The organism is Iodobacter arcticus (assembly GCF_042664895.1).
Lineage (GTDB): Bacteria > Pseudomonadota > Gammaproteobacteria > Burkholderiales > Chitinibacteraceae > Iodobacter > Iodobacter arcticus.
In genome coordinates this window covers 57,672-98,571 of sequence record NZ_JBHTBQ010000008.1, presented here as the reverse complement: position 1 = coordinate 98,571, position 40,900 = coordinate 57,672, and the positions used below count along the sequence as shown (strand labels likewise).

General features: G+C 49.4%; 38 protein-coding genes (1 of these 38 running past the window's edge). 10 read left to right on the top strand and 28 right to left on the bottom strand.

Going from position 1 to position 40,900, the window contains the following annotated elements:
* Positions 1–326: 326 nt before the first annotated feature.
* Positions 327–650, bottom strand: coding sequence for a DUF2325 domain-containing protein (locus tag ACFQNF_RS05370; protein ID WP_380186696.1), 324 nt, complete (start codon positions 648–650; stop codon positions 327–329).
* 471 nt (positions 651–1,121) lie between these two features.
* Here ACFQNF_RS05370 and ACFQNF_RS05365 point away from each other — a divergent pair, with 471 nt between their 5' ends.
* From ACFQNF_RS05365 to ACFQNF_RS05355, 3 genes are all read left to right on the top strand, one after another.
* Positions 1,122–2,288, top strand: a complete 1,167-nt coding sequence (locus tag ACFQNF_RS05365; protein ID WP_380186694.1) for a Re/Si-specific NAD(P)(+) transhydrogenase subunit alpha — start codon at positions 1,122–1,124, stop codon at positions 2,286–2,288.
* Between the two features lie 64 nt (positions 2,289–2,352).
* Positions 2,353–2,700, top strand: coding sequence for a proton-translocating transhydrogenase family protein (locus ACFQNF_RS05360; protein ID WP_380186693.1), 348 nt, complete (start codon positions 2,353–2,355; stop codon positions 2,698–2,700).
* A complete protein-coding gene (locus tag ACFQNF_RS05355) occupies positions 2,700–4,067 on the top strand; it encodes an NAD(P)(+) transhydrogenase (Re/Si-specific) subunit beta (protein WP_380186692.1) in 1,368 nt (455 codons plus the stop codon). The genes ACFQNF_RS05360 and ACFQNF_RS05355 overlap by 1 nt, the downstream gene beginning before the upstream one ends.
* A gap of 263 nt (positions 4,068–4,330) precedes the next feature.
* Here the strand turns inward: ACFQNF_RS05355 and ACFQNF_RS05350 are convergent, their stop codons facing one another.
* Positions 4,331–5,641 (bottom strand): dicarboxylate/amino acid:cation symporter, encoded by a 1,311-nt coding sequence (locus tag ACFQNF_RS05350; RefSeq protein WP_380186691.1) that lies wholly within the window; start codon positions 5,639–5,641, stop codon positions 4,331–4,333.
* A gap of 306 nt (positions 5,642–5,947) precedes the next feature.
* Entirely contained in the window at positions 5,948–7,162 is a 1,215-nt protein-coding gene (gene mdtH / locus ACFQNF_RS05345) for a multidrug efflux MFS transporter MdtH (RefSeq protein WP_380186690.1), read from the bottom strand.
* A gap of 93 nt (positions 7,163–7,255) precedes the next feature.
* On the opposite strand from mdtH, the gene ACFQNF_RS05340 reads away from it, so the two are divergent.
* Positions 7,256–8,143, top strand: a complete 888-nt coding sequence (locus ACFQNF_RS05340; protein ID WP_380186689.1) for a LysR family transcriptional regulator — start codon at positions 7,256–7,258, stop codon at positions 8,141–8,143.
* Positions 8,144–8,179: 36 nt separating this feature from the next.
* On the opposite strand, the gene ACFQNF_RS05335 is transcribed toward ACFQNF_RS05340, so the two are convergent.
* The 11 genes from ACFQNF_RS05335 to ACFQNF_RS05285 form a co-directional block, all read right to left on the bottom strand.
* The gene (locus ACFQNF_RS05335; protein ID WP_380186687.1) at positions 8,180–8,731 is read right to left on the bottom strand and encodes a dual specificity protein phosphatase family protein; all 552 of its coding nucleotides are present in this window, start codon (positions 8,729–8,731) and stop codon (positions 8,180–8,182) included.
* Between the two features lie 31 nt (positions 8,732–8,762).
* On the bottom strand, positions 8,763–9,887 hold the full coding sequence (locus ACFQNF_RS05330; protein WP_380186686.1) for an MGDG synthase family glycosyltransferase: 1,125 nt from the start codon (positions 9,885–9,887) through the stop codon (positions 8,763–8,765).
* A 158-nt stretch (positions 9,888–10,045) separates the two neighbouring features.
* Positions 10,046–10,534 carry a retropepsin-like aspartic protease family protein gene (locus ACFQNF_RS05325; RefSeq protein WP_380186684.1) on the bottom strand — a complete coding sequence of 163 codons (489 nt, stop codon included), beginning with the start codon at positions 10,532–10,534 and terminating at the stop codon, positions 10,046–10,048.
* A 23-nt stretch (positions 10,535–10,557) separates the two neighbouring features.
* Positions 10,558–12,435 carry a diguanylate cyclase domain-containing protein gene (locus ACFQNF_RS05320; protein ID WP_380186682.1) on the bottom strand — a complete coding sequence of 626 codons (1,878 nt, stop codon included), beginning with the start codon at positions 12,433–12,435 and terminating at the stop codon, positions 10,558–10,560.
* 204 nt (positions 12,436–12,639) lie between these two features.
* Complete coding sequence (locus ACFQNF_RS05315; RefSeq protein WP_380186680.1) at positions 12,640–13,839, bottom strand: hypothetical protein; 1,200 nt, start codon at positions 13,837–13,839, stop codon at positions 12,640–12,642.
* 351 nt (positions 13,840–14,190) lie between these two features.
* Positions 14,191–16,134 (bottom strand): helicase-related protein, encoded by a 1,944-nt coding sequence (locus ACFQNF_RS05310; RefSeq protein ID WP_380186678.1) that lies wholly within the window; start codon positions 16,132–16,134, stop codon positions 14,191–14,193.
* Between the two features lie 85 nt (positions 16,135–16,219).
* Entirely contained in the window at positions 16,220–17,245 is a 1,026-nt protein-coding gene (locus ACFQNF_RS05305; protein ID WP_380186703.1) for an AI-2E family transporter, read from the bottom strand.
* A 47-nt stretch (positions 17,246–17,292) separates the two neighbouring features.
* Complete coding sequence (locus ACFQNF_RS05300; protein WP_380186676.1) at positions 17,293–17,604, bottom strand: P-II family nitrogen regulator; 312 nt, start codon at positions 17,602–17,604, stop codon at positions 17,293–17,295.
* Positions 17,601–18,542, bottom strand: coding sequence for a sodium-dependent bicarbonate transport family permease (locus tag ACFQNF_RS05295; protein WP_380186674.1), 942 nt, complete (start codon positions 18,540–18,542; stop codon positions 17,601–17,603). The genes ACFQNF_RS05300 and ACFQNF_RS05295 overlap by 4 nt, the downstream gene beginning before the upstream one ends.
* A 9-nt stretch (positions 18,543–18,551) precedes the next feature.
* Positions 18,552–19,478 (bottom strand): TerC family protein, encoded by a 927-nt coding sequence (locus ACFQNF_RS05290; RefSeq protein WP_380186701.1) that lies wholly within the window; start codon positions 19,476–19,478, stop codon positions 18,552–18,554.
* A 141-nt stretch (positions 19,479–19,619) separates the two neighbouring features.
* Positions 19,620–19,745 carry a hypothetical protein gene (locus ACFQNF_RS05285; protein WP_380186673.1) on the bottom strand — a complete coding sequence of 42 codons (126 nt, stop codon included), beginning with the start codon at positions 19,743–19,745 and terminating at the stop codon, positions 19,620–19,622.
* 333 nt (positions 19,746–20,078) lie between these two features.
* On the opposite strand from ACFQNF_RS05285, the gene nhaR reads away from it, so the two are divergent.
* On the top strand, positions 20,079–21,011 hold the full coding sequence (nhaR, locus tag ACFQNF_RS05280; RefSeq protein ID WP_380186671.1) for a transcriptional activator NhaR: 933 nt from the start codon (positions 20,079–20,081) through the stop codon (positions 21,009–21,011).
* A 6-nt stretch (positions 21,012–21,017) separates the two neighbouring features.
* Here the strand turns inward: nhaR and ACFQNF_RS05275 are convergent, their stop codons facing one another.
* The 5 genes from ACFQNF_RS05275 to ACFQNF_RS05255 form a co-directional block, all read right to left on the bottom strand.
* Positions 21,018–21,587 carry an NAD(P)H-dependent oxidoreductase gene (locus ACFQNF_RS05275; protein WP_380186669.1) on the bottom strand — a complete coding sequence of 190 codons (570 nt, stop codon included), beginning with the start codon at positions 21,585–21,587 and terminating at the stop codon, positions 21,018–21,020.
* Between the two features lie 54 nt (positions 21,588–21,641).
* On the bottom strand, positions 21,642–22,016 hold the full coding sequence (locus ACFQNF_RS05270; RefSeq protein ID WP_380186667.1) for a MerR family transcriptional regulator: 375 nt from the start codon (positions 22,014–22,016) through the stop codon (positions 21,642–21,644).
* A gap of 126 nt (positions 22,017–22,142) precedes the next feature.
* Complete coding sequence (locus ACFQNF_RS05265; RefSeq protein WP_380186666.1) at positions 22,143–22,919, bottom strand: ferredoxin--NADP reductase; 777 nt, start codon at positions 22,917–22,919, stop codon at positions 22,143–22,145.
* A gap of 91 nt (positions 22,920–23,010) precedes the next feature.
* The gene (locus ACFQNF_RS05260; protein ID WP_380186664.1) at positions 23,011–23,937 is read right to left on the bottom strand and encodes an electron transfer flavoprotein subunit alpha/FixB family protein; all 927 of its coding nucleotides are present in this window, start codon (positions 23,935–23,937) and stop codon (positions 23,011–23,013) included.
* 2 nt (positions 23,938–23,939) lie between these two features.
* A complete protein-coding gene (locus ACFQNF_RS05255; RefSeq protein WP_380186663.1) occupies positions 23,940–24,686 on the bottom strand; it encodes an electron transfer flavoprotein subunit beta/FixA family protein in 747 nt (248 codons plus the stop codon).
* A 323-nt stretch (positions 24,687–25,009) separates the two neighbouring features.
* On the opposite strand from ACFQNF_RS05255, the gene ACFQNF_RS05250 reads away from it, so the two are divergent.
* Positions 25,010–25,930 (top strand): LysR family transcriptional regulator, encoded by a 921-nt coding sequence (locus tag ACFQNF_RS05250; protein WP_380186661.1) that lies wholly within the window; start codon positions 25,010–25,012, stop codon positions 25,928–25,930.
* A gap of 90 nt (positions 25,931–26,020) precedes the next feature.
* Positions 26,021–26,482, top strand: a complete 462-nt coding sequence (locus ACFQNF_RS05245) for a type II toxin-antitoxin system RatA family toxin (protein WP_380186659.1) — start codon at positions 26,021–26,023, stop codon at positions 26,480–26,482.
* A 78-nt stretch (positions 26,483–26,560) separates the two neighbouring features.
* Here the strand turns inward: ACFQNF_RS05245 and ACFQNF_RS05240 are convergent, their stop codons facing one another.
* On the bottom strand, positions 26,561–26,926 hold the full coding sequence (locus ACFQNF_RS05240) for a hypothetical protein (RefSeq protein WP_380186656.1): 366 nt from the start codon (positions 26,924–26,926) through the stop codon (positions 26,561–26,563).
* Positions 26,927–27,200: 274 nt separating this feature from the next.
* Here ACFQNF_RS05240 and ACFQNF_RS05235 point away from each other — a divergent pair, with 274 nt between their 5' ends.
* The 3 genes from ACFQNF_RS05235 (at position 27,201) to ACFQNF_RS05225 (ending at position 30,868) form a co-directional block, all read left to right on the top strand.
* Positions 27,201–28,859, top strand: a complete 1,659-nt coding sequence (locus ACFQNF_RS05235; protein WP_380186654.1) for an electron transfer flavoprotein-ubiquinone oxidoreductase — start codon at positions 27,201–27,203, stop codon at positions 28,857–28,859.
* Between the two features lie 333 nt (positions 28,860–29,192).
* Positions 29,193–29,930, top strand: a complete 738-nt coding sequence (locus ACFQNF_RS05230) for a dienelactone hydrolase family protein (RefSeq protein WP_380186652.1) — start codon at positions 29,193–29,195, stop codon at positions 29,928–29,930.
* Between the two features lie 173 nt (positions 29,931–30,103).
* Positions 30,104–30,868 carry a substrate-binding periplasmic protein gene (locus ACFQNF_RS05225; protein WP_380186651.1) on the top strand — a complete coding sequence of 255 codons (765 nt, stop codon included), beginning with the start codon at positions 30,104–30,106 and terminating at the stop codon, positions 30,866–30,868.
* A gap of 11 nt (positions 30,869–30,879) precedes the next feature.
* Here ACFQNF_RS05225 and ACFQNF_RS05220 read toward each other — a convergent pair whose 3' ends face one another.
* The 8 genes in view from ACFQNF_RS05220 to ACFQNF_RS05185 are tightly spaced (at most 14 nt apart) and all read right to left on the bottom strand, a layout consistent with a single transcriptional unit that may run on beyond the window.
* Positions 30,880–32,289, bottom strand: a complete 1,410-nt coding sequence (locus ACFQNF_RS05220) for a lipid II flippase MurJ (protein WP_380186649.1) — start codon at positions 32,287–32,289, stop codon at positions 30,880–30,882.
* A gap of 14 nt (positions 32,290–32,303) precedes the next feature.
* Entirely contained in the window at positions 32,304–33,125 is an 822-nt protein-coding gene (locus ACFQNF_RS05215) for an acyltransferase (protein ID WP_380186647.1), read from the bottom strand.
* Complete coding sequence (locus tag ACFQNF_RS05210; protein ID WP_380186645.1) at positions 33,122–34,522, bottom strand: O-antigen ligase family protein; 1,401 nt, start codon at positions 34,520–34,522, stop codon at positions 33,122–33,124. Before ACFQNF_RS05210 ends, ACFQNF_RS05215 begins: the two co-directional genes overlap by 4 nt.
* Entirely contained in the window at positions 34,522–35,628 is a 1,107-nt protein-coding gene (locus tag ACFQNF_RS05205) for a glycosyltransferase family 4 protein (protein ID WP_380186643.1), read from the bottom strand. The genes ACFQNF_RS05210 and ACFQNF_RS05205 overlap by 1 nt, the downstream gene beginning before the upstream one ends.
* Positions 35,612–36,880, bottom strand: coding sequence for a glycosyltransferase family 4 protein (locus ACFQNF_RS05200; protein WP_380186641.1), 1,269 nt, complete (start codon positions 36,878–36,880; stop codon positions 35,612–35,614). The genes ACFQNF_RS05205 and ACFQNF_RS05200 overlap by 17 nt, the downstream gene beginning before the upstream one ends.
* Positions 36,880–38,166 (bottom strand): cellulase family glycosylhydrolase, encoded by a 1,287-nt coding sequence (locus ACFQNF_RS05195; RefSeq protein ID WP_380186639.1) that lies wholly within the window; start codon positions 38,164–38,166, stop codon positions 36,880–36,882. Before ACFQNF_RS05195 ends, ACFQNF_RS05200 begins: the two co-directional genes overlap by 1 nt.
* Positions 38,153–39,352: a glycosyltransferase gene (locus ACFQNF_RS05190; protein ID WP_380186637.1), complete on the bottom strand. Its 1,200-nt coding sequence runs from the start codon at positions 39,350–39,352 to the stop codon at positions 38,153–38,155. Before ACFQNF_RS05190 ends, ACFQNF_RS05195 begins: the two co-directional genes overlap by 14 nt.
* A 9-nt stretch (positions 39,353–39,361) precedes the next feature.
* On the bottom strand, positions 39,362–40,900 hold the 3' portion of the coding sequence (locus tag ACFQNF_RS05185; protein ID WP_380186636.1) for an exopolysaccharide transport family protein. 432 nt of this gene lie beyond the right edge of the window; the window shows 1,539 of its 1,971 coding nt (coding positions 433–1,971); its start codon lies beyond the right edge, outside the window; it ends in the stop codon at positions 39,362–39,364.

Here is a 40,900-nt window from a genome sequence, read left to right as displayed (position 1 = left end):
TGCCCGTCACATGCTGAGGTAATAGCTGCTCGCCCCAAGCCGCACCATCACCTAATTGGAGAGAAACAAGACGCTGATCTTGATTAAAAGCGGCGGCAAAAGAAGCGAGTAAATCTGTGGCGCTCATAGCAACAACCCACGGATGACTGAAGCCACAACATTACACCACGCTTTGCGCTTACGCACTCCATGATTATGCGTAGCATGGCGACATGTAAGTTAAACCACTTACCCGTATTTCGATAACGGGTAATGCATACCGCAACAGGCGATCGGGCGCCAGCAGCGATCTGGCGCTCTTATTGGAGCGGCTAGACACACGTCTTTTAGTGTGTCTTCCTATTCGGGCAAGCATCGCATAGCCTCGTACACTCTATTTTATCCAGCGATTGACTTAGAGCACAGACAGAACGGCGGCAGGCTACAAAGCGCACATTTTCTTCGTGGGCCAGATCGCGATAGGCGCGCATCACATTGTGGCTTAAAAAATCAGTAAACAAGATCAGCAGATCAGCGCCTTTTAAGCTGGCTGGTTTACGCTGATGTGCTGCATTACGGCCTGAAACGTGTTTATGCACCTTAATGCCATAGCTCGATAAAAGATCAGGAATATTGCCCAGTACATCTGCGCCAACTAAATATGCGTTCATGATTAATACCCTAGGTGAGTGAATAAATTCATTCTCCTACAGTTGATAATGATTATCAATAGCATTTTTATTACAAGCTACATGTAAGCAATTAACCCTTCCATAGTACTTGCTCCAATCCAAGGTTATAGACTGCCGTGCTCTTTAAAAAAATCTAAATAAATCATCTAAATAAAGATAATTTATTTCATACAATCATTTGAAAATTAGCCATTCCAAACAAGAAAATGCTCAAAAATTGGGTTACCTTCGTTGTAAACATAAGGTAAACAACTTATTAAAATGAGGGGTTATTAAGCTGTTTTCACGCTAAATACAACACCTTCAAAGTAATTCATCATCCAACCCGATAAATTAATGTTGCACTGCGATAAGATCAAAAGCGGTGTTATTGACACAGACCAACACTAAGCCCGACATAAGCCTCCATTGTTTGCCTATTGCCCCATCTATAACCATGAGGAAACAGACATGCTGATTGCCATTCCCGCCGAAGCTTATCCTGGGGAATTCCGGGTCGCTGCCACGCCGGAGACGATAAAAAAACTGATCAAAGCCGGGCATACAGTCAGAGTAGAAAGTAAGGCTGGCTTACACGCCGCCATTAGCGATGCCGCCTATACCGAGGCTGGCGCAGAAATCGCACCGCACCCAGAGGCGCTTTACCAAGGCGCCCAACTTATTCTTAAAGTTCGTGCACCAGAAGCACATGAACTCGCGCAACTGCCTGATCATGCTGCGCTTGTCGCCCTATTTGATATTCATCGCTACGCTCATTTAGATGTGCTAAGCAGCAAAAACATCAGTGCTTACGCCTTGGAGCTGGTGCCGCGAATTACCCGCGCCCAGTCTATGGATGTTTTATCGTCCCAAGCCAATATTGCGGGGTATCGAGCGGTGCTACTGGCCACGCAATACTATCCACGCTTTATGCCGATGCTGATGACCGCTGCTGGCACGGTGAAACCCGCGCGCGTGTTGATTTTGGGAGCGGGTGTGGCTGGCTTACAAGCGATTGCAACGGCCAAACGGCTCGGGGCGATTGTGGAAGTCTTCGATGTGCGCCCTGCCACCCGTGAACAGGTGGAATCCTTAGGCGGCAAGTTTATTGAAGTGCCGTTAAATGACGCTGAAAAAGCTGCCGCAGAAACGGCTGGCGGTTATGCCCGCGAAATGTCGGAAGACTACAAACTGCGCCAAAGCGCGCTGATTGATCAACAATCCCGCCTTGCCGACATCATCATCAGCACCGCACAAATCCCAGGTAAAGCCGCGCCGGTATTGATCCCCGCAAGCACCGTACTCGGCATGAAAGCAGGCTCGGTGATTATCGATCTGGCCGTAGATAGTGGCGGCAACTGCCCCTTATCCAAGAGTGGCGAGGTGGTGCATAGCGAAAACGGCGTGATTATTGTGGGCCACGGCAATCTGGCTAGCTTGCTGGCGGCCGATGCGTCCGCGCTGTATGCCCGCAATATGCTGACTTTCCTCAGCCTTTTGCAAGATGCAGAGGGCGCTTATGCGCCGCATATGGATGACGAAATCATCAAAGCCACGCTGGTTAGCCATCAGGGCGAGCCCCTCTTTGGCAAAGCGCCTGCGCCCGCACACAACGTGACTCAGGCTCAAGCCGCTTGATGTAAATCCTAGCTAGCACTGCGGCGGGTTTCACCCGCCCTACAAATGACTTAAGGAGTACGCGATGTTTATTGAATCTGCCTCTGCCGTTGCAGAAGCAAGCAGCCACGCGCTGGCGGCTGATCCTTTTATTGGCAGCCTAACTATTTTTATTCTGGCTATTTTTGTGGGCTACCACGTTGTTTGGAATGTGACCCCAGCCTTACACACCCCGCTGATGGCGGTGACCAATGCCATTAGCGGCATTATCGTCGTCGGGGCCATGCTGCAAGTGGTGGATATCAATGCGCAGAGCATCAGCGTGACCAGTGTCTTGGGTGCGGCGGCAATTTTTCTGGCCAGTATTAATATCTTTGGCGGCTTTTTAGTCACGCAGCGCATGTTGGCGATGTTTAGAAGGAAGGCTAAATAATGCAAAACTTCACTTCTATTCTGTATTTGATTTCTGCCGTGCTATTTATTTTGTCGCTCAAAGGCTTGTCATCGCCAATGTCGGCCAGACGCGGTAATTTATTCGGCATGCTCGGCATGGCCATTGCCATCGTCACCTCATTTTTTGTGGCCGATAAGCCGGTGATTTGGCTGATCTTAGCCGCCATGTCGGCCGGTGCTGTAGTCGGCGCTTACAAAGCCCGTACCGTTGCCATGACCGCCATGCCCGAGCTGGTTGCAGCCATGCACTCTTTAGTCGGCTTATCTGCCGTACTGATTGCTGTTGCGGCAATTTTCCATCTGGGCGTCGGCCACAGCAGCATTCAAAAAATCGAGTTATTTATTGGCGCATTTATTGGTGCGATCACCTTTAGCGCCTCGGTCATTGCCTACGGCAAGCTATCGGGCAAATTTGGCGCAAGAGCGATTAACTTTAAAGGCCAGCATGGCTTAAATCTGCTACTCGCCCTTGCCATGCTGGGGTTCGGTGCGATGTATGTGGTCGCAGATAGCCAATCAGCTTTCTTAATCATGGTCGGCATTGCACTCGCACTGGGCGTACTGCTGATTATTCCCATTGGTGGCGCAGATATGCCGGTGGTGGTGTCGATGCTCAATTCCTATTCAGGCTGGGCGGCAGCGGGGATTGGTTTTACGCTGAATAATCCGGTACTGATTATTGCTGGGGCCTGCGTTGGCGCATCGGGGGCGATTTTATCCTACATCATGTGTAAAGCCATGAATCGCTCGATTATCTCGGTGCTTTTAGGTGGCTTTGGTGCGGCGGTGGTAGTCAGCGGGCCAGCGGGCTCAGCGCAAAAAAACTATCGCACCGGCAGCGCGGATGATGCCGCGTTCCTGATGGGAAACGCGGAAAAAGTCATCATCGTGCCAGGTTATGGTTTGGCGGTTTCTCGTGCCCAGCATGCCTTGCAAGAGCTGAGTGATTTACTAACCGCACGCGGCGTGGATGTTCGCTATGCCATTCACCCTGTGGCGGGTCGCATGCCGGGGCATATGAATGTGCTACTGGCCGAAGCCGAAGTACCTTACGACAAAGTGGTGGAAATGGAGGAAATCAACAGCGAGTTTTCCACTGCCGATGTGGTACTGATTATTGGCGCAAATGACGTGGTCAACCCTGCGGCTAAAAATGATCCAAGCAGCCCGATTTATGGCATGCCGATTTTAGAAGCCTATAAAGCCAAAACAGTGATGGTGGTTAAACGCTCAATGAATGCAGGCTACGCCGGGCTAGATAACGATCTGTTCTATATGGACAGAACCATGATGGTGTTTGGCGACGCTAAAAAGGTCGTTGAGCAGATGTTGCAGGCGGTGCATTAAGCGATTGCGAGGTATTGAAATACTTCGCAATTTTCAGCTTTAAGCTTCGTTGGCCAAACCTTGAACCACAGAGTGCCACAGAGAAAACCTCACAAAGATCGTCATTCCCGAGTGTTTCTGCCGGGAATCCAGCGCTCTGCTAGGGTCTGTGCTCTCTATGTCATCGAGGATTCAAGGTTTAGCTCTCTATCAAGGCAAGCTGAGCAGCAAATAAAAATGGCCCAGAAATCCTCTGGGCCATTTTTTTTGTAACGATCAAACCATCAAACCGTCACAGGTTTATCCAAAATGGGAGCGGGCTGAGCCACAACTTCAGACTCTAACTCCTCCGGCAAGACATCTTGCTCCGCACCCAACTCGTTTTCCCATTTGCACACCACACCGGTGGCCACGGCATTGCCGAGTACATTGGTGGCAGAGCGGCCCATATCTAGGAAGTGATCCACACCCAAAATCAGCAAGAGGCCCGCTTCAGGGATATTAAACTGCGATAGGGTTGCGGCAATCACCACCAAAGATGCACGTGGTACGCCGGCCATGCCTTTTGATGTCAGCATCAAAATCAGCAACATCATCACTTTTTGCATCAGTGTTAGCTCAATACCGTAAGCCTGAGCAATAAACAGCGTGGCAAAGGTGCAATACATCATCGAACCATCAAGGTTAAACGAGTAACCAATCGGCAATACAAAGCTGGATATTTTCTTATTACAACCAAATTTTTCCAGCTGCTCAAGGGTTTGCGGGTAAGCCGCTTCGCTGCTCGCCGTGGTAAAAGCCAGCAAAATGGCACCGCGAATGCGGCGTAATAAGCCAAACACACGCGTTTTTAAAAATACAAAGCCCAGTAAAGTAATCACGCACCACAGCACAAAAATACTTGCGTAAAAACCGGCCACAAATTTGCCATACACCGCCAATACTTCAATCCCTTCTTTGGCAATCACGGCCGCCATCGCGGCAAAAACCGCTACGGGTGCAAAATTCATGATGTAGGTGGTGATTTTAAGCATGACATGCGCAACCGCATCAATCACGTCAATCAAAGGCGTGGCCCGCTCGCCCAAAGCCGCGCCTGCTACACCAAAGAACAGAGAGAACACCACGATTTGCAGAATTTCATTCTTAGCCATTGCATCAAAAATGCTGGTTGGGAAAGCATGATGCAAAAAGTCTTTTAAATTCATCGCCCCTTTTGCGATGCCGCTTTCGGTGCCAACCGCTGGCAAGGCTAGATTCAGCCCAACACCCGGCTCCAGCAGCGTGACCATTACCAAACCCAACACTAATGATGTAAGCGACATAAACATAAACCAGCCCATGGTTTTTAAACCAATCCGGCCAATTGCACCGCTATCGCCCATTCTGGCAATGCCGACCACCAGTGTTGAAAACACCAGTGGCGCAATAATCATTTTGATCAGACGCAGAAAAATATCGCTAAGCAGCGATATATAAGAGGCAAAGGAAGCAAGGGAAGCGGAATTATCCGCATATTGATTCACGGTATAGCCACAGATAATCCCCAGCACCATGGCGAGGATAATAAACAAGGTTAAATTTTTAGACTGCATGAAAGCTCTCTGTATTCTTACTAAGTAAACCAGTACAAAAACGGACCACCACGAAAGCATATAAAACTCATGGTTTGATACCTCCACCCTTTTGAAGAGGTAGAAACGAGCGACCCCATTTAGATCTGAAACTTACTTAATTTTCTATTTTTAATCGGTGAAACGTTCTCATTCTCACCATGCGCCTTAAATTTCACGCCATTACACCGCAAGTCTTACTTGTACGCATGTGCAATATTTACATAGAGAGAAGTTAAGCGGCCGTTTCAGGCGATTCAATCCTACTGAAGCATGCCGCCAAAACACTTATATAGACTGGGCTTTTAGCCAGTGCCAAAGCATTTTATGTGAAGGAAAAAATTGCTTAAATAGCCCCAGAAGCGTTGCGCTCCCAATCAGAGCCAACACCAGCCAAGGCAAGCTCGGCATATTTAAGCTACGTGCATGATCCAGCAAAAAACCACCGCCGGTATAGCCAAACAGCCCACCTACAGCCAGCCCCATACGCCCCATGCCCATATAACTGGCACGTGCTTTTGGCTGCGCATAGCTGGCTAGCAAGGCTTCTCTAGCAGGCTCTGTAATTAAAGTGCCCAGATAGAAAAACGCCAGTACCACAAAAGCACCCACAACCCCAGTGACCAAGGCCATTGCGGCCATACTGACCGTCATCAAGGTAATGCCTGCCAATACCCGCACTTGCAAACTAAAGTAGCGCTCCCCTAAACGGGCCAGAGGGTAAAGTAAGCACAGTGCAAGCATAGCATCGAGGGTATACATCCAGCCCACGGCTTGCGCAGTGCCTGCTAACTGCTTTATCACCACCGGCAGCAGCAACATAATCTGTACACAGAGCACGTAATAGCCGCTCAAGGTAAACACAAACAAGAGAAAAGGTTTATCCACCAAAACCACACGAATCGCCGTTAATGCTGCCGTGCGTTTGGCCGCCACGCGATAAGCAGGCAAAAGTACCGCGTTGACCAGAGCAGCCAGAACAAATACCGCAGCCCCCCCCATCGCCACCCAGTAAAAATCAAAAACCAGCAACCACGATCCAAACAAAGCCCCCACCATAGCTGCGGCACTCTCTTGCATCATCAGTAGCGAATAAAAACGATTGCGCTCATGCGGGCGAGTCAGCTTAATAATCAGTGCACTCCTTGGCGGATCAAACAAGGTGCCGCCAAGACCTGATAAAACACAGGAAAAAACCAAAATACTAGGATGAGTCGCCAGCCCCATCACCGCAAAGCCAGCGGCGCGCAGCAACATGCCAGACACAATTAATGGCTTGGCTCCAAAGCGATCCGCTAAAGAACCGCCTAACAGGCCCAAGCCCTGCTGCGACAATTGCCTTATCCCCAAAGCCAGCCCCACTGCCGCAGCGGCCCAACCCAACTGATCGACAAAATGCAGGCTAATCAGTGGAAAAACCAGAAAAAAACCGCAAACAACCAACATATTGTCCAGCATAATAAAACGCCGCCCCAGCCGCCTTGCCCGCTCTGCCCCAGCCATTTTGCATCTCCTTTCATGATTAATGCATATTCTCAACTGTGGCCAGTTATTATAGAAGCCGTGAACTGCTAATATTTAATATGGATTTTACTTATGGCTCTGAATATTGATGATTTGCAATTGCTGATCGATATTGTGGCCTGTGGCAGCTTTAGTCAGGCAGCAGCAAGGCGCAGCTGGTCTCAGCCCCAAGTCAGCCAACGCGTCAGCTTGCTCGAAGCCGATATTGGCGCGCAATTATTTCAACGCCACCGCCGAGGCGCGATTCCTACCGCGGCCTGCCTGTCTTTTTTGCCCGCTGTACAAGAAGCACTGGCCGCGCTGGAAGCAGGCAAAACAGCCATCCAGGGCGCACCCGCCCTGCCCAGAATGACACTCGCCTGCATGCCCTCTTTAGCTTCCGTAGTGTTTGGCCCTATCTTGGTAGCACTTGCCAAGGCACCAATGGAAATCCGCTGCAGCACCGATCACTCACAAACCATTATGGAAAACCTGCTCAGCGCTAAGGCGCAGCTGGGCTTTATCATCAAATGTCCCGCCGTAGCAGGGATTCAAATGGAGCGCATCTGGCGATCGCCGATTATTGCCGTAGTGCATAAACGCCACTCACTTGCCAAAGCAGAGCTGCTAACGCTGGCCGATATTGCCAACGAGCAATTGGCGCCACAGTTTTGGGGTGATGCCTGTGATCAGCTGATTAGCCAGCTACGCAGCTTACGTAGCGTAAGCGAGCCCATTCACGCCATTCAGCCCGCCAGCGCCGCTCGGGAAATGGCGATGGAACATGGCTTTTTAACTTTTATGCCCGAAGTGGCCGTAAAACGGGATTTACGCGAAGGGCGGCTGATTAAGCTAAACATCAGCGATTTGCCGCTTTGGGAGTGGGAAGTGATGATGGCTTGGCGCAGCGGCAAGCGTGCAGATGTAAGCAAGCAGTTGGTGATTGATACGGTCAGGGCGATGGCGGCAGATTGGGCCTAAGCCGCTAAATTAACCTAGACCGCGCAGGCCCCGCTGTTATTTTTCAACAGCAACACGTATTTTTTCTATATCTACGGCGTTTAAATACTTTGGAATATTGGTCCACATTGAATGATAGCCATAAGCCCCATTCATTAATTCATCCAAAGCCTGCTCTTTGCTCCAGCCCTGATAAAGAATGCGGTATATGGCCGAAATCAAACCGGTACGATCAGCACCATGCAGGCAATGCAATAAAACAGGCGCCTCAGCCTGTTTTATTGCACGTAAAGCGGCAATCACGTCTTTATCTTCAATATCCCAGGTATTCATCGGCACTCGAACAGATTTCAGACTTGTATTTTTTAAGATTTTTTGATCCGAATGAAAAGCCCGCAAACTCACCACCGTTTTTACGCCTAAAGACTGAATCAGAGCCACATCTTTAACATCCAGCTGGGCGCTGCGATAAAACTCGGGTGTTACCCTAAATAAATTGACCGAATGCTCAATAGGCGTCGCCCACTCGGCTTTACGTGCCGGCTCAGCAGCATAGGCAGGCAAAGCCAATAACATCACCATCAATAATTTAAATACCACATTGAACATTACTCAGCCTTTCTTAACAGAAAAATAAAATTTATGGGTGTTGGCTCAGCACCGTATCAAGCACCTGCTGGCCTGCGGCAGGTCGGCCCAAAGCGCGCGCTTTTATGCTCATTTCAGCAAGTTTGCTAGGGTTGTCTAATAAATACCGAATCCGATATTCCAAAGTCACCGCATCAAATGCCTTCAGGGCCACACCTTGCTCTAGTAAGAAATCCGCATTACGCTCTTCCTGCCCCGGAATCGGCGCATTCACAATCATCGGCAACCCCATCGCCAGGCATTCAGAAGTAGTCAGGCCACCGGGCTTAGTCACTACCAAATCCACACATGCCATCAACCGCTCTACTTTATCTGTAAAGCCTTGTGGTAAAACGCGGCCCGGATAGCGCAGAGACAATGCCTGCAATGCCGCCAAAGCCGCCTCATTTTTACCCGCCATCGCGATCAGCTGAAAATCTCCTTCCATTGCCAATAACCTTGCCGCAATCGCATCCAAGCTGCCCAAGCCTGCGCCGCCGCCCATTAATAAAATGGTCGTGCGTTTGCCATCTAAGCCAAACTCGGCAGCGCATTGCTCGCGGCTGGCTACCGCAGTAAAACTTGGCATAATGGGTATGCCTGTTACACTAATTTTTTCAGCTGCAATGCCTTGCGCCTGCATGCGGAAAGCCACCTCATCATTTGCAGCAAAATACCCTGCCATCCCCTCGTGTACCCACATTCGGTGCAAATCAAAATCAGTCACCTGCACCCACACAGGGCAATTTAATACTTCTTTTTTGAGCTGTCTGGATAAAATCTCGGCGGGCAAAAAGTGAGTGCAAATAATGGCATCCGGTTTAAATGCAGTGATTTCTTTTAATAGTGCACGCGCATTCATCCGCTCTAGTTTTTGCCGTAATTTTTCTATTGAGCTGTCAGCCTGAGCATCATTGCTAGAGTTATATAAATACCCCCATAGCGCAGGGGCTTTATTCACCAATTTAATATAAAAATCGGTATATATTTTTCTAAACCCTGCCGTTACATATTGCATCACATCTAAATGCAGCACTTCCAGATGGGCATCGCCGATATTTGCATAAGCGCGAATGGCCTCAGCCGCACGCACATGCCCGGCACCAGCAGAAACACTCAGTAATAATATTTTTTGCATAGGTTTAAGAAACACTGATTAAAAAAACAGAATAACGAGCATAGCACTTTAAAAGTACTGCTGCGAATAATCACTACACTCTATACAAAAAGTAAAATTAAATAAAAACCATGTGTATCATTTTTTTACAATCTAAAAACTCGCTCAGGCTAGGCCAATCAGTGATTCATTTTAAGGATCATCTGATCGTCTTTTAACGTTACCTCAAAGCGCTTAATCACATTCATACCGAGTAATATTTCATCACCCAGCTGCGGCACTACGCCTACGGTCACCTGATTAAACTCAAAAGGCCCAAATGAAAACTGCTCAAGCTTAGACTGATAACCCTGCACCACGCCATTTGCTGTTTGCGACATAAAAGGCTGGCCTTCCTTAAGCTGCAAGCGCTCTGCCAGCGGTGCGCCTAAAGTCATCATTGTTGCACCTGTATCAATAAGCAACACCACAGGCTGGCCGTTTATGCGGCCATTTAAACGAAAATGCCCGTCTCTGGAGCGCTTCAAAATAAGTTGCTGCCCCTGCCCTGAGCTCAGCGATGTCCGTGTATTGGGGTTGTATTGATACGCTAAAAAAGCATTAAATCCCCAATAAATACCACCTGCCACCAATAGCCACACTAAAACAATAGACAACGTCGAACGCATACCTTCCCTTATTCACATACGATTTAATGATTATTTAAATCAAGCACATCGCCCATATAGCTAAGCGTATGCCGACCTGCGGCTTTGGCCTGATACAAAGCGGCATCTGCGGCAGCGATCACCTCATCTATATTTGATCCGTTTTCAGGAAACCAAGCCAGACCAATGCTCATCCCCGTTTTAACTTGCTGCCCGTCAATCAGCACAGGCTCATCAAAACCCTGTAAAAGACGCTGACAAATGCTAATTGCATCACCTCGGCTAATAGGCCCGGCAAAGATCATGGCAAACTCATCCCCACCCAAGCGCGCCACCGTATCGCACTGGCGCAAAGTATCCATTAAACGTAGAGCCACGATTTGCAAAAGCTGATCCCCTGCACCATGGCCCATACTATCGTTGATTCGCTTAAAATGATCTAAATCAATGAGTGCCAAGGCAAACTCGCCCCCCTGCTGCTGGGCTTTGCCAAACACGTGCAATAAGCGTTTTTGAAACATTCGCCGGTTAGGCAAGCCTGTTAAGGCATCGCTATACGCCATTTCTTCAAGCTTGCTTTGGCTGGCCCGTAACTGCTCAAATGTTTGCTGATGTTTTAATATTTCAAGCGATAGCTCTTTTGTTCTTTGATTTACTTTTTCTTCCAAAGTAGCACGATATAATTCGGCCTCTTGTAAACGCGCCGTTTTTTCTGCAACCGCCATATTGAGCGCAGCTGTTGCGGATTTTTTAAGGCTATTTACTTTTTCAGCTAAAGCCTGAGAAAATAAAATAGCGCTCCATGCCCCCGCTATAAAATAAAATATCATATTAAAACGATTAGCTTCAATAATGCCCTGAGTCAGCAATACCAATAAAGCACTACCAATCAGCGTAGGCCCTTCACCCAGTAAATAATATCTGGCCCATACCGAGCCCAGATAGCTAAGATACGCAGACATCGCCAAGACCAGAGGCAGCCATACAGCCCCCGCCCATTGAGTTAACAGCTCAGCCCAGGAATATTTGTGAATAAACACCAAAAAAAATACAAATAAATAGACAATAACAACACCATACAAAACACAATTAAACCATTTTCTTCTTACTGAATCACCCAACAAAGAAATAGCAAATAATATAGAAAAAATACCCGCAGTCGCACTAATACATGAAGACAACCCTTTATAGCGGTAAAACTCACTCGTCCATAAAATATTCAAATCAAGGCCACTCACATTTATTGCATAAAACATATAACTCAATATGGCTAAAAAATACAATAAAAACATTTTATCTTTTAATCTTAAATAAATAAGCAAATTATAAAAAGACAAACCCAACATAATTCCAAGCAATATGCCATAAAAAAGATACTCGCTCAAAGTTAAATCAATCCATTGCTCTTGCTGCCAGATTTTTACAGGAAAAACAAAAGCACTATGCACAGTTGAGCGCCAATAGATCACCATGCTTTGATATTGATTAAATTCAATAGGGTAAAAAAATGGCCGACCAGATAAAGGGCGAATCGAAAAAGGCTCATATTTTCTTGAAATATGTTCTATATATTGACCATTTTTATCCGGCGCATAAAACAATAACTCAACAGGGCTAAATGTCTGGTAATCCAACCACCAGCGTTTTGGCGCATCGTGGCTAAGCTGCAGCTGAATACGAAACCAAACCGGGTGACGAATCTGCGCCAGCACATTACGCCCCCCCGCAGAGACAAACTCCGCGTGGTTACGCACATCATCCAGCTTCATTTTTCCTGAAGTATCAATAAAGTATTCAATATTTGAATTGATATATTCGGCACTACTTTGACGATGCAAAATAAACGACGAGGAAGGGCCCCTCGCCTGGCTACCAGAAATCAGACCAAATAAACAAACAATGAGTATGAAGACTTTAAGCATTCTTAGTGACTACACATTTTAGAAAACATAAGTTCAACACTCTATAGACAGGTAATTAGTGTAAATATAACAAAACTTCACACAAATTTCTGTCTTTGTTCTTACTTGACAAGATAGAATCACTAGGGCAGAAGATTATTTCATCGTACTAAACACAGCCATTAGCCCAATGACCTGCTCACTCAGATGCAGGCAAACCATCCATCACAAACCAAAAATCCCTTTTAATAAATCCACCGCATCCGGTGACTTTGGCTTGTCCTGTGGCGGCCGCTCGCCGGGGGCTTGCTCCATCCCTAGCATGCCCACCATGCTGGTCGCCATTGATTTTAGCCGGATTTTTGCCGCCCACTGTGGATTCCACACGGCTTTGGGATCTTTAGGGCGGGGAGGATAAGCAAGATTGAGCTCATCACCGTAAGCAATTAGCCGCAACATGCCTTGTCCTAATGCTTCTTTGGGGGCTTTGCATTCTGTGCTTTGGGCGGGAAGTAATACTTTTTCTTTAAGCCAGCGATCTATCGCGGCATTAGGCTGGTAATCGAGCAGACCAAAGCCCGCATCGGGCAGCTCGCTAGAAGTCCAAAACACCATTTCATCTTGATTCTTCATACTCATACTGGCCATAAACCACGCCCTAGCCTGCGGCATGGTCTGCCAATTAAACACCACCGCCAGCCCTTCATCTCGCTGCTTTAAATCAATTGCGGGCATTAAATCGTGCTGGGCATCCAGATTAAATTTAAAGCCTTCTGGCACACCATCGCCGCTCAATTCATGCTCGCCTTGCAGGGACGCGCCATCGGGAATCATACGGCTATCGCTTTTATTGGGCCAGATCGGGCGACCTGGACTGCTATGCGTGCCGCGCGTTGTGGCTCGGCGGCTTTGAAATACCCTAGCAAAGTCGGCCATATCGGCTGTGGCCATATCCAGCACACGCGGCTGGCCTTTTCTCACCTCGCTGCCACAGCCCCAATAGAGCAACACTTTGCCCTTAGGACGCTGAAATTCAGGCGCAGGGGTCTCCTCCTCTGATTCAGTCAGCGGCACAGGCTTGCCTTCTTGCGGGCTAAACAAACTCAGCTGCGGCGCAAGCTGGCTACCCTGCGGTACTTTTTGCACGCCCCCTTGCAAGCTAGGATTCTTGCGGGTGGAAAGCGTGACATCCATCCAGCGCCCTGCCAAAGCGCCTTGAGTATTTCCAAAGCTATTTGCGCCCTTGCTTGCGCCAAACATACCCCCAAGCAGACCACCCACAGAGCCCATGCCTGCTGGCATCATCGAGCCAGAATAAGTCGCTAAATCAATCCAAACCTGAGCCACAGGCGGTGTCGACTTTGGCGGTGTAGCCGCAAAAGTCATACCCACACAGCCCAATAAACAAAGAGAAATGGCACGCATAAAGACCTCGACTCAAGAACAGGGATTGCTCCTAGTTCTAGTCGAGAATAGGCAGGGGGTAAAGAAGAAGAGGCTAGCTGCATCACTGAGAAATCAATGACAAGCATTGAATCAACGTAGGGCGGGTGCAACCCGCCATTTTCTAGCATTTCATGCCAAAGTCTAGCCGTTTTCACCCCAATCCTGTCAACTTAAGCTTATTTCCTTGTGTGAATCGGTGTTTATAGGGTGTACAACGACGCAGTCGGAGCGCAAAGAGCGGTGCGCAAGAAAAACGACTTGCACACCCTATAAAAATCAAGCTTTGTCTCGCTAAGTTGACAGGATTGGGTTTCACTCACCCTACGATGTTTACTTACCCCAAGCACCCCGCCGTGCCTTACCTACCGCCGCTGGCTTACGACTGGTATTTTGCTTTTGCAGTAACTTATCGATTTGCTCGGAAGTCGATTGCATTAAGGACTCGGCCATTTCGCCACTTGGGAAGGTATCTGGCATTCTGAAGCCTAGCCATGCATAGGCGGAATACAGCTTGCAAGTGTCTTCCAAGTATTGCAATTCATTACGCCCGCCCATGCCATCCATACGTAAGAGTGGCACGGCACGACACTTGGCACGGGCTTGCGTCCAGTCTTTAAACGCCGACTCCAGCATGGCAAATTTGGTGGAAATAGGGCAAAGGCTAAATACAAAGCGATCGGTAAGCGGCAGAGTCAGCGTATCCAACCAGCGGGCTTTTTCGATTTGCTCGCTTAAATTGGCAGGCAAGAAGAATTCATCATGCACATTAATATGCTTGGCAAATAGCTCTAGCAAAGGCTGTAATTTGGTCTCGCCGGTTGCACCAGAAATTTGCTGTAGATAATCCAGATTTGGGGACACAAAGAAGCCGGTACTTGGCAATGGCTCCGCTGCCTGCTTCAATAATGCGGCAATCACCTGGTGTGTTTTCGCGTCCAGCCCAGCTACAAAGCCTGCTTCATGCTCGCCAAAACGCCCTGCCCGCCCAGCAATTTGCTTAGCCAGCGAGGCGGCAATCGTGCCTTCGGCGTAGCCATCCCATTTATTGGCCGTGGTAAAAATAATCCGTCTGGCGGGCGTATTAAGACCCATGCCGATGGCGTCGGTGCCCACGACAATTTTAGTGGTGCCATCGATAAATCGCTCGGCCTGCGCTTGGCGCACTTCGGGGGATAAATTGCCGTAAATTGCCGACACTTTAAAGCCCTGCTCAATCGCCTGATCGCGCCAGTTCAATACTTCGCGGCGCGAAAACGCAATCAGCACATCACCCGCCTGCAAATTAGATAAAGAACCTAGCGGTTTTTTCTCCATTTCCAGCGGCGACATGCGCTGTAGTTTTCGCACCTCTAATGTGCCGCCCACCCGCTTGACCAAGGATTCAATCGCGGGCTGTGCTTCCAGCGCGCCAAGCAAATACACGGTACTGGCTGGCACGCCACACACCGCTGCCGTCCAAGCCGCGCCTCGGTCTTGATCTTCTAAAAGTTGGATTTCGTCGATCACAGCGACTTCAATCACCCGATTAGGGTTGAGCATTTCTACCGTGCTGGCCACATGGGTGGCCTCGGGGTGCAGCTTTCTTTGCTCGCCGGTAATCAGGCTGACCGCCACACCGGCATCCGTTAATCGACGGTAATTTTCTAAAGCCAATAAACGCAGCGGGGCTAAATACACGCCAGATTTGGCTTTCATCAAATGCTGCATGGCCGCATGGGTTTTACCCGAATTGGTCGGGCCAAGAATGGCAATAAAATGCCTTGGCATGGCTTGCGCCACGGTAAACGATTCGGGATACAGCGATAAATTCACTGCATTATGGGTTTTGTCTGCCTGACGTGTAGCCGCCTTGCCGCCTTTTAGCGCGTCGATCCGATCCAGCGCCAGCTGGCAGCGGAACCGTGCCAGCTCGTATTTAGCCTGAAACGCCGTCAGCGTTGCGGTGGGGTCGAGATCAAAATCGCGGGCAATCACCAGTACTTGTTCAGCGCAGAGCAAAAGCTGCGCTTCTAATTTGGCACGAGCCTCGTCATTCCAGCGCGCTTTAAGCATGGCAAAACGCGCTGCGCTGTCAAGCTTGCGCCACTTGCTGCTTTTACCTAAAAAGCCTTCATCCGGCACCAGATGATAGGGAATATGCAAACCATGTATAACAAGTTCACCCTGCACAGAAACGGCGTAGCAACCATCGGTCGTGACCAGCGTAGCGTGATGCGTTTGCAAATAATCATGAATTAAAGAAAGTTCTGGAGCATCACTAAGAGAGTCGGTCATAGGGTCTACTGTATTCAAGGTCAAAAATGGCTGAACGCCTTAGTCAGAAGTATACAGTAGCCCCTTCAATGCCGATGAAAACAGATTACTGGGGCGACTTGGCAGAGACCACTTCATCATCCAGCCATTCTCGCCACACCGCCAGAGCAACCGCTAATATCACGGGACCTAAAAACAGACCGACCAGACCAAAAGCAGCCAAGCCGCCGAGCACGCCAAACAGCGCCAAAACAAACGGAATATCCACGACCTCAGACAATACCAAAGGCCGGACAATATTATCAACCCAGGAAACAACCATGAGGCCCCAAATCAGCAAGCCTATTCCTGCTGCAGTTTGCCCCGTAAAGAGCAGCCACAAACCTGCCGCCCCCCACACCAGCGGCGTTCCAAAAGGCACCATGGCCAATAAAACCGTCACCGCAGCCAAAGTAACGGGGGCAGACAAGCCTGCAGCCCAATAGCCCAAACCCGCCACAGCGCCTTGAATCAGCGCCGTCAGCACGATGCCGTAAACCACCGCCCGCGTGGTTAATGCAACCGTTTTTAAATACCCGCCAGCCCGCTCACCCAATAAAGAAATACAGATTGTACGGATTTGCCGTGCCACACTGTCTCCATGCAAATACACAAAGAACAGCGTAAACAAGGCAAAAACCATTTTAACCATGTTTTTTCCAATGCCGCCCAGCAAAGCAAAAGCATAGGCATCTAGCTGGCGTAAATGATTTTTAAGCTCAATGCTAATTTGTGCCGGCTCTGCCAATAAAGCACCGAGCGATTCGCTTAGCTCAGCCCCAAAAATCGGCAACTTAGCTATAAATGCAGGAGGCCTGATACGCCCCGACCCAAGCTCTGCTGTGAGTAGATCAATAAAAGGGCTACTTTCTACCCTAAGTAAAAACAACAGCCAAATGACAGGAAACACCACCAAAGCCGACATCAGTAACGCCAGCAGCAAAGCAGAGGCCGTCTGCCTTTTTCCCGTTTTCATTAACAGCCAAAGGTATACAGGCCACGTTGAAAAACCTAAAATACACGCCCACAATATTGGGATAATAAAAGGCGTTAATACAACAGATACCGCCAGCCCAAGTACACCCAGAAACATCACAAGCAATACACGCTTTGCCAATGGGTGGGTAGTGAGCTCGCGCATCATTCAAACTTATCCGAGCGTAAAACCTCAACATCCTGCAAAAAAGCTACCATGGCGTAATTTGCAAAATATGTGGCTTGCAGGTGCAGTAACGTCGATTCAGCCACAGCCCGCGGAAAAACCATTTCAATCCGAATATTTGCAGACTTTGTCCAAGCCCCTTCCCTCACCCCGTGGCTGCCACGGCCACGGGCATCCGAGATGGTATAGCCACGCACGCCAAGCCGATCTAAATCACGCACCAACACTTGCTCTATTGCTGCCTCTGTAATCACCGTCAACAGGGTACGTGCCTGGGTATTCAAACTCATCCGAAGACTCCGATAAAATAACTGGCCAATCGATGGTACAAAGGAATACCAATCAAAATATTAAAAGGAAATGTAACGCCCAGCACGGCCGCCAAAGAAACAACCGGATTCGCTTCAGGAATTGCAAGCCGCATCGTAGCAGGAACGGCAATATACGAAGCACTTGCGGCCAGCGTTGCCAGCAAGGTGACGCCCCCCAGAGACAAGCCCAGCAGAACGCCGCATCCGGCACCCAGCACAGCGCCCAAAAGAGGCATCAATATCGCAAAAGACAATATAAACAGGCCCCGTTTTTTAAGCTCGTCGACCTGATGACTCACAATCAGCCCCATTTCCAATAAAAACAGCGCCAACACTCCTTTAAATAAATCAAAAAATAAAGGCTTTATCGAAGCCAAGCCGTCCGGACCAGCGATCCAGCCAATCAGCATCCCTCCCAGCAGCAAGATCACGCCTTTGCCAAGCAGGGCTTCATGTACCAGCTCACCCCAGCGAGTTTGCTTACCCACACCACGCATCAACACAATGCCGACTAAAATGGCGGGAATCTCCATCACCGCCAGAAAGATGGTCATTTGCGATTCAAAAGCGATATCCCGCGTCGTAAGCCAGCTTACCCCCACGGCAAAAGTCGCTACGCTGACCGAGCCGTAGTGTGCCGCCATAGAAGAGGCATCGGCACGTGAAAAGCGGCCGATATACTGCAAGATAATAAACGCAAGCAAAGTAAGCAAAACCCCCAGCACCACCACAGCCAGCAGCTGCGGCAATAAAGGTGCAAGGGGTTGAGAAGCAAGACCTTGCCCACCTTTCAAACCAATGGCGACAAGTAGAAAAACAGAAAGGGATTCATACAAGGCAACGGGCAGCTTCAACTCTGAACGCAGCAAGCCCGCCGCCAGACCAAACAAAAAAAACAAGACAACCGCATCAATCATCTAACTAACTCAATCAGACTTACGTGTGACATAAAGGCTAGCCACTACACTGCCTGCGATGAGCACTGCAACCACCGACAAAGAAATAGCGATTGGCATATGGAACCAAGGCATGATCAACATCTTGGTACCGATAAATGTGAGTACCAGCGCCAAACCATACTGCAGCAGGTGGAAACGATCGGCCATATCTGCCAAAAGGAAATACAAAGCACGTAAACCAAGAATGGCAAAAATATTAGAGGTAAAGACAATAAACGGATCCGTTGTAATCGCAAAAATAGCCGGGATAGAATCCACAGCAAAAACGACATCCGAGATTTCAACCAGAATCAGCACTAAAAACAAGGGGGTAAAGTAGCGTACACCGTCTTTCTTTACGACGAATTTTTCGCCATGATGATCATCTGAAACGCGCAGATATTTACGCGCAATCCTAAGCACAGGGTTTTTAGTCATATCTGGCTCTTCTTCTGCCACAAACAACATACGAACACCCGTTACCACCAAGAATGCACCAAACAGATACAGCACCCAGCTAAATTCTTGCACAACCCATGCGCCAGCTAAAATCATCACTGCCCGCATAATCAATGCGCCTAATACCCCATACACCAAAACGCGGCGTTGATATTCAGCGGGCACATTAAAGGCTGAAAAGATAAGCAAGAAGACAAAGACATTATCGACAGAAAGCGATTTTTCAATCAAATAACCGGTAAAAAATTCTAATGCTTTACGGTCGGCAATTTCTGCACCCACCGTGCCATTTAAATACCACCACATGCCGGCATTAAACAGTAAGGCTAAGCTAATCCACACCAAAGACCAGCTTGCGGCCTCTTTTACGCTGACTTTATGTACCTTGCTGCCGCCAAAAACAAATAAATCAAGGGCAAGCATCACCAGCACAAAACCTATAAAGGCGGCCCACATCCACGGCTCACCTATTGAGATGGCTGCATCCACATTGATACTCCTCTTTAAAATACATTATTAAAAAGGCCGGAAGGCCCTTACTCAAACCACACCTAACTGCAACTTAATACCCACGTTTAAGCAGGCTGGTACGCTCACCTAGGGATGCGACATCAATAAACGCCTTAGCCCGCAGCCGATACTACATTTAATACCAAACACCACGATTTTTTCCCGCAGAGGCAACCAGCGTTCGCTATTTAAGCGCTCCAGCGCTGTCATCATAAAAGCCAATGCTAAGCAACTTTAGCCCACACAGCCAAACATAACTTCAGGCCCAGCGGTAAAATTTACGCTTTGTCCATCAACGGCCTACAGCGACGAGCACGATTCCAAACATAGGCTAAGCTGTAAGCTTACCGCGTTTACCTTTCCTCCTGACAACCATAATTCCGGGTTGGCGAACGGCTATTTCTTAGCAAGCATCCGCCAATAATGAATTATTGAGGCTGAAGGCCGATGTATCCGTGCTGACCATGCTGCTGCCTTAAAAACAATAAAGGAAAACAACTTAGTCATTCTAGCCTTGCTTTTACACAAAGAAAAACAGATTATTCTTTGCGTATTAATCGTAAAAACTTGATGGAAAAAGCCGTTATGCTCAACTACAAGCAGCTTTATTACTTCTGGAGTGTGGCTAAAGCAGGCAGCATTACCCGTGCTGCCGAACAGCTTCACCTTACCCCGCAAACCATTAGCGGCCAGCTAGCCGAATTAGAACGATCCTTAGGTACTGATTTATTCCGCCGCACCGGCAGGCGCTTAGAGCTGACTTCCGCCGGAAAAATGGCCAATGAGCATGCGCGGGAGATTTTTCAAATTGGCAACGAGCTGGAGCAAACACTCAAGAGAGGCAGCACCGAGCAATCATTTCGAGTCGGTGTGGCCGATGCCGTACCTAAATCCATCGCGTATCAACTACTCGCCCCCGCCATCGCCTTGGCTGAACCGGTGCGGCTGATTTGCTATGAAGACAAGCTGGAGCGCTTATTTGCTGAGCTCGCCATCCATAAATTAGATTTAGTCATCGCCGATCAGCCATTGCCATCCGAGCTAGGCGTCAAAGGCTATAACCACTCACTTGGGCAATGCGGCATTGCCCTCTACGCGGTGCCAGAGCTTGCGGCCCGTTATCGTGAAGGGTTCCCTCGCTCGCTCAATGGCGCACCATTGCTACTACCAGGCGATAAAGTAGCTGTGCAAACGCCACTGCTGCGCTGGTTTCAAGAGCAAGATCTGCAGCCACGCATTGTCGGGCAATTTGATGATAGCGCCCTGATGAAGGCATTTGGCAGAGCCGGTGCAGGCGTGTTTCCTGCCCCAGCCATTATGGAAGAAGAGATCAAAAAGCAACAAGGAGCCGAGCTAATCGGCCATATCAAGTCTGTAGTCGTAAATTACTACGCCATTTCAGTAGAAAGGCGCCTCACTCATCCGGCGGTGCTGGCAGTCAGCGAAGCCGCCAAGCAATCCGTATTTGCAAAAAAATAACTTAACCTAGGCGGCAGCTGCACGCCGCACCTCGCCCAACCATTGTTCCCGCTGCTTAATGGTCGAACCCAGCACAGGCCCAAAGCTAGAAATGCGCACGGGTTTAACGCCGCTAAACTCTAAAATAGTTTTTTTCATCTGATGATGGCCAGGCATGCGGTAAATCCAGCGAAAATACCAAGGTGGCGAATCCATCGTCACCCATAAATGCGCGCTACGCCCTGCCAGTAATTTATCCCATTGCGATGAATTAGCTCGATACTTAAAAGCGAATCCCGACAAGAAAGTTCGATCGATAAACCCTTTCATTAATGCTGGCATGGCTCCCCACCAAATCGGGTAAACAAACACCAAATGTTCAGCCCAAAGTAGCGCTTGCTGCGCCGCCAGCAAATCAGGCTCCAGTGGCTGAATCTGCGCATAGCCGTGATGCAACACGGGATCAAATTGCAAATCACCAAGACTGATCTGCCGCACCTCTTTGCCCGCCTGAAGCGCAGCCTGTGTATAGGCCTCGGCCAAAGCACCGCACAAACTATCTGCTGTGGGATGGCCAAGAATTACTAAGATTTTCATTGCTCTGCCCTTTTCTAAAAAAGAACATGCTAAAGCTTGCCCTCAGGGGCAGAGTCAAGCAATACACGCTGCTAGGCTAGCCTGTACTTCCGGGCAGGCGCTGATTTCCAAGCTCAGTGCCGCCAACTGGCTATCCAGCTGCTCAAGATGTTTTATTTCATTGGCAATGCTTAGCCGCTTACTGGCTAGTAATCGCTTCAATTGCTGCCAATCTGGCTGACTTTGGGTGTTTTTTAAAAAATGCAGCTCAGACAACTTAAACCCCAACCCCTGCGCCTGCCTGATTAAACGAAGCAACAACACGTCGCGATCAGCATAAACTCGATAAGCCCCGGAGCGCTGCACTGCACCCAGCAAGCCCAGCGTCTCATAGTGGCGAATGGCCTTGGGCGATGCGCCCGTCAACTTAGCAAGCTCTCCAATATACATACGGGCTACTCATGGTAAATAAATCAACAGGATGCTGATGATATCGGGCTAATCATAAAACGCGCTCAGCAAGCTGCAAAAAAAATGGCCACAATGTGGCCATTTTATCTCTGCTTTAAATCCTGCTTACTTCTCTACAAAAGCACGCTCAATCACGTAATCACCAGGCTGGCCGATGCGCTTAGAGACTTGGAAACCACGCGCATCGAGTAGCGCGCAAGTGTCTTTCAGCATGGCTGGACTGCCGCAAAGCATGGCGCGGTCTGTTTCTGGATTAAGCGGAGGCAGGCCGATATCGCGTTCCAATTTACCCGATTCAAACAAATCAGTTAAACGACCTTGGTTACGGAATGGCTCACGCGTCACCGTTGGGTAGTAAATCAGCTTCTCTCTGACGGCTTCGCCAAAAAACTCATTGTGTGGCAGCTCTTTTTCAATAAAATCGGCATAAGCCAGCTCGCTCACGGTACGTACACCGTGCACCAAAATGATTTTTTCGTACTGCTCGTAAGCGTCTGGGTCTTGAATCAAGCTCATAAATGGCGCAAGACCGGTACCTGTTGAAAGGTAATAGAGGTTCTTGGCGGGCTTTAAATCGCTCAACACCAAGGTGCCAGTTGGCTTACGGCTTACCAAGAGGGGATCACCTTCTTTCAAGTGTTGCAGACGCGAAGTCAGCGGGCCGTCTTGCACTTTAATACTGAAAAACTCGAGCGTTTCGGAGTAGTTCGGGCTAGCAATCGAGTAAGCGCGCATCAGCGGCTTGCCGTTTACTTCCAAGCCAATCATTACAAACTGGCCGTTTTCAAAACGCAGCGAATCATCGCGTGTAGTGGTAAAGCTGAACAACGAATCGTTCCAGTGGCGAACCGATAACACGTGTTCGGTAGCAAAAGCGCTCATGTTTTTCTCTTTTATATAACGTAGGGCGGGTTGAAACCCGCCGTTTTTAAATAAGCAATACGCTGGCGGGTTGCACCCGCCCTACATTTTTTTAAGCCAGCGCAGCAGTCAGCGCGGGCACGGCTTCGAATAGATCGGCAACTAAACCAAAATCAGCCACTTGGAAAATCGCTGCATCAGGGTCCAGATTAATCGCCACAATCACTTTGCTGTCTTTCATACCGGCTAAATGCTGGGCTGCACCCGATACACCTGCGGCAATATAGAGCTCAGGCGCAACCACTGTGCCGGTCTGGCCAACTTGTAAATCATTCGGCGCATAGCCCGCATCCACAGCGGCGCGCGTTGCACCAATGGCAGCACCCAGCTTAGCGGCCAGCGGATTCAAAATCGCATCAAAACGTGTTTCTAGCGGACGACCACCGGTTACTACTACGCGAGCAGAAGCCAGCTCTGGGCGATCACTCACGGTATGCGTGGCTGACACGAAACGTGCTTGGCTTTGTGCAGCAGGTGCAGCGTGATCCACAATATTTACAGCAGGGCCATTGCCTGCAGCATCAAAACTAGTTGCCCGCACCGTCAATACTTGCACCGCATCGCTACTTTCTACCGTAGTGAGCACACTACCGGCGTAAGTTGGGCGGATATACGTCGCTGGGGCACTGATACGAACCACATCAGAAATCATCGCCACATCAAGAAGCGCGGCCACGCGGGGCAGGGCATTTTTTGCCGCGGCTGAATGCGGCGCTAAAATCACTTGGTACTTTGGTGCGAGATCAAGCAGCAGCGCAGCCACATCTTCGGCCAGCGCGTGTGCCAGAGCCGGCGCATCTACACAAATCACTTCGCTGACACCCGCAATAGCAGCGGCTTCTGCCGTTACCGCTTGCAGGCCGTGCCCCAGCACCACCAGATGAACAGGCGCATTCCATGCCGCCGCAGCCGTTACAGCCTGACGAGTGGCTTTTTTAATTTGCTTGCCGTCGTGTTCGGCCAGAATCAATACGCTCATTATCAAATCACCCCTGCTTCACGCAACTTGCTGACTAACTCAGCCACATTTGCAACTTTAATACCGGCTTTACGTTCCAGAGGCTCGGCGGCTTTCAGCAGCTTTAAGCGCGGCGCGGCGTCCACACCCAGATCGCTAGCGGCAATGGTTTCAATCGGCTTTTTCTTCGCCATCATCAAATTAGGCAGCTTTACAAAGCGCGGCTCGTTCAGGCGTAAATCTGCTGTAATCACTGCAGGCAATTTGAGCGCTACGGTTTCCGTACCGCCATCTACTTCACGCACCACCAGCGCTTCACCATCGCTAACCGTGATGCTAGAAGCAAACGCGCCTTGGCCTGCATTCATCAATGCCGCCAGCATCTGGCCGGTTTGGCCTGCATCATCGTCAATCGCCTGCTTGCCCAAAATCACGAGACCTGGCTGCTCTTTATCGACAATTGCTTTTAATAATTTGGCCACGCCCAGCGGCTGCAGCTCAAGATCGCTCTCAAGCAAGATCACCCGATCTGCGCCCATCGCTAAGGCATGACGTAAAACATCCTGACATGCGGCCGTACCAATGGTCACAGCCACAATTTCTGTAACCACACCACGCTCTTTCATGCGCAATGCTTCTTCTACGGCAATTTCGTCGAAGGGATTGATGCTCATCTTAACGCCAGCAATATCCACATCCGAGCCATCAGCCTTGATGCGTGGCCTGATGTTGTAATCCACTACACGCTTAACCGCGACGAGAACCTTCATAAAACCCTCCTATTTGCCGTACATTGTAGGGCAAGGTAGAATATCTGGTAAATACCAATCTTTGATAAAGATATTCCATTTTCCAGATATGCATGCTTTAAAGGCATGTATTATAAACAATGCAAAAATCTTAGGACACAGAGAACACTGAGAAATAAGACAAGAAAACCAAGAGAAACCCGAGAAAAACACATTTAAACGAGGCTAAACAGGCTGCGCCTCGATTTTAAACTCAGCCTTTCTCTGTGTTCTCTGTGTGCTGCTTTTTTCTCTGTGTCTACAGATCTTTTTCAGTTTTTAACGCCGCAAATCTCAGATACCCCATGAACTACACCCTCAGACAGCTCGAAGTATTTACCGCCGTGGCCCGTGCAGAGAATGTTTCTCGTGCGGCGGAGCATTTGGGGATGAGCCAATCGGCCACCAGCACCTCGCTCACCGAATTTGAGCGGCAGTTTCAGATCAAACTCTTTGATCGAATAGGTAAAAAATTACAACTCAATGAGCTAGGACATATTATTTTGCCGCGCGCCATCGAGCTACTCGATCGCGCCCATGAAATAGAAGCCTTGTTTGAGGGTAAAGCAGGCTTTGGCCCGATGCGCATCGGGGCGACACTGACCATCGGCAATTACCTCGCCACGCTACTCATTGGCGAGTTTATGCAAAACCACCCCGGCTGCCGCATCGATCTGGACGTACACAACACCGCCAATATTGTTAAAAAAGTCGCAGAATTTGAGCTTGATTTCGGACTGATCGAGGGCGATTGCTCGCATCCTGATTTAGCGGCGCAATCTTGGGTTGCGGACGAGCTGGTGATTTTTGCCGCGCCAGATCATCCGCTCAGCCACAAAGCAGTCGTGACGCTAGATGATCTGGTTGCCACGCCGTGGATTGCCCGCGAAACCGGATCTGGTACGCGGCAAACGTTTGAGCACGGCATGCGCCATGTGTTATCTCAGCTCAATATCCGCTTGGCGCTGGAGCATACCGAGGCGATTAAACGTGCGGTGGAATCCGGCATGGGCATCGCCTGCATTTCACGCCTGGCATTAAAAGAAGCCTTCAGGCGTGGCAGTCTGGTAGAAATCCCCGTGGCGGGCTTAGATTTTAAAAGACAATTTCACTTTATTTGGCATAAGCAAAAATACGTCACGCCGGGCATGGCGCTATTTATTGAGCGCTGCAAGGAAGTGGCGACTGGGGTAGCAAGTAGTGATCAAATTATTCTAAAGCCCTAGAAAAAAGGCTTAGACCTTACGGCTAAAGAAAAAGAATGGGTAAAAATGGATTTTCCTAGATGGGCGATGCCGCAGTAAGAAGGAGCTGTTATGAAAACCATAAAACGCCAAATTGAGATAAATCGGCCACAAGAAGAAGTGTTTGATCTAACGCAAGACTATGCAAAACGCCTTGATTGGGATTCATACCTTACTAAAGCGTATCTGCTTGGCAATGCTAACGAAGCGGGTATTGGTGTCGACTCATTCTGCCAAAACCGATATGGATCAGTGATGATCTCACGCTATATTTCGTTTAACCGCCCCCACGTAGCCGCTGTCACGATGATCAAAGGCCCATTTACCCTTAAACGGTTCAGCGGCGCTTGGAACGTAAAGGAAATCGACGAGCAAAGGTCAAAATTAACTTTTACATACCACTTTGAATTAAAGGGTGCTGTTATTGGTCGTTTATTACTGCCCATTGCTTCTCACCTCTTTTCAAGCGACATGAATAAAAGGCTATTTGCAATAAAACGACACCTCGAATCAAACATAAAACGGCCCCTCTGACGTGAGCCGCATAGTTCATTGATAAGCGATAACGTTCAGCTCAGATAAACCGCTAGCTCCAGCCCCACCTAAACCGTTTTACCTTTTTTGCGCGTCAATATCCGCCAAAGACTCTGCGCCCTTAGCCGTAATCTCGTAGCCTACTGCGCCTTCAATCGAGCTGATATGGGATTTCTTGAGCAAAAACTCTTTAACATTCGAATCCAGCAGCGCAATTGGATCTTGGGCAATTTTACGCAAGCCATCGATGCAATGCTTCATAAACAGCGTTTGCGTGCCTCTTTCGGTGATTTTCATAATGCCATTACGGCCGTAATCTACGTATTTAAGGCCAGAAAGAAGCTTGGCATATTTTAATACCAAGGGGCTCAGCCTTTTGCTTTTTAGGCCACGGCTTACTTCTTTAAGCGCTTCAAATTCGTCGTCTGTTAGTCCAGCATTCATATTGTTATCCTGCCTGTAAGGCTTAAGGACGGCAATGGTACGCGTCCTTAGTCTGTTGCGTAAACGATTACACACGCTTTATGCATCGTGGCGAGACATAGCACCCGCCAAGCCAAATACTTTATAGGACGAATTATTGACTCTATTCGCAAGCGAGTTTGATGCTACGCAAAGCGCCGCTAGTCAATAAGACTTCGCCTTGTGCGATAATGCGCCCCCTGTTGCAGGGAAAACACCCTGCCATATGTTAAATACAATGCAACAAGGAACACCCATGCAAGCAATCACCCGCGATGTGATGGAATACGATGTTTTGATTGTGGGCGCTGGCCCGGCTGGCTTATCGGCGGCGATTCGCATTAAGCAATTAGCGGCCATCGCAAACCAAGAAATCAGCGTCTGTATTTTGGAAAAAGGCGCAGAAGTGGGCGCGCATATTCTCAGCGGCGCGGTGATTGATCCGATTGCACTGGATGAGCTGATTCCAGATTGGAAAGCACTGGGCGCACCGCTTAAAACACCGGTCACAGATGATCGCTTTATGTTGCTGGATGAAGACCAAGCTTTTCGCATCCCCAACCCACTGCTCCCTCCGCTTATGAATAACCACGGCGCGTATATCGTTAGCCTTGGCAATGTTTGCCGCTGGCTTGCAACACAAGCCGAGGGACTTGGTGTAGAAATCTACCCCGGCTTTACCGCCGCCGATGTGCTTTACCACGAAAACGGTGCTGTAAAAGGCGTGGTAACGGGGGATATGGGCTTAGATAAAGCGGGCAAGCAAAAAGCTGATTTTGCAGCAGGCATGGAGCTGCACGCTAAATACACGCTGATTGGCGAAGGCGTGCGTGGCTCCCTGACTAAGGTGCTGGAAGCGCAGTTTAATTTGCGCGATCAGGCCGACACGCAAAAATACGGCATCGGTTTTAAAGAGCTGTGGCAGGTTGCGCCAAGCAAACATCAGCCCGGCCTTGTTAGCCATACACAAGGCTGGCCGCTAGATAACAGCACCGGTGGCGGCTCGTTTATTTATCACTTGGAAGACAATCTGGTGGCCGTTGGCTTTGTAGTGCATTTGAACTACAGCAATCCGTATCTCAGCCCCTTTGATGAATTCCAGCGCTTTAAAACGCACCCAAGCATTCGCGGCCTGTTTGAAGGCGGCAAACGCTTAAGCTATGGCGCAAGAGCGATTTCTGAAGGCGGCTTGCAATCGATTCCTGAGCTGACTTTCCCCGGTGGCGCGCTGATCGGCTGTGCGGCGGGCTTTTTAAATGTGCCGCGCATTAAAGGCACACACAATGCCATGAAGAGCGGCATGTTGGCGGCAGACGCCGTGGTCGACGCGCTGGCCGCTGGCCGCAGCAGCGATAAGCTAGTTGCTTATCCGGCAGCGATTAAAGCCTCTTGGGTTTGGCAAGATTTAGATAAAGTCAGAAATATCAAACCGGCCTTGTCAAAATTCGGCAATGTTTTTGGTTCAATGTACGGTGGTTTCGAAATGTGGCTAGCCAGCTTCGGTGTGCGCCTGCCTTGGACTTTTAGTCATAAAAAACCTGACCATGCCTGCCTGAAGCTAGCCAACGAATGCACGCCGATTAACTATCCTAAGCCGGATGGCAAGGTGAGCTTTGATAAGCTGTCCTCGGTTTATATATCCAATGTAAACCACGAAGAAAACCAGCCCTGCCATTTGCACTTAGCCGATGCAAGCTTAGCGATCAGCGTGAATCTAAACAAATACGACTCACCCGAAAGCCGCTACTGCCCGGCAGGTGTATACGAAATCATCAAAAGCGACACCGGCCCACGCCTGCAAATTAACGCGCAAAACTGCATCCATTGCAAAACTTGCGATATCAAAGACCCGATGCAAAACATCACATGGGTTACGCCAGAAGGTGGCGGCGGGCCGAATTATCCGAATATGTAATACGCGATAAAAACATAGTTCTGTAGACACAGAGAACGTGAAGAACACAAAGCACTCAGAGAAAAACACCTAAGTAATGCAGATGCTAGGCCTCGCAAACTCAATACCCATGCGCAGCTCACTAAAACCACTGATATGCATTAAATCTTTTGTAGGGCGGGTGCAACCCGCGAGCAATACTGAAAAGTACGCGGCTTGCACCCGCCCTACGATGATTCGATGTTTGTAGTCTGTGCCCATGTATTTATTGGGTTTCTCTGTGTGCTCCGTGTTCTCACCGCCCTCTGTGCCTACAGACCTTTTTGGTTTTTATAATTACACCTAGGAAAAACCATGATCATTCAAACACACATCGTTGATCTAGCCACTCCGACAGGCATCATGCGCTGCTATGTGCATCGGCCTGAAGGCGATCGGGCTTATCCGACGATTTTGCTGTATTCAGAGATCTTTCAGCAGACCGGCCCGATAGAGCGCTCGGCGCGATTGATGGCGGGGCATGGCTATGCGGTGGTGGTGCCTGAGATATTCCATGAGTTAAACCCTATCGGCACGGTACTCGCCTACGATCAGGCGGGTAGTGATAAGGGCAATAGCGATAAGGCGAGTAAATCAGTCGAGGGTTACGACACCGACAATCAAGCCATGATTGCTTGGCTAGGCGATCAGCCCTGGTGTAATGGGCAGTTAGGTGCGATGGGCTTTTGCATTGGCGGCCATTTAGCTTTCCGTGCGGCCTTGCAAAGCCAGGTCAAAGCCACTGCCTGCTTTTACCCTACCGATTTGCATTCCAACGCGATCCCAAATCTGCCCGGCCAGCACAGCATGGATAGACTAGCCGATATTTCTGGTGAGCTACTGATGTTCTGGGGCAAGCAAGACCCGCATATCCCAGCCGCAGGCCGCGCACTGGTTTACCAGAAATTAAGCGAAGCGGAGCTTAATTTCAGCTGGCACGAAGTCAACGGCCAGCACGCCTTTATGCGTGATGAAGGCCTGCGCTACGATGCGCAATTAGCCATGCGTGGCTATCAGCTAGCGCTGGATCTATTTAGCCGTGTTTTAGCCTAAGTCCTCAGCAGCTCTTCCCTATTAAATCAAGGCCTTGCGCATAAGGTCTTGATTTGTCATCTTTCAGCAAACTGTAATCACCATCGAGCCCGAATAAAATAAAGCGGGGATTGCTGAGCAGTGCATTCAGCGCTATACCCAAGAGCGATGCACTTAAACAGAAGACGCCGACGATGCCCTTTTCCACCCCCATCTTATCCCTCAGCCTTATCGTCTTTCTCAGCACACAGGCAGCGGCTACAGAGCTCAAATTCTGCACAGAAAGTGAGGACTCCTACCCGTGGATACTCAAAAACCGTAAGGGGCTCAGCATTATTCTGCTGGAGATGGTCGAGAAAAAAATCAATCAAAAAATACTGATCGATGCCATTCCTTGGAAGCGTTGCTTACAAGAATTAAAGACCGGCCATTACGATGGTGCCGTCAATGCCAGCTTTAAAACAGATAGAGCAGAGTTTGCGGCCTACCCCATGGCCGCAGATAAAGTCGACACCAGCAAAAGAATGCTCATCGATAGCTATAGCTTGTACCGTCTTAAAGGCAGCAAAGTAGAATGGGATGGCAAAGTATTTAAACCTCAAGATGCCATCGTTGGCGCACAAACAGGGTTTTCTGTGGTCGACCAATTAAAAAGCCTTAATCTCAAAGTAGATGACAGCAATGGCAGTACCGAAATCAATTTAAAAAAATTGTTTCTAGGCCGGGTATCCGCAGTTGCCCTGCCTACTTTACAAGGCGATAACGTACTCGACAAAGATGCAGAATTACACAGCAAAATAGAAAAAATAGAATTACCACTGATTGAAAAACCCTATTATCTTATTTTTTCCAAACCATTCTTTGCCCAAGAAACGGCTTTAGTCAAAAAGATATGGGACAGCATCGAATCAGCACGGGAATCGGTGGAATATAAAAAACAAATGGATCAGTTTAAGTAAAACCAAACTGATCAGCGTATTAAATTCTTTTTAAAGCCATAAGCACCAATGGAAAATAAAAGCAGCGCAGCCAAAGAAGCCGCACAAAGCTGGGCAATCTGCCCCTGATCCGTCCACAAAAAAATCAGCCCCGCTGCAGCGCATAAAATCAAGGCACAACAGCCCCATTGCAGCAACTTATGCAATAGTGCTTTATCAAGTAAGTGGCAAAGTAGCAGGCCTGTGCTTAACACGCCCCCCATCACCGCAGCAGCAATTCCCCATATCCCAAATAAATAAGGCAAGCTCAGTAAAAGCAGCGCTTGTACGCCGCTGCCGCTTAACTCGCAAATTAAAGGTGTACGCGTATCCGCTGCGGCATAGTAATAGCGGGCAAGCAATGCATTCCATGCGCCAAAAATAATCGACACAGCAAACAAAGCCAATAAGGCGGGTAACGGCCCCTGTGCCAAGCCTTTAGGCAAGAGCAAGTCAACCAGAGCAGGCGCTGCCGCAATTAAGCCCACGGCAGCAGGCAGCGTTAATAGTGTGCAGAGCAACAGACCTGTATCGAGCATTTTACGCCTGGCAATAGCCCCTTCACCGCTCATTTTTCCCAGCAAGACTTGATTTAAGCTCATCAGGGCAATCAGCGGAATATTGACCAGTTTGCGCGCTAGATTGAGCAGGGTAATGGAGCCCTCCCCCAAGAAAGACGCCACCAGCCGCTCAAGCAGAGTGAGGCCCTGGCTGGCGGCACTGCTGCTCAATAGCGGCCAGAGTTGCCGCCATACTGCGATATTGTCGCCGTGTGGGGCACGATGCCAAGGCCGCCAGCCCATGCGTAAAACAGAGGGTAGTAGGAGTAGAACCATCAAGATACTGCCCAGAATAAAACACTGGGCCAGCGTAATCGGGTCGGCATCTTTTTTGGCTAAGCCCAGATAAATCACGACTGGCAAATTAAACAATAAGGAACCTAGCCCCGGCAGCACAAAACGGCTATTTGCCTGCATAGGAATCGTCAGTATTGCCTGCAAAAACAAGCCCGGAATCACCCATGCCAAATAACGTAAAGCCTGAGTAGCTTGCAAGCCATCTGCGACCGATAAACCCAGCCCGATCATTTTCACTAGATAGGGCGCACCCAGCATGATGCCCAGAGCCAGAGCCAGCCCCAGCAATAAAAAATGCCTGACTTGCCCAGCCAGCCAGTAAGGCTGTGTTTGGGCGGGCTGTGCCTGCCACAGCGGCAAAGCAGCAGCAGACAATAAACCACCTGCCAGCATGGTACGTAATGCCTCTGGCAAAAAAAGCGCGACCAGATAAGCATCTGTTCGCGCCCCCGCGCCCCAATCCGCCACCAGCAGCCATTCACGGGCAAAGCCCGCAAACAAGCCCGCCAGCGTGGCTAAGGTCAGTAAAAGCGTACTACTCAGCACACATGGCCTTATCCTTAGTAAAACAATGTGAACAGGCCTTTGCCGCCCACTTTATAAGCCAAATCATGCGGGCGCTCGCCCATCACTTTGGCGCCCGAGCCACCCACAATTTTATACGGGGCAATTTCTTTGCTAACCAGTGTATTGGCCGTTACCACAGCACCACGGCCAATGCGCGCACCATGGGCAATGAAAGCGCCTGTGGCAATCCATGCATAATCTTCAATATAAATCGTCGCAGCCACTGACCAGAATTCGGGCGTGGTTAAATCGTGGCCACCGGCAATAATTTTGGCATGCGAGGCCACCGCCACATGGTCTCCGATAATCAGCCCTGCACGTGCATCAATCTGGCAGTGCCATGCAATGCAGCTATCGTCGCCAATCACCAGGTTTTCTATGCCTATGATCTCTGTAGTGCGCCATACCGCCGAGCCTTTACCAATTTTAGCCCCCCCCAGACGCAGCCAAGCCAGACGCAAATGGTGGCTGGGGATTTTATTAATCAAAATGTTGTAACACTGCTCCCAAGCCCGCAGCCAGCGGTCTTTAAAGGTAGGCCAGTTAATGCCGTAGAGGGGGACCAACGTGGTGGGAATTTCATCACGCAGCAGAGCATAAAAACGCCGAGCCAAAGGAGGCTCGATCCGCGTTTCAATATTTACCGAGCAAATCGACACCCGCGGGTTTGCCTCGTCGCCTTCTTCAAAAGCCACTTCATTGGCGAGCATCCAGTCATAGCTATCCGCAAGCTCAGTCAATGTGACGCCCAGTTGTTGCGCGTAAACATCCAAGCGAGCCCGCAGCGCGGTGGAGTGATAAATACGATGTCTCATGCTTCTGTTTTCCTATAGGGCGAGTCACCCAGCAACGGGTCCCGACTTTGCCGCAAACTACGTGCAGACTGAAGATTGATCGCCATCATCAGCCAAAAAAGCGCAATCAAGACCATGGTAAAACTGTAGTAATGATCAAACAGGCCGGTAAGCAATGCCGCCAGCAGGCCTGCTCCCGAGCCGATCCAGATGCCCCGTTCCGGGCTCATTTCACTTAATTTGGCCTGTGGCCTGCACTCGCGCCACCATGCCAGCGTAACCGCAATAAACAACCACATGCCGGGGATGCCCAATTTATAAATAAAATTGAGCCATAAATTAGAAATGCCCAGTAAATTAGTTTTAGGCGGTGGCGGATCAACCTTAAAGCCAATTCCCAAGGGATAACGCGCCATGGCCTCAGGAAAACGGCGGTATTCATCCATGCGAATCTCGGTACTGGCATTGCTGCTTGAAAAAGTCGTCGATAACCGTGCTTGCAATGGTGGGTAAAACAACACTAAGCCCACACCAAGCGCAAGTGCCACACCGATTACCCGCCCTGCATAGGGCACTCGAAAGGAGGTCAGCCACAAGAGCACCAAGACCAAACTCACAATTGCCCCGCGTGAGCTGCTAAACAACAGCCCCGCAGCCCCCAGCACCACCACGCTAAGCCCCAGCAGCCTGCGCCAGCCTTGCTGCACCAGCGCATAAAAGAAGGCCAGCGGCAGAAATAAAACCAGCACGCCGCCTGTTAAGTTTGGATGCACCCAAGGGGATGCCATGCGCGAAAAATTAGCCGAAAAAATATCTTTAACCGCCTCAGGATGAGCGTATTTCAGTTTTTCTAAAATCACAATAAAGGTATTGGCATCGTGATCTTTTAAAAACATCCCCACCGATAGTAATAGCATCACTAAAGAACCGAGCAGCAAAGAAATAATCAGCTGATCGCGGCGAAAGCCATTGTCTACCAAAATGGGGAAAAGCAATAAAGGTGATAAATTTAATAACCATCGCACCCAGTTCACCGGGCCGTTGCCTTCTGCGCCACTCATGATGAGCTGGCCGAGTAAAAATGGCAGCGCGCTGTAAAACATTAAATAGCGTAAACGCTGCTCTGTTTTGCCAAACTGCCAAGCTAAACGACCTTGCATCATTTGCCAAAAAACCCCTAACCACACCAAGCCTAGGAGCGCCTCGGAAATCGTGACGCGTATCCCTAAATTCACCGTGGTATAGGGAATAAACGTTGCCACAAAACCAAATAGAATCAGCCCAAAAAAAGGCAGCCTTACAATATTAAGCGCCAGCACAATGGCCACTAAGGCCAGCACCATGGTAGCCGCCGAAGTAAAAGTAAAAAGAATAGAAAAAACCAGCGCGCAAAATAACGCCAGCAGCAGTCGACTCATCAAGTGAATCCCTGCAAAGCCGCAAGCAACTGCCCTACTCGCTCGCTATATGCAGGCATCGCAAAGCGCGCCGCCCAAGCTTGCCGGGCAAAGAGATCCTCTACCTGAGGCGTCAGCGCTAAATCCAGCATCAAGCGTTGTAGCGCCTCACCATCGTGGGGAGAAAACCGCGGAGAATCTGACGGGGTAATTTCATCCAGCGCCGAGCCACGGGCAACCGCCACCGGCGCACCTTGAGCCAGCGCCTCAATCACCGGCAAACCAAAACCTTCAGCCAAGGATGGCTGCCAAAGGCAAGCCGTGCGGGCGTAAAGCGCCATTAATTCAGCGTCACTAATCCCTGATACAACGATCAAGCCATCCAGATGGCGCTGAGGCACAGGCAAATCATTGATATTCCCCACCAGAACTAAGGGAGGCACCTTGCTTTGTTGCTGGCGAGCCACCTGCCAAGCGTCCACAAACCAAGGAATATTTTTACGCGGCTCACGCGTGCCCACCACCAGCCAGTATTGCGCTGGAATTCCCGCAGGCAGGATCAATGGCTCAGTAGGCAATACGCTAGGCACGGCATTAGGCAGCACCGCAATTTTTGCTGCCGCCTGCGGAAACAATCTGGTTACTTCTGAGGCGGTAAAGCGCGAGGGTGTCCAGATCGCATCTGCTAGCGCCACCGAACGGCTCATTCCGACACGGTCAATTTGCCGATAAACCATGGCTTTTAAACGGCTGCCGTGATGATTCTCCATCGTGAGCTGAAACACATCGTGCAGCAGCAAAACATAGCGGGTATCGGGCGGCGTTTGCCACACCGGCAAGCCGGTATTGGCCGTTGCAATATACACATCTAGCTCGCTGGCTTTAATGGCCTGCGGCAAAAAGCCAAGCTCAAACTTCACGCGCTCACGCGGGCGATGCAGGCCATGCACTGGGCTGGCCGATACTGGGCAATGCGCAATGTGGCGATGAGGGTGATCTATAGGCGCTGCGGTAAAACGTTGCACTTCGCCCACGGCTTGCAGCGCCTGCTCCAGCGCCAATACTTGCCGAGCAATCCCCGAATAAGGCGCTGCCGTTACCGGGCGATAATCAATTCCGATCCGCATGATTTATTTTCTGGTAAAGAGTTTCAAGTTGGCTGGCGCTGATCTGCCAATCATTATTCTGGCAGGCGTAGCGGCGGCCCGCTTCGGCCATTTCACGTGCGGCCTCGCCTTTATCCAAGAGATCAATCACCGCCTGAGCCAGCTCATACGCCGTTTGCCCTACCTTATATTCCTGCCCCGCCTGCAAAGCCAGCCCTGACACACCTTGCAAGGTACTCACCAAGGGCAGGCCTGCGGCTAAAGCCTCCAGCACCTTCAGCTTAGAGCCGCCACCTTCGCGCAAGGCCGCTAAAAAGAGCGCTGATTTTTGCTGCTCCAGCGTTAAATCAGGCACAAAACCACACCATTCGATTCTTGGATCTGGCCAGCGCACGCGCCATGCTTCAGGCATGGCGTAGCCACAAATCACAAACCGCGCACCAGGCCGCTCTGCCCATACTTTGGGCATAATTTCATCAAGGCTCCATGCCACAGCATCCCGGTTCGGTGGGTATTCAAAGTTACCAATAAACAAAACACGCTGGCTGTTTAAATCAGGCAGCACATGGGCAAAGGCGGCGGTATCGACACCATTAATCACCACATCGACTTTGCGCTGAGCAATTTGCGCCATACGCAGCGCATCCTCAGGCGTCACCGCCGCCACACACTTTGCCGCAGCCAAAGCTTGTTTTTCCCAACGACGGTAGCGCCATTGATCGAAACACACATAGGGCTGCATCCAGAATGGCATTTGCTGATAAGTAGCCGCCCCAAGCGAGGATTCCACATTGTGCTCGGTCAGTAAAAATGGCTGGCTTTTAGCCTGCAACTGCCGCAAAAAAGGTTGTAAACCATAGCTATGCTCAATTTGCACCACATCCCAATCACTTTCTAAAAGTGCGGCAAACACACGCTCCAGCTTAGGCGCAAAGCCATTCACACTGGCCAATAAGGGGTAGGGAGCAAATGCAGCAGCGGCTAGCGTAAGCGGGTGTTTTAAAGGCCGGCGAGGCAAAACAATCAGCCGCTCAACAATGCCTTCTAAATGCGCTTTTACTTCAGGCAAAAGCCGCTCTTTGCTTTGCACAAGCAAGGTAATACGATGCCCGCGATTAGCCAGCGTGCGCAATAAATGATATTGGCGCAGCTTGCCACCACTGGTGGTCGGCCACGGTAAATAAGGTAAGGTCCAAAGGATATTTAATGGCGTATGCACAGCAGCAAGCAAAACAGCACCGATCGCATGAGATGCATTTGATGGAGTGGCCATCAGCGCCATTCCAATATTTGCAATTGACGTGTTACAGCAAGAGTTGATTTCAGCACCGTTTTAGCCCCGCTTAAAGGCTGATAAAGCGTGAACTCCCCCGCCGTAGCAAGCTCCAGCTTACCGGGCTGATTGGCCCAGAACATCCAGATATGCGTGCCGTCGGGCTTTTTCCAAGCAATGCTATAGAGGCCCTCCACCGATCCTTTATAGGCAGGCGCCTCACCCGGCAAAAGCTTAGGCCCGGTGATTTTTAAAAAGCGCGACAAAGCGGTATAAGCAGGCTTGGGCTTACCTTGCAAATTTAAAAGCCCATAGCTGCGATCCCGAACCCCGGCCCGGCTATCCAGATCAGATAAAGCAAATAAAAACACCCGATCAAAATCAGACACACTCATCAAGGCCAAACGGCGCAAAAGATAATCTGCCTGCCCCGCCTCGCCGATAATATTTTGCTCTTCCTTGGGGCCTGCATAGCTGGACCAGCCCCATTCAGTCGCCCAAATTCCAGGCACTTTCATAGAACGCAAACGCTGGTTTATTTCCTTAGTGCGCAAAATAAAATCGCGCTCTTTCACCTCATCGCCTTCCGGCTCCTGGCTATAGGGGTGATAAGCCACCACCGCGCCTAAGCCCAGCGCGCCCATTTTGCCCAGCTCTTCCAGCATCAGTCCCTTTTTGATCGGCATTTGGCTGTAATACGCCATTCCCGCCATCAGTACGGGCTTGCTAGGCGCAACTTGCTTTAACACCCGCACCGAAGATTGTAAAAGCTTGCCGTAATCGGCTGCATTTTCAACCGGCCGCCAAAAGCTAGGCAAATTAGGCTCGTTCCAGATTTGCCAGGCATCCACAGATGGATAGCGATGCGCCAAAATCCCCATACGCTTCGCAAACACTTCATTATCTTTTGGGGGGTATTGATCTTTATTACTCGCCGAAGCAGGCGCACTGCTGGCAAAGGGAGCTGAGCCTACTAAATAAAACACCGATTTCAGCTGCTTTTCTTTTAAAGCATCCACTACATTATCAATCGGCTTAAATAAATACTCATTTTCTTTGGCTTCGTGCCTGTCCCAATGCAAATCAACGCGAGTCCACTCCAATCCCAGATCGCGCAGGCTATCCATTTGTTGAGCAGCTTGTTGCGGGCTAAACCATAAAAAATGCGCATTCACGCCTAGAAAATCACGCCAGATCACCGGTTTTGAAGCGAGCAGCTTGGTTTCTACTCCCCAAGCCGGGCCAGCCAATAAGGCGGCGAAGAGGCAGCTATCAATCAAGCGCATTTGTTTTTCCTTGCTTTTGATCCGCAAATAATTTTTTAAACTGCTGAGCAGTACGAGGCCAGCGGCGCATCACACCCAAGGCCTCTGCACTTGCGCTTCTTTGTACTAACAGCTCTGGCTGATCCAGCAACTGCAACAGCAGTGCAGCTAAAGCCACCGTATTGCCTTGGGGGTAAACCGCCCCATTCCCAAAAGAAACTTCTTCTGCAAAAGAGCGGGCATCCGAGCTAATCACACTTCGCCCGCATGCTGCAGCCCAAGAAAGCACGCCGCTGGTGCCACGCATCTGCCCCAGATAAGCCAGTTTTTTAGACTCCTGATACGGCAAAATCAGGGCGTGATGCGATTGAATCAGCGGCACAATCTCTGCAGTTGGCACATCCAGCTGCCAGTGCACCACATGGGCGGGCAAGCCTGCTGCTTGCAATTGCGTTTTTAATTCATCTAAATAAGATGGGCCATTCGCAAAGGTCATTTCTGGTGCAGTACCCCCTGCAAGGGTCAGCTCCACAAGCGCTGCCGGGCGCTGCGCCATCAATAAAGCCAGCGCAGCAATTAAATCTTCAATCCCTTTGCCTCGATAAATAAACCCAAAATACAGCAACTTTAAAGGGCCGTGCGGCGGCAACAGAGGCAGTGCCAGAGGAGCAATAATCTGATTGCCATGCGCTATTTGCTGCACCTTTCCTTCGGGCAAGCGCATACGTAAAGCTAAGCGACACGCGCCTAAAGCCGTTAGGGCAATTAAAATGGTTAGCTTTGTGGCTAGGCGGCGCTCACGTGCCAATGTCCAAGGATCGCACAGCAAGACCAGCGCCTGATAAGCACGGCGTGGCAGATATTGACTCAGCGTATTAGGCCAGCCCAGAGGCCGCCAGATTAAGCGCTCAGGATCATGCACAGTGGCGCTTAAGGGCAACAAGGGGTAGTGCTGGGCCAGCCACTCCAAAGCCAAAAACTCACCATTACGCCCACCACCTAACTCGGCATGGACTAAATCCATATCCTGCCAATGAATGCTTTGCATCTGCACATCAATTTGCTGCGCTGTACTGCCCAAACGCTGATCTTTAAAAGGCAAAACCATCTCTACGCCTTCCTGGCTTAGATAGTTTTGAAACGCATCTGCGTAATCAGCAATCCCACTTTGCTCTGGCGGCAGGGGCGCAATCAATGCAATACGCATAAAACCCCTTTAGCGAGAAATACGGCTGAGTAATCCAGAGGAAATCTCAAATTGCCGGCGATTAATAATAATGCCATCTACTTTTTTAAACGCCGTATTCAAAATAGACAGCGTATTTTCGACCATAGGCACCGTGGATTGCCTCGCCTCGACCACCAATAAAATTAAATCCGCCTGCTTAAGGCGAACAAAAGCAGCTTGATTGCTTAATAAAGCTGATGCATCAATCAAAACCACCTCGCCCGGATGAGCACATTCATCATCGGCCATGCGATTAGGAATGCCCCGCTCGTTTAAAATACGCTGAAATTGCCCAATCAAAAACCCAACCCCTTCGCCCTGCCGTGAAGAAGTCATTCCAATATTCAAGCCCTGATCTTTAAGCGTTGCCAAGGGCAACTGGCTATACAGCCGGTAAATGCTTGCTTCAAAAGACGCGGATAAAGCGCTGTCTTTCTGTTCCATCACCGTCGTCCATAAAGGCACGCCAAAATGGCTCTTTACTCTGCCGCCATCATGAATACGCTGATCTAATAAATAGCAGAGATACACCACAAATAAGCCCACAGCCAAACCCGCTGGCAGCGCCATAAACAGCATCATTAAGCTTTTAGGAAAAACCCGCGAAGGGGTAAAAGTAGCTTGCTCAATAATGGCAATATTGCTGATGCGACTATTATCTAATTCTCTATCGATACGCGCTTTTTCTAAGCTATCGATATAAAGCCGATAATTTTTCTCTGCTACCGATAAATCACGCTCCAAAGCTGATAGCTCCGGATCAATAGATAAAATGCGCTGCCTTTCTTTTTTAAGCTTCAACAACTCCCCATCATAAGCAATCGTTTGCGCTTTTAGCTCACTCACCCGAGTATCACGCTCTAGTGCTGAACGCTTTAGCATAGTGACTAATTCATTAGGTACGCGATTTTCAGAGCGCTGTATGCTTTCTTTTTCTTCGGCAATGCGCTCTTTAAGCGCGCTAATGCTGTGATTAAGCTCCAAAATCGGCGGCGCCTGATCTTGATAATTTTTTAATTTATCTAAGCGCTCTAATACCAAACCACTTAATTTAAGCTTTAAATCTTGCTGAGTAGGATTTAAACCCAGCTCACGCTCCTTGCTGACTTCCTGCGGCAAATCACCCGCCCTGCGGCTGGCGCTCATTATGCTTTTCTCTAAACCCTGCTGCTCAGCATAAGCTTCCGCCCGCTGTGCCGATACTCTATTAATTCTATCGGTCAGGCTTTCTAATTTTTCCTTACTGCTTATGCCATCAATCTCTTTTAATTTTTCAGAAATTCTGGTTTTGTTCATCGCGATTTGCTCAGCGATACGCTGGCTTTCTACTTCATAAAAACCATAAAGACTGTCATTGGCTAATTTTTTACCCCGCTCGGTTTGATAAACCTCTATCCATTTATTAACCACCCGCTGCGCAATCAATGGATCATCCCAAGTAAAGCTGATTTCCATTACCGATGAGCCTGCCTCATGCACCACGGTAAATTGCTTTTCTAATTTACTGGCTAAGCGATCTACGGGTGT

Excerpts from the sequence above, each read along its gene's own strand:
- ACFQNF_RS05370 (WP_380186696.1), bottom strand. The coding sequence starts at position 650 with ATGAACGCATATTTAGTTGGCGCAGATGTACTGGGCAATATTCCTGAT.
- ACFQNF_RS05365 (WP_380186694.1), top strand. The coding sequence starts at position 1,122 with ATGCTGATTGCCATTCCCGCCGAAGCTTATCCTGGGGAATTCCGGGTC.
- ACFQNF_RS05210 (WP_380186645.1), bottom strand. The coding sequence starts at position 34,522 with ATGAGTCGACTGCTGCTGGCGTTATTTTGCGCGCTGGTTTTTTCTATT.
- ACFQNF_RS05250 (WP_380186661.1), top strand. The coding sequence starts at position 25,010 with ATGAACTACACCCTCAGACAGCTCGAAGTATTTACCGCCGTGGCCCGT.
- ACFQNF_RS05295 (WP_380186674.1), bottom strand. The coding sequence starts at position 18,542 with ATGATTGATGCGGTTGTCTTGTTTTTTTTGTTTGGTCTGGCGGCGGGC.
- ACFQNF_RS05235 (WP_380186654.1), top strand. The coding sequence starts at position 27,201 with ATGCAAGCAATCACCCGCGATGTGATGGAATACGATGTTTTGATTGTG.
- ACFQNF_RS05335 (WP_380186687.1), bottom strand. The coding sequence starts at position 8,731 with ATGTTCAATGTGGTATTTAAATTATTGATGGTGATGTTATTGGCTTTG.
- ACFQNF_RS05195 (WP_380186639.1), bottom strand. The coding sequence starts at position 38,166 with ATGCGCTTGATTGATAGCTGCCTCTTCGCCGCCTTATTGGCTGGCCCG.
- ACFQNF_RS05245 (WP_380186659.1), top strand. The coding sequence starts at position 26,021 with ATGAAAACCATAAAACGCCAAATTGAGATAAATCGGCCACAAGAAGAA.
- ACFQNF_RS05310 (WP_380186678.1), bottom strand. The coding sequence starts at position 16,134 with ATGACCGACTCTCTTAGTGATGCTCCAGAACTTTCTTTAATTCATGAT.
- ACFQNF_RS05340 (WP_380186689.1), top strand. The coding sequence starts at position 7,256 with ATGGCTCTGAATATTGATGATTTGCAATTGCTGATCGATATTGTGGCC.
- ACFQNF_RS05260 (WP_380186664.1), bottom strand. The coding sequence starts at position 23,937 with ATGAGCGTATTGATTCTGGCCGAACACGACGGCAAGCAAATTAAAAAA.
- ACFQNF_RS05190 (WP_380186637.1), bottom strand. The coding sequence starts at position 39,352 with ATGCGTATTGCATTGATTGCGCCCCTGCCGCCAGAGCAAAGTGGGATT.
- ACFQNF_RS05230 (WP_380186652.1), top strand. The coding sequence starts at position 29,193 with ATGATCATTCAAACACACATCGTTGATCTAGCCACTCCGACAGGCATC.
- ACFQNF_RS05205 (WP_380186643.1), bottom strand. The coding sequence starts at position 35,628 with ATGCGGATCGGAATTGATTATCGCCCGGTAACGGCAGCGCCTTATTCG.
- ACFQNF_RS05330 (WP_380186686.1), bottom strand. The coding sequence starts at position 9,887 with ATGCAAAAAATATTATTACTGAGTGTTTCTGCTGGTGCCGGGCATGTG.
- ACFQNF_RS05355 (WP_380186692.1), top strand. The coding sequence starts at position 2,700 with ATGCAAAACTTCACTTCTATTCTGTATTTGATTTCTGCCGTGCTATTT.
- ACFQNF_RS05240 (WP_380186656.1), bottom strand. The coding sequence starts at position 26,926 with ATGAATGCTGGACTAACAGACGACGAATTTGAAGCGCTTAAAGAAGTA.
- ACFQNF_RS05285 (WP_380186673.1), bottom strand. The coding sequence starts at position 19,745 with ATGATGACAGCGCTGGAGCGCTTAAATAGCGAACGCTGGTTGCCTCTG.
- ACFQNF_RS05300 (WP_380186676.1), bottom strand. The coding sequence starts at position 17,604 with ATGAGTTTGAATACCCAGGCACGTACCCTGTTGACGGTGATTACAGAG.
- ACFQNF_RS05290 (WP_380186701.1), bottom strand. The coding sequence starts at position 19,478 with ATGTGGGCCGCCTTTATAGGTTTTGTGCTGGTGATGCTTGCCCTTGAT.
- ACFQNF_RS05200 (WP_380186641.1), bottom strand. The coding sequence starts at position 36,880 with ATGGCCACTCCATCAAATGCATCTCATGCGATCGGTGCTGTTTTGCTT.
- ACFQNF_RS05255 (WP_380186663.1), bottom strand. The coding sequence starts at position 24,686 with ATGAAGGTTCTCGTCGCGGTTAAGCGTGTAGTGGATTACAACATCAGG.
- ACFQNF_RS05315 (WP_380186680.1), bottom strand. The coding sequence starts at position 13,839 with ATGCGTGCCATTTCTCTTTGTTTATTGGGCTGTGTGGGTATGACTTTT.
- ACFQNF_RS05325 (WP_380186684.1), bottom strand. The coding sequence starts at position 10,534 with ATGCGTTCGACGTTGTCTATTGTTTTAGTGTGGCTATTGGTGGCAGGT.
- ACFQNF_RS05270 (WP_380186667.1), bottom strand. The coding sequence starts at position 22,016 with ATGTATATTGGAGAGCTTGCTAAGTTGACGGGCGCATCGCCCAAGGCC.
- ACFQNF_RS05275 (WP_380186669.1), bottom strand. The coding sequence starts at position 21,587 with ATGAAAATCTTAGTAATTCTTGGCCATCCCACAGCAGATAGTTTGTGC.
- ACFQNF_RS05225 (WP_380186651.1), top strand. The coding sequence starts at position 30,104 with ATGCCCTTTTCCACCCCCATCTTATCCCTCAGCCTTATCGTCTTTCTC.
- ACFQNF_RS05305 (WP_380186703.1), bottom strand. The coding sequence starts at position 17,245 with ATGTTTCTGGGTGTACTTGGGCTGGCGGTATCTGTTGTATTAACGCCT.
- ACFQNF_RS05320 (WP_380186682.1), bottom strand. The coding sequence starts at position 12,435 with ATGCTTAAAGTCTTCATACTCATTGTTTGTTTATTTGGTCTGATTTCT.
- mdtH (WP_380186690.1), bottom strand. The coding sequence starts at position 7,162 with ATGGCTGGGGCAGAGCGGGCAAGGCGGCTGGGGCGGCGTTTTATTATG.
- ACFQNF_RS05360 (WP_380186693.1), top strand. The coding sequence starts at position 2,353 with ATGTTTATTGAATCTGCCTCTGCCGTTGCAGAAGCAAGCAGCCACGCG.
- ACFQNF_RS05350 (WP_380186691.1), bottom strand. The coding sequence starts at position 5,641 with ATGCAGTCTAAAAATTTAACCTTGTTTATTATCCTCGCCATGGTGCTG.
- ACFQNF_RS05265 (WP_380186666.1), bottom strand. The coding sequence starts at position 22,919 with ATGAGCGCTTTTGCTACCGAACACGTGTTATCGGTTCGCCACTGGAAC.
- ACFQNF_RS05215 (WP_380186647.1), bottom strand. The coding sequence starts at position 33,125 with ATGAGACATCGTATTTATCACTCCACCGCGCTGCGGGCTCGCTTGGAT.